The organism is Streptomyces sp. enrichment culture, assembly GCF_964273145.1.
Taxonomy (GTDB): Bacteria; Actinomycetota; Actinomycetes; order Streptomycetales; family Streptomycetaceae; genus Streptomyces.
Genome location: NZ_OZ186873.1, coordinates 1,920,757 through 1,976,744 on the forward strand (window position 1 = coordinate 1,920,757; position 55,988 = coordinate 1,976,744).

At 72.8% G+C, this 55,988-nt stretch carries 48 protein-coding genes and 4 pseudogenes (2 of these 52 only partly in view); 18 read left to right on the plus strand and 34 right to left on the minus strand.

Annotation, left to right across the window (positions count from 1 at the left end):
* The 5 genes from ACSU6Z_RS08750 to ACSU6Z_RS08770 form a co-directional block, all read right to left on the minus strand.
* Positions 1 to 770: the 5' portion of an RNA polymerase sigma factor gene (locus tag ACSU6Z_RS08750; RefSeq protein WP_437044386.1), read on the minus strand. 484 nt of this gene lie to the left of the window's left edge; only the first 770 of its 1,254 coding nucleotides appear in the window; its start codon is at positions 768 to 770; its stop codon lies off the left edge, out of view.
* A gap of 285 nt (positions 771 to 1,055) precedes the next feature.
* Positions 1,056 to 2,963: a DNA primase gene (dnaG, locus tag ACSU6Z_RS08755; protein ID WP_437044387.1), complete on the minus strand. Its 1,908-nt coding sequence runs from the start codon at positions 2,961 to 2,963 to the stop codon at positions 1,056 to 1,058.
* 100 nt (positions 2,964 to 3,063) lie between these two features.
* Positions 3,064 to 4,329, minus strand: coding sequence for an NAD(P)/FAD-dependent oxidoreductase (locus tag ACSU6Z_RS08760; protein ID WP_437044388.1), 1,266 nt, complete (start codon positions 4,327 to 4,329; stop codon positions 3,064 to 3,066).
* 132 nt (positions 4,330 to 4,461) lie between these two features.
* Complete coding sequence (locus ACSU6Z_RS08765; protein ID WP_437044389.1) at positions 4,462 to 5,781, minus strand: deoxyguanosinetriphosphate triphosphohydrolase; 1,320 nt, start codon at positions 5,779 to 5,781, stop codon at positions 4,462 to 4,464.
* Positions 5,782 to 5,891: 110 nt separating this feature from the next.
* Positions 5,892 to 6,695 carry a sirohydrochlorin chelatase gene (locus tag ACSU6Z_RS08770; protein WP_437044390.1) on the minus strand — a complete coding sequence of 268 codons (804 nt, stop codon included), beginning with the start codon at positions 6,693 to 6,695 and terminating at the stop codon, positions 5,892 to 5,894.
* 298 nt (positions 6,696 to 6,993) lie between these two features.
* On the opposite strand from ACSU6Z_RS08770, the gene ACSU6Z_RS08775 reads away from it, so the two are divergent.
* Positions 6,994 to 9,162, plus strand: a complete 2,169-nt coding sequence (locus ACSU6Z_RS08775) for a molybdopterin oxidoreductase family protein (RefSeq protein ID WP_437044391.1) — start codon at positions 6,994 to 6,996, stop codon at positions 9,160 to 9,162.
* Between the two features lie 120 nt (positions 9,163 to 9,282).
* Here ACSU6Z_RS08775 and ACSU6Z_RS08780 read toward each other — a convergent pair whose 3' ends face one another.
* Positions 9,283 to 9,894, minus strand: a complete 612-nt coding sequence (locus tag ACSU6Z_RS08780; RefSeq protein WP_437044392.1) for an NADPH-dependent FMN reductase — start codon at positions 9,892 to 9,894, stop codon at positions 9,283 to 9,285.
* A gap of 299 nt (positions 9,895 to 10,193) precedes the next feature.
* On the opposite strand from ACSU6Z_RS08780, the gene ACSU6Z_RS08785 reads away from it, so the two are divergent.
* Complete coding sequence (locus ACSU6Z_RS08785; RefSeq protein WP_437044393.1) at positions 10,194 to 10,721, plus strand: hypothetical protein; 528 nt, start codon at positions 10,194 to 10,196, stop codon at positions 10,719 to 10,721.
* A gap of 161 nt (positions 10,722 to 10,882) precedes the next feature.
* Positions 10,883 to 11,527, plus strand: a complete 645-nt coding sequence (locus ACSU6Z_RS08790; protein ID WP_437044394.1) for a class F sortase — start codon at positions 10,883 to 10,885, stop codon at positions 11,525 to 11,527.
* On the opposite strand, the gene ACSU6Z_RS08795 is transcribed toward ACSU6Z_RS08790, so the two are convergent.
* The gene (locus ACSU6Z_RS08795) at positions 11,435 to 11,887 is read right to left on the minus strand and encodes a winged helix-turn-helix transcriptional regulator (protein WP_437050233.1); all 453 of its coding nucleotides are present in this window, start codon (positions 11,885 to 11,887) and stop codon (positions 11,435 to 11,437) included. The two genes, ACSU6Z_RS08790 and ACSU6Z_RS08795, sit on opposite strands and share 93 nt — an antisense overlap.
* A 114-nt stretch (positions 11,888 to 12,001) precedes the next feature.
* Between ACSU6Z_RS08795 and ACSU6Z_RS08800 the strand changes: the two genes are divergently transcribed.
* On the plus strand, positions 12,002 to 12,904 hold the full coding sequence (locus ACSU6Z_RS08800; RefSeq protein ID WP_437044395.1) for an NAD(P)-dependent oxidoreductase: 903 nt from the start codon (positions 12,002 to 12,004) through the stop codon (positions 12,902 to 12,904).
* A gap of 58 nt (positions 12,905 to 12,962) precedes the next feature.
* Here the strand turns inward: ACSU6Z_RS08800 and ACSU6Z_RS08805 are convergent, their stop codons facing one another.
* Positions 12,963 to 13,745: a sulfite exporter TauE/SafE family protein gene (locus tag ACSU6Z_RS08805; protein ID WP_437044396.1), complete on the minus strand. Its 783-nt coding sequence runs from the start codon at positions 13,743 to 13,745 to the stop codon at positions 12,963 to 12,965.
* Positions 13,746 to 13,939: 194 nt separating this feature from the next.
* Between ACSU6Z_RS08805 and ACSU6Z_RS08810 the strand changes: the two genes are divergently transcribed.
* The 5 genes from ACSU6Z_RS08810 (at position 13,940) to ACSU6Z_RS08830 (ending at position 19,688) form a co-directional block, all read left to right on the plus strand.
* Positions 13,940 to 15,244, plus strand: a complete 1,305-nt coding sequence (locus ACSU6Z_RS08810) for an NAD(P)/FAD-dependent oxidoreductase (protein ID WP_437044397.1) — start codon at positions 13,940 to 13,942, stop codon at positions 15,242 to 15,244.
* Positions 15,244 to 17,853: a nitrite reductase large subunit NirB gene (gene nirB / locus ACSU6Z_RS08815; protein ID WP_437044398.1), complete on the plus strand. Its 2,610-nt coding sequence runs from the start codon at positions 15,244 to 15,246 to the stop codon at positions 17,851 to 17,853. Before ACSU6Z_RS08810 ends, nirB begins: the two co-directional genes overlap by 1 nt.
* Positions 17,850 to 18,200 carry a nitrite reductase small subunit NirD gene (nirD, locus tag ACSU6Z_RS08820; protein ID WP_437044399.1) on the plus strand — a complete coding sequence of 117 codons (351 nt, stop codon included), beginning with the start codon at positions 17,850 to 17,852 and terminating at the stop codon, positions 18,198 to 18,200. The genes nirB and nirD overlap by 4 nt, the downstream gene beginning before the upstream one ends.
* A 56-nt stretch (positions 18,201 to 18,256) precedes the next feature.
* Complete coding sequence (locus ACSU6Z_RS08825) at positions 18,257 to 18,841, plus strand: TetR/AcrR family transcriptional regulator (protein WP_437044400.1); 585 nt, start codon at positions 18,257 to 18,259, stop codon at positions 18,839 to 18,841.
* A gap of 82 nt (positions 18,842 to 18,923) precedes the next feature.
* A complete protein-coding gene (locus tag ACSU6Z_RS08830) occupies positions 18,924 to 19,688 on the plus strand; it encodes an SDR family NAD(P)-dependent oxidoreductase (protein WP_437044401.1) in 765 nt (254 codons plus the stop codon).
* A gap of 25 nt (positions 19,689 to 19,713) precedes the next feature.
* Here the strand turns inward: ACSU6Z_RS08830 and ACSU6Z_RS08835 are convergent, their stop codons facing one another.
* The 4 genes and pseudogenes from ACSU6Z_RS08835 to ACSU6Z_RS08850 all read right to left on the minus strand — a co-directional run bounded on the left by ACSU6Z_RS08835 (position 19,714) and on the right by ACSU6Z_RS08850 (position 22,966).
* Positions 19,714 to 20,874 (minus strand): alkaline phosphatase PhoX, encoded by a 1,161-nt coding sequence (locus ACSU6Z_RS08835; RefSeq protein ID WP_437044402.1) that lies wholly within the window; start codon positions 20,872 to 20,874, stop codon positions 19,714 to 19,716.
* 143 nt (positions 20,875 to 21,017) lie between these two features.
* Complete coding sequence (locus tag ACSU6Z_RS08840; RefSeq protein ID WP_437044403.1) at positions 21,018 to 21,974, minus strand: SMP-30/gluconolactonase/LRE family protein; 957 nt, start codon at positions 21,972 to 21,974, stop codon at positions 21,018 to 21,020.
* 160 nt (positions 21,975 to 22,134) lie between these two features.
* Positions 22,135 to 22,399, minus strand: a pseudogene (locus ACSU6Z_RS08845) (hypothetical protein); the annotation flags it as partial.
* Positions 22,400 to 22,402: 3 nt separating this feature from the next.
* Entirely contained in the window at positions 22,403 to 22,966 is a 564-nt protein-coding gene (locus ACSU6Z_RS08850) for a Uma2 family endonuclease (RefSeq protein ID WP_437019754.1), read from the minus strand.
* A 423-nt stretch (positions 22,967 to 23,389) separates the two neighbouring features.
* On the opposite strand from ACSU6Z_RS08850, the pseudogene ACSU6Z_RS08855 reads away from it, so the two are divergent.
* Positions 23,390 to 23,542: pseudogene (locus ACSU6Z_RS08855) on the plus strand (DNA mismatch repair protein MutT); the annotation flags it as partial.
* 19 nt (positions 23,543 to 23,561) lie between these two features.
* Here the strand turns inward: ACSU6Z_RS08855 and ACSU6Z_RS08860 are convergent.
* From ACSU6Z_RS08860 to ACSU6Z_RS08890, 7 genes and pseudogenes are all read right to left on the minus strand, one after another.
* Positions 23,562 to 23,675, minus strand: a pseudogene (locus ACSU6Z_RS08860) (putative PEP-binding protein); the annotation flags it as partial.
* Positions 23,676 to 23,927: 252 nt separating this feature from the next.
* Entirely contained in the window at positions 23,928 to 24,302 is a 375-nt protein-coding gene (locus ACSU6Z_RS08865) for a hypothetical protein (protein ID WP_437044404.1), read from the minus strand.
* Positions 24,303 to 24,355: 53 nt separating this feature from the next.
* Positions 24,356 to 25,552 carry an ABC transporter permease gene (locus ACSU6Z_RS08870; protein WP_437044405.1) on the minus strand — a complete coding sequence of 399 codons (1,197 nt, stop codon included), beginning with the start codon at positions 25,550 to 25,552 and terminating at the stop codon, positions 24,356 to 24,358.
* A complete protein-coding gene (locus ACSU6Z_RS08875; protein WP_437044406.1) occupies positions 25,549 to 26,256 on the minus strand; it encodes an ABC transporter ATP-binding protein in 708 nt (235 codons plus the stop codon). Before ACSU6Z_RS08875 ends, ACSU6Z_RS08870 begins: the two co-directional genes overlap by 4 nt.
* On the minus strand, positions 26,253 to 26,939 hold the full coding sequence (locus ACSU6Z_RS08880; RefSeq protein ID WP_437044407.1) for a hypothetical protein: 687 nt from the start codon (positions 26,937 to 26,939) through the stop codon (positions 26,253 to 26,255). The genes ACSU6Z_RS08875 and ACSU6Z_RS08880 overlap by 4 nt, the downstream gene beginning before the upstream one ends.
* Complete coding sequence (locus tag ACSU6Z_RS08885; protein WP_437044408.1) at positions 26,936 to 27,418, minus strand: hypothetical protein; 483 nt, start codon at positions 27,416 to 27,418, stop codon at positions 26,936 to 26,938. The genes ACSU6Z_RS08880 and ACSU6Z_RS08885 overlap by 4 nt, the downstream gene beginning before the upstream one ends.
* A 38-nt stretch (positions 27,419 to 27,456) precedes the next feature.
* Entirely contained in the window at positions 27,457 to 27,855 is a 399-nt protein-coding gene (locus ACSU6Z_RS08890) for a hypothetical protein (RefSeq protein WP_437044409.1), read from the minus strand.
* Positions 27,856 to 27,946: 91 nt separating this feature from the next.
* On the opposite strand from ACSU6Z_RS08890, the pseudogene ACSU6Z_RS08895 reads away from it, so the two are divergent.
* Positions 27,947 to 28,511, plus strand: a pseudogene (locus ACSU6Z_RS08895) (hypothetical protein).
* 247 nt (positions 28,512 to 28,758) lie between these two features.
* Here the strand turns inward: ACSU6Z_RS08895 and ppdK are convergent.
* Both ppdK and dusB read right to left on the minus strand, forming a co-directional pair.
* On the minus strand, positions 28,759 to 31,506 hold the full coding sequence (ppdK, locus tag ACSU6Z_RS08900; RefSeq protein WP_437044410.1) for a pyruvate, phosphate dikinase: 2,748 nt from the start codon (positions 31,504 to 31,506) through the stop codon (positions 28,759 to 28,761).
* 788 nt (positions 31,507 to 32,294) lie between these two features.
* Positions 32,295 to 33,452, minus strand: a complete 1,158-nt coding sequence (gene dusB / locus ACSU6Z_RS08905) for a tRNA dihydrouridine synthase DusB (protein ID WP_437044411.1) — start codon at positions 33,450 to 33,452, stop codon at positions 32,295 to 32,297.
* 107 nt (positions 33,453 to 33,559) lie between these two features.
* Between dusB and ACSU6Z_RS08910 the strand changes: the two genes are divergently transcribed.
* Entirely contained in the window at positions 33,560 to 34,999 is a 1,440-nt protein-coding gene (locus tag ACSU6Z_RS08910) for an MFS transporter (protein ID WP_437044412.1), read from the plus strand.
* A 30-nt stretch (positions 35,000 to 35,029) separates the two neighbouring features.
* Here the strand turns inward: ACSU6Z_RS08910 and ACSU6Z_RS08915 are convergent, their stop codons facing one another.
* The 6 genes from ACSU6Z_RS08915 to ACSU6Z_RS08940 all read right to left on the minus strand — a co-directional run bounded on the left by ACSU6Z_RS08915 (position 35,030) and on the right by ACSU6Z_RS08940 (position 43,982).
* Positions 35,030 to 39,364 (minus strand): HAD-IC family P-type ATPase, encoded by a 4,335-nt coding sequence (locus ACSU6Z_RS08915; RefSeq protein WP_437044413.1) that lies wholly within the window; start codon positions 39,362 to 39,364, stop codon positions 35,030 to 35,032.
* A 9-nt stretch (positions 39,365 to 39,373) separates the two neighbouring features.
* On the minus strand, positions 39,374 to 40,126 hold the full coding sequence (locus ACSU6Z_RS08920; RefSeq protein WP_437044414.1) for a hypothetical protein: 753 nt from the start codon (positions 40,124 to 40,126) through the stop codon (positions 39,374 to 39,376).
* Between the two features lie 94 nt (positions 40,127 to 40,220).
* Positions 40,221 to 40,487, minus strand: coding sequence for a hypothetical protein (locus ACSU6Z_RS08925; RefSeq protein ID WP_437044415.1), 267 nt, complete (start codon positions 40,485 to 40,487; stop codon positions 40,221 to 40,223).
* A 316-nt stretch (positions 40,488 to 40,803) separates the two neighbouring features.
* Positions 40,804 to 41,394 (minus strand): TetR family transcriptional regulator, encoded by a 591-nt coding sequence (locus ACSU6Z_RS08930; protein WP_437044416.1) that lies wholly within the window; start codon positions 41,392 to 41,394, stop codon positions 40,804 to 40,806.
* A gap of 24 nt (positions 41,395 to 41,418) precedes the next feature.
* Complete coding sequence (locus ACSU6Z_RS08935) at positions 41,419 to 42,423, minus strand: aldo/keto reductase (protein WP_437044417.1); 1,005 nt, start codon at positions 42,421 to 42,423, stop codon at positions 41,419 to 41,421.
* Between the two features lie 176 nt (positions 42,424 to 42,599).
* Positions 42,600 to 43,982: a glycine--tRNA ligase gene (locus tag ACSU6Z_RS08940; protein ID WP_029387426.1), complete on the minus strand. Its 1,383-nt coding sequence runs from the start codon at positions 43,980 to 43,982 to the stop codon at positions 42,600 to 42,602.
* A gap of 207 nt (positions 43,983 to 44,189) precedes the next feature.
* On the opposite strand from ACSU6Z_RS08940, the gene ACSU6Z_RS08945 reads away from it, so the two are divergent.
* Genes ACSU6Z_RS08945 through ACSU6Z_RS08960 form a run of 4 tightly spaced genes read left to right on the plus strand, consistent with a single transcriptional unit; the run spans position 44,190 to position 47,412 of the window.
* Positions 44,190 to 45,209, plus strand: coding sequence for a metal ABC transporter solute-binding protein, Zn/Mn family (locus ACSU6Z_RS08945; protein WP_437044419.1), 1,020 nt, complete (start codon positions 44,190 to 44,192; stop codon positions 45,207 to 45,209).
* Positions 45,210 to 45,229: 20 nt separating this feature from the next.
* The gene (locus ACSU6Z_RS08950; protein WP_437044420.1) at positions 45,230 to 46,021 is read left to right on the plus strand and encodes a metal ABC transporter ATP-binding protein; all 792 of its coding nucleotides are present in this window, start codon (positions 45,230 to 45,232) and stop codon (positions 46,019 to 46,021) included.
* Positions 46,022 to 46,032: 11 nt separating this feature from the next.
* The gene (locus ACSU6Z_RS08955) at positions 46,033 to 46,935 is read left to right on the plus strand and encodes a metal ABC transporter permease (RefSeq protein ID WP_437044421.1); all 903 of its coding nucleotides are present in this window, start codon (positions 46,033 to 46,035) and stop codon (positions 46,933 to 46,935) included.
* A 60-nt stretch (positions 46,936 to 46,995) separates the two neighbouring features.
* On the plus strand, positions 46,996 to 47,412 hold the full coding sequence (locus ACSU6Z_RS08960; RefSeq protein WP_437044422.1) for a Fur family transcriptional regulator: 417 nt from the start codon (positions 46,996 to 46,998) through the stop codon (positions 47,410 to 47,412).
* Positions 47,413 to 47,712: 300 nt separating this feature from the next.
* Here ACSU6Z_RS08960 and ACSU6Z_RS08965 read toward each other — a convergent pair whose 3' ends face one another.
* The 6 genes from ACSU6Z_RS08965 to leuA form a co-directional block, all read right to left on the minus strand.
* Positions 47,713 to 48,549 (minus strand): isoprenyl transferase, encoded by an 837-nt coding sequence (locus ACSU6Z_RS08965; RefSeq protein WP_437044423.1) that lies wholly within the window; start codon positions 48,547 to 48,549, stop codon positions 47,713 to 47,715.
* A 30-nt stretch (positions 48,550 to 48,579) separates the two neighbouring features.
* Complete coding sequence (recO, locus tag ACSU6Z_RS08970) at positions 48,580 to 49,326, minus strand: DNA repair protein RecO (RefSeq protein ID WP_437044424.1); 747 nt, start codon at positions 49,324 to 49,326, stop codon at positions 48,580 to 48,582.
* Between the two features lie 298 nt (positions 49,327 to 49,624).
* Positions 49,625 to 49,840, minus strand: coding sequence for a hypothetical protein (locus ACSU6Z_RS08975; protein WP_437044425.1), 216 nt, complete (start codon positions 49,838 to 49,840; stop codon positions 49,625 to 49,627).
* Between the two features lie 300 nt (positions 49,841 to 50,140).
* Positions 50,141 to 50,431: a hypothetical protein gene (locus ACSU6Z_RS08980; protein ID WP_437044426.1), complete on the minus strand. Its 291-nt coding sequence runs from the start codon at positions 50,429 to 50,431 to the stop codon at positions 50,141 to 50,143.
* 450 nt (positions 50,432 to 50,881) lie between these two features.
* Positions 50,882 to 51,577: a TerB family tellurite resistance protein gene (locus tag ACSU6Z_RS08985; protein ID WP_437044427.1), complete on the minus strand. Its 696-nt coding sequence runs from the start codon at positions 51,575 to 51,577 to the stop codon at positions 50,882 to 50,884.
* A gap of 184 nt (positions 51,578 to 51,761) precedes the next feature.
* Positions 51,762 to 53,483, minus strand: a complete 1,722-nt coding sequence (leuA, locus tag ACSU6Z_RS08990; RefSeq protein ID WP_437044428.1) for a 2-isopropylmalate synthase — start codon at positions 53,481 to 53,483, stop codon at positions 51,762 to 51,764.
* 343 nt (positions 53,484 to 53,826) lie between these two features.
* Between leuA and ACSU6Z_RS08995 the strand changes: the two genes are divergently transcribed.
* Positions 53,827 to 54,897, plus strand: a complete 1,071-nt coding sequence (locus tag ACSU6Z_RS08995; RefSeq protein WP_437050234.1) for a M4 family metallopeptidase — start codon at positions 53,827 to 53,829, stop codon at positions 54,895 to 54,897.
* Positions 54,898 to 54,918: 21 nt separating this feature from the next.
* Complete coding sequence (locus ACSU6Z_RS09000; RefSeq protein ID WP_437044429.1) at positions 54,919 to 55,185, plus strand: protealysin inhibitor emfourin; 267 nt, start codon at positions 54,919 to 54,921, stop codon at positions 55,183 to 55,185.
* A 45-nt stretch (positions 55,186 to 55,230) separates the two neighbouring features.
* On the opposite strand, the gene era is transcribed toward ACSU6Z_RS09000, so the two are convergent.
* On the minus strand, positions 55,231 to 55,988 hold the 3' portion of the coding sequence (era, locus tag ACSU6Z_RS09005; protein WP_437044430.1) for a GTPase Era. Its footprint extends 202 nt past the window's final position; only the last 758 of its 960 coding nucleotides appear in the window; the start codon falls outside the window, past its right edge — the gene reads right to left on this strand; the stop codon is at positions 55,231 to 55,233.

The window sequence follows — 55,988 nt, forward strand, 5'->3', positions numbered from 1 at the left end:
ACGCGGATGGTGCGGGCCTGGTCGGCCAGCGCGCGGGACATGGCCTGGCGGATCCACCAGGTGGCGTAGGTGGAGAACTTGTAGCCGCGGGCGTAGTCGAACTTCTCGACGGCCCGGATGAGGCCCAGGTTGCCCTCCTGGACGAGGTCGAGCATGGTCAGGCCGCGGCCGACGTACCGCTTGGCGACGGACACCACGAGCCGCAGGTTGGCCTCGATGAGCTGCCGCTTGGCCATCCGGCCCAGGACGACCAGCCGGTCCAGGTCCCCGGCGAGCCGGCTGTCCAGGTCTGGGGTGGTGCTCAGCTTCTCCTCGGCGAACAGGCCGGCTTCCACACGGCGGGCCAGTTCGACCTCCTCGGCCGCGGTGAGCAGGGGGATGCGGCCGATCTCCCGCAGGTACTGGCGGAACAGGTCCGCCGACGGCCCACCGGCCTCGGGACGGACGGGGGGCGCCTCGGCGGGCTCGACCGGCCCGACGGGGTCCACGGGTTCCACGGGCTCGACCAGCCCGACGGGTTCCACGGCCTCGGCGGGATCGATGGGCTCGACGGGCTCGGCGGGTTCCGCGGCCTCGGCGGGTCCGGGGATCCCGGCCGCCTCGGCGGGCGGTCCGGCCGGGGCGGGCACCGGCACCGCCTCCGGCCGCGTCCGCGGACGGCGCACGGTACGGCTCCGCGAAGGGACCGCGAGGAGGACGCCGGAGCCGGCGTCCTCCTCCGTGCCGTCGGTACCGATTTCGTGGGTGTGGGTGGGGGTCCGGGTCTGCACGGGGGCGACCTCCAGGATGATCGCTGCTGAGGTGTACGGCAGCGGTACTTCGGGGGCGGAGGCGGCGGCCTCGCCGCTGTCCGTCCCGTCGGCGACGAGGGGGACCGCGGGGGGACCCGCGGGTGACGGGCCGGCCGCGCTCCGAGGACTCAGGCACCGGAACCCAGTGTGGAGTACGACACATCGCCGCCACGAGGGGCGTGCGGTGACTTTTTGCGTCCGGTTCGTGACCGGGGGGTGGTCCGGGCCGTCCGGTCACCGGGGCCGTGCCGGGCCGCCGCCCGGTCAGAGGGCGGCGGCGCCGTGCTCCCGCAGGGCCTGGTCGTACTGCTGGAGCACCCACAGCTCGTTCTGCACGGCGGCCAGCTGGGCCGGGTCGCCGTGGCTGCCCAGGCGGGTGAGCTGGCTCTGGATGTCGCGGATGCGGCGCTCGACGGCGCGGCGGCGGACGGTGACGAGCTGGGCGCCGGCGTAGGTCTCGTCGACCTCCTTGCGCAGCATGATCGCCTCGACCGCCAGTTCGGTGACCATCGCGCGGACGGTGTCGTCGGGGGCGGCTTCGCGGACGCGGACCAGGTAGCCCTGCGGGTCCCGGACGCCCGGTTCGGCGCCGCCGGCGTCCAGGATGGCCTGGCGCACGGCCGCGTAGGGCGGGGCGGTGAACTCGTCGACGCCGTACGCGTCGAAGGCCGGGGAGACCAACTCGGGCCGCTGGAGGGCGAGTTTCAGCAGCTCGCGCTCGGTGGCGTAGACGGGGTTGCGGAGGTTGAGGGCCGGGCCGCGCGGGGCGGGCCGGTCGGGGGCGGCGGCGTACTGCTGCCGGGGGGCGGGCGTGGGCGCGGGGCCCTTGCCGCCGCGGTCGCGGGCCCAGCGGGCCAGCTGGGCCACCCGCTTGACGACGAACTGCGTGTCGAGGATGCCGAGCATGCCCGCGAGCTGGACGGCGACCTCGTGCTGGGCGCCGCTGTTCTTGATGCGGGCGACGACGGGGGCGGCCTCGTCCAGGGCGGCGGCGCGGCCCGCCGGGGTGTCGAGGTCGTAACGGCCCACGATCTGGCGCAGCGCGAACTCGAACAGCGGCGTGCGCGGCTCGACCAGGTCGGCGACGGCCTCGTCGCCCTTGGCCAGGCGCAGGTCGCAGGGGTCCATGCCGTCGGGGGCGATGGCGATGTAGGTCTCGGCGGCGAACTTCTGGTCGTCCTCGAAAGCGCGCAGGGCCGCCTTCTGGCCGGCCGCGTCGCCGTCGAAGGTGAAGATCACGCGGGCCGAGCCGTTGTCCATCAGCAGACGGCGCAGGATCTTGATGTGGTCACCGCCGAAGGCGGTGCCACAGGTGGCGATGGCGGTGCGCACCCCGGCGAGGTGGCAGGCCATGACGTCGGTGTAGCCCTCGACGACGACCGCGCGGGAGGTCTTGGCGATCTCCTTCTTCGCCAGGTCGATGCCGTACAGGACCTGGGACTTCTTGTAGATCGCCGTCTCGGGGGTGTTGAGGTACTTCGGGCCGTTGTCCGCCTCGTACAGCTTGCGGGCGCCGAAGCCGACGACCTCGCCGCCGATGTCGCGGATCGGCCACATCAGGCGGCCCCGGAACCGGTCGATGGGGCCGCGGCGGCCCTCCTGGGACAGGCCGGAGAGGATCAGCTCCTTGTCGCTGAAGCCCTTGCCGCGCAGGTAGCGGGTGAGGTGGTCCCAGCCCTGCGGGCTGTAGCCGACGCCGAAGTGCACGGCGGCGGCCTGGTCGAAGCCGCGTTCGGCGAGGAAGACCCGGCCGGCCTCGGCCTCGGGGCTGGTGGCGAGCTGTTCGGCGTACCACTCGGCGGCGATCTTGTGGGCCTCGACCAGGCGGATGCGCTCGCCGCGCTGGTGGGCGGGGTTGTACCCGCCCTCCTCGTAACGCAGGGTGATGCCGGCCTGGGCGGCGAGGCGCTCGACCGCCTCCGAGAAGGAGAGGTGGTCGATCTTCATCACGAACGTGATGGTGTCGCCGCCCTCCTGGCAGCCGAAGCAGTGGAAGAGTCCCTTGCTCGGGCTGACCTGGAAGGACGGCGACTTCTCGTCGTGGAACGGGCACAGCCCCTTCAGGTTGCCGCCGCCCGCGTTGCGCAGCTGGAGGTACTCGGACACCACGGCGTCGATCGGGACCGCGTCCCGTACCGCCTTCACGTCCTCGTCGTTGATCCGTCCTGCCACGCGTGAATTCTACGGGGGCGGTACGACACTCCTGACGGCTCCGGACGGCTCCCGGGGCGCGCGGGCGGCTGCGGACCGGCACGTCCCGGCCTCCGGCGGTTCACGGGACCAGGCTGTCGAGGGGGACGTGCGGGTCCGCCAGGGCCTCCGTGTCCACCCGCGCCCGCGAGCGGATCAGCCGCTGGACGGTGTCCGTGACGTCCCACACGTTCACGTTCATCCCGGCCAGCACCCGGCCCTCGTTCACCCAGAAGGCGAGGAACTCGCGCTTGCCCGCGTCCCCCCGGATCACCACCTGGTCGTACGTCCCCGGGGGCGCCCAGCCCGAGTACTCCATGCCCAGGTCGTACTGGTCGGAGAAGAAGTAGGGGACGCGGTCGTGGACGACGTCCCGGCCGAGCATGGCGCGGGCCGCCGCCGGGCCGCCGTGGAGGGCGTTGGCCCAGTGCTCCACGCGCATCCGGGTGCCGAGGAGGGGGTGCGGGAAGGAGGCGACGTCGCCGGCGGCGTGGATGTCGGGGTCGGAGGTGCGCAGCCGTTCGTCGACGGCGATGCCGCCGCCGTGCTCGGGGCCGGCGATCTCCAGGCCGGCCGCCTCGGCGAGGGCGGTGCGCGGGAGGGCGCCGACCGCGACGAGCACGCTGTGCGCGGGGTGCTCCTCGCCGTCGTCGGTGCGGGCGGCCAGGACCGCGCCGTCCTGGCCGACGATCTCGGTGAGCCGGGCGCCGAAGTGGAAGCGGACGCCGTGCTCGCGGTGCAGCCCGGTGAACAGCTCGCCCAGCTCGGGGCCGAGGACGCCGTGCAGCGGGGTCGGCTCGGGCTCGATGACGGTGACCTCGGCGCCGTACTCGCGGGCCGCGGCGGCGACCTCCAGGCCGATCCAGCCGGCGCCCGCGATCACCAGGTGGCCGTTGTCCCGGCCCAGGACGGCCAGGGCGCCCCTGAGGCACTCGGCGTGCGGGAGGCGGCGCAGGTGGTGCACGCCCGCCAGGCCGGTGCCGGGGACGTCGAGGCGGCGGGGTTCGGCGCCGGTCGCCAGCAGCAGCTTGTCGTAGCGGACGACGGCGCCGTCCTCGCCGAAGCGGACCGTGCGCGCGGCGCGGTCGACGGCGTCGACGCTCTGGTCCAGGTGGAGCTCGATGTCGTGGCGCGCGTACCAGGTGGGTTCGTGGACGAAGACGCCGGCGCGTTCCTCCTTGCCGAGCAGGTAGCCCTTGGACAGCGAGGGCCGCTCGTAGGGGTGGTCGCGTTCGTCGCAGATCAGTATCACCCGTCCGGGGAAGCCCTCCGTACGGAGCGTCTCGGCCGCCTTCACGCCGGCCAGGCCGCCTCCGACGATGACGAATGTCTGATCCGCGTCCACCACTTGTCTGCCTCCTCGTCAGGTGCCGCCCTTGTGAGCGTCCCGCACGGAGCGTGACGCGGGAAGGGGAATGACCCGATCAGGCCACGCTCGGTCACGTTCGGGAGCCCTCGCGCCACCCGGTCCCCGCCAGTGTCATGGGTGCCCCGTCAAACGGGCGTGAAGCGAGCGGGCGGAGGTGTCGGTGAGGGAGGCGATCTGGTCGACGATCACCCGTTTGCGGGCGCGGTCGTCGCCGGCCCGGTGGAACAGGGTGCGGAACTGGGGGTCCAGTCCGTCGGGGGCGCGGGCGGTGAGCGCCTCGGCCAGTTCGGCGACGACCGCCTGCTGGTCGACGCGGAGCCGGGTCTGCTCGTCGCGCTGCATCACGTACCGGTCGGCGACCGCCTTGAGGACCGCGCACTCCATGCGGGTCTCGCGCGGGACGACCAGCTCGGCGCCGTACCGGGTGAGGCCGCCGCCTCCTCCCCCGGTGCCCGAACGGCCCGGGTGGTATCCCCACGCCCGGCGGGTGGCGCCTTCGGCGGCCAGGCAGAAGCGGCCGATGAGCTGGCTGGTGGCGTCCTTCAGGCGGGCCTGGGCGACGGCCGAGCCGTCGTAGCCGTGCGGCCACCACTCCTGCTCCAGGAGCCGGTCGAGGGCGGCGGCGAGTTCCTCCGGGTCGGTGCCGGCCGGGACGTACCGGCCGATCGCGACCTCGAAGACCGCCTGCCGCTCCGGGTCGGCGAGCAGGCAGTTGGGGTCGATGTGGCCGGCGTGCAGGCCGTCCTCGACGTCGTGCACCGAGTAGGCCACGTCGTCGGACCAGTCCATGACCTGCGCCTCGAAGCAGGCGCGGCCGGCGGGGGCGCCCTCGCGGACCCAGTCGAAGACGGGCCGGTCGTCGTCGTAGACGCCGAACTTCGGCGAGGCCGGGTTCGTGGGGTGGGCACCGCGGGGCCAGGGGTACTTGGTGGCGGCGTCCAGGGTGGCGCGGGTGAGGTTCAGGCCGACGCTGACGGGGTCGCCTCCGGGGCCGGTGACGAACCGTTTGGGTTCGATGCGGGTGAGCAGGCGCAGCGACTGGGCGTTGCCCTCGAAGCCGCCGCAGTCGTGCGCGAACTCGTTCAGCGCCTCCTCGCCGTTGTGGCCGAAGGGGGGATGGCCCAGGTCGTGGGAGAGGCAGGCGGCCTCCACCAGGTCCGGGTCGCAGCCCAGGGCGGCACCGAGCTCCCGGCCGACCTGGGCGCACTCGAGGGAGTGGGTCAGACGGGTGCGGGGGCTGGCGTCCCAGGCGGGGCCCCCGGTGCCCGGGGTGACCACCTGCGTCTTGCCGGCCAGGCGGCGCAGGGCCGCGGAGTGCAGCACGCGGGCGCGGTCGCGCTGGAAGGCGGTGCGGCCGGGGCGCTTGTCGGGCTCGGGGGCCCAGCGCTCCACTGACGCGGGGTCGTAGCCGGCGGGGGGTGCGGGTGCCATGGTCCGACAGTAAGCGGCGGGTGTGACAAGCGGGCACCTCCCCGCCCGCCGGGTTCCGCTGCGGGCGGGCGCGGGCCGTTCGCGGCGGCCCGCGCGGCTCCCCGCGCCCCTCAGGCGGCGTCGCGCGCGCCGCCCGCTTCGCACGCCTGGTCGTACCGGTGCAGGATCAGGCGCGCCATCGCCGGGTGCGCTCCCAGGGGTTTCGCCACCAGCCGGGGCGCCGCTCGCGCGCACTCCGCCGCGAAGCGGCCCGGAGCCGTGAAGCAGGACGCCACCGCTATGCGGTGGCGTCCCCGGGCGGCCAGGGCCCGGACGGCGGCGCGGACCGTGGGCGCCGCCGCGGAGGCGTACGCCGGGGTCACCGGGACGCCGAGGCGTTCGGCGAGGAGGCGGGCGGTGCGGCGGGTGTCGGCGGCCGAGTCGGGGTCCCGGGAGCCGGCCGCGGCCAGCACGACGGCGCTCGCCCGGCGCTCGGCCTCGTCCGCGGGCGTGCGCCAGCCCGCCTCGACGAGCCGGGCGTACAGGGTCTCCACGAGCAGCGGGTGCGGGCCGAGCGGGGCGGCCACGCGCGCGCGTACCGGTGCGGCCGCCGCCATCTCGGGGATGTCCCGCTTGACGTGGTGGCCGCGGCCGACCAGCAGCGGCACCAGGACCGCGTCCGTGCCGCCGAGGGCGGCGAGGGCGGCGGGGAGCAGGGGCTCGTTCAGTTCGACGTGGCCCAGGTGCACCGGCAGGGCGGGGCGCAGGTCGCGGACCCGGTCCAGGAGCGCGCGGACGGTGCCCAGGGCGCGCGGGTCGCGGCTGCCGTGCGCGACGAGGACCAGCGCGGGCCGGGCGGGAGGAGTGCCGGTCCGGCCGGTCGGGTGGCTGGTGCGGTTCGTGGGGCCGGTCCGGTTCGTGGGGTGCGCCGTCATGCGCCGATCGTGGCGGTGGGACGTTGCCCCGCCGTTGCGCGGGCGTGTCGGAGGTTTTCCGGCCGTTCACGGGGCGGGCGGGGGGTGTGTGAGGCGGGTGTGCGGGGCACCACCGGGCGCGGTGTTCGAGCCGGACCCCACCCACCTCGGGCCGCGGGAGCCCGGCGTGGCGCGGGCGCTGGAGGACGAACGGTGACGGGCGCCTCACGGCGGGGTCCCGGCCGCGGGGAGGTCACCGTCCCGGTGGTGTAACAGGGAGCCGCCCGGGGGCGTAACACGCCCGTCGGACGCTGGCGGCATGCAGAACTCCGCGCCGACGCCCACGCACTGCCCGTACTGCGCCCTGCAGTGCGGGATGAACCTGACGCCCGCCGCCGACGGGACGGTGGAGGTGAGCGAGCGCGCGGACTTCCCGGTGAACCGGGGGGCGCTGTGCGGCAAGGGGCGTACGGCGCCGCAGGTGCTCTCGTCGCGGGTGCGGCTGACCTCCGCGCTGGTGCGCTCCGGGGACGGCACGCTGGTGCCCGCCTCCTGGGAGGAGGCGCTGGACCGGGTCGCCGCGGGCCTCACGCGCGCGCGTGAGGCCCGCGGCCCGGACGCGGTCGGCGTGTTCGGCGGGGGCGGGCTGACCAACGAGAAGGCGTACGCGCTGGGGAAGTTCGCGCGGGTGGTGCTCGGCACCTCCCAGATCGACTACAACGGCCGGTTCTGCATGTCGTCGGCGGCGGCGGCCGGCACGAAGGCGTTCGGGCTCGACCGGGGGCTGCCGTTCCCGCTGGAGGACATCCCGAGGACGGGCTGCGTGATCCTCGTCGGGTCCAACCCGGCGGAGACCATGCCGCCCGCCCTGCGGTACTTCAGCGAGCTGCGCGAGAACGGCGGCACGCTGATCGTCGTCGACCCGCGCCGCACGAGGACCGCCGACCTGGCCGACCTGCACCTGGCGCCCCGGCCGGGGACCGACCTGGCGCTGGCGCTGGGCCTGCTGCACCTGGTGGTGGCCGAGGGACGGGTGGACGAGGCGTACGTGCGCGAGCGCACGGTGGGCTGGGAGGAGGCCCGGGCGGCGGCGATGGCGCACTGGCCGGAGTACGTGGAGCGGATCACGGGGGTCTCCGTTCCGCAACTGAGGGAGGCGGTGCGGCTGTTCTGCGCGCCGGAGGCGGCCATGGTGCTCACCGCGCGCGGGCCCGAGCAGCAGTCCAAGGGCACGGACACGGTGGGCGCGTGGATCAACCTGTGCCTGGCGACCGGGCGGGCCGGACGGCCCCTGTCGGGGTACGGCTGCCTGACCGGGCAGGGCAACGGGCAGGGCGGGCGCGAACACGGACAGAAGGCGGACCAGTTGCCCGGTTACCGCAAGCTGACCGACCCGGCGGCGCGACGGCACGTGGCCGGGGTGTGGGGGGTGGACCCGGACAGCCTGCCGGGGCCGGGCCGCAGCGCCTACGAACTGCTCGACGCCCTGGGCACCGACATCCGCGCGCTGCTGCTGATGGGCTCCAACCCGGTGGTGTCGGCGCCGCGCGCCGCGCACGTGGAGGAGCGGATCCGCGCGCTGGACTTCCTCGCCGTGTGCGACGTCGTCCTGTCGGAGACGGCGGCGCTCGCGGACGTCGTGCTGCCGGTGACCCAGTGGGCGGAGGAGACGGGGACCACGACCAGCCTGGAGGGCCGGGTGCTGCTGCGCCGGCGGGCGGTCACGCCGCCCGAGGGCGTCCGCAGCGACCTGGAGGTGCTGCACGGGCTGGCCGCCCGGCTGGGCGCCGACCGGGGTCTGGAGAAGGGCTTCCCGACCGACCCGGAGGAGGTCTTCGAGGAACTGCGCCGGGCGAGCGCGGGCGGCCCCGCCGACTACTCCGGGATCACCTACCGCAGGCTGGCGGAGGAAAGCGGGGTGTTCTGGCCGTGCCCGGCGGCGCCCTCGGCGGGCGGGGGCGGGGGCGCCGGACCCGACGCGGCGCCGCGGGGCCCCCGTGGCGAGGACGCCGCCGGGGCCGCGCACCCGGGCACGCCCCGGCTCTTCCTCGACCGGTTCGCCACCGGGGACGGCCGGGCCCGGTTCGTGCCCGTCGCGCACCGGCCGGCCGCGGAGGAACCGGACGACGAGTACCCGCTGCTGCTGACCACCGGGCGGGTGGTGGCGCAGTACCAGTCCGGCGCCCAGACCCGGCGGGTGGCCGAGCTGAACACCGCCGCGCCCGGCCCGTTCGTGGAGCTGCACCCCCGGCTGGCGGCCCGGCTGGGCGCGGCCGAGGGCGACCCGGTGGCCGTGGTGTCCCGGCGCGGCCGGGCCGTCGTGCCCGCGCGGATCACCGGGACCATCCGTCCCGACACCGTCTTCATGCCCTTCCACTGGCCGGGCGAGGGCCGCGCCAACACCCTCACCAACCCGGCGCTGGACCCGACTTCGCGGATGCCGGAGTTCAAGACGTGCGCGGTGCGGGTGGAGGCGGTCGAGCCGTAGGCCGTGCGGAAGGGGGCGGCGGCTCGTCCGGGCCGCCGGTGTCGCCGGACGCCGCCGGGCACGGACGGGGACGGCGCTCCGCCGCGGGCGCCGGCGACCCGGCCGTCCCGCTCCCGCCGGTCACGCCCCGTCGTACGGCCGCCGCTCCTTCGCCTCCCGCAACGCCGTTCCCCACCAAACCAGTTGGTCGAGCATCACCTTCACCGCCGCGTCCGGGCCCGAGGGGTCCTTGGGGCGGCCGTCGTCGAAGGACGCGCCCGCGCCGTGGAAGGAGACGGTGTCGCGGATGGTGACGGCGTGGAGTTCGGCGAAGACCTGGCGCAGCTGCTCCACGGCGCGCAGACCGCCGGCCAGTCCGCCGTAGGAGACGAACGCGACGGGCTTGGCGCGCCACTCGGCGTAGTGCCAGTCGACGAGGTTCTTCAGGCCCGCCGGGAACGAGTGGTTGTACTCGGGCGTGAGGACGACGAACGCGTCGGCTCCGGCCAGTTTCGGAGTGACCTCCGCGAGCGCGGCCCTCGCCTCCGGCGTGGGGGCGAGGGACGTGGGCAGGTCCACCTCCGCGACGTCGACGACCTCGGGGACCAGGTCCTCGCGGTCGCGGAGCCGGCCCAGCAGCCAGTCGGCGACGACGGGGCCGAAGCGGCCGTGGCGGTTGCTGCCGATGATCACGGTCACGTGGAGCGGCGCGGTCACGGTGTCCGCCGGGGTCATGGTGTGGGTGGTGTCCATGCGTCACACCCTCCGACCTCGATCCCGGTTGAGGTCAAGTGGTGGCCCGGGGCGGGCCGTCACGGATCGCGGTCACCCGTTCACACGCGCGCCCTGGGCCCTTCGGGTTCTCTTCCGCGATCCGCCCGCGGGCCACCCGCCCCGCCCGGTGACCTGCCGAAACGACGCCGGGGCGGGGCATGGGCCGGGCCACCGCGCCACCCGTTCACCTCATTTGCGGCGCTTCCTCGGGGAGCGGACCGGGGCCGGTGCCACTTACCTCGAAGGGACAGGGCCACCGAGACGCTCAAGGAGCATCGATGCGACGTACCGCCCGCCTGCTGACCGGTACCGCGCTCGCCGTCGCCGCCGCGGGCCTGGTCGCCGCGCCCGCGTACGGGAACGAGGGCGGGGGCGGAGACCTGAGGGTGTATCCGTCGTCGGTGGTGCCGGGCGACCGGGCGACGGTGAACACGGCGGCGTGCGGTGACGGCGACACGGCGGTGGGGGACGCCAGCGCGGTGGGTGCCGGCGCCTTCACCCTGGCGCCGACCGCGCACGACGGCGAGGCGATCGGCGAGTTCCGGGTACCGCCGAGCGCGCAGCCGGGGACGTACGAGATCACCGCCACGTGCGCCGAGGGCGGGCGCCGGGTGGCGGGCGACCTGGTGGTCACGCTGACGCCCCCGGGTGAACCGGTGCACCCCCGGGGAAGCGTGAAGACGGGGGTCGGCGGCGCGTTGGGCCCCGACCCCGTACGGACCGCGGCCGGCGTGGCGGCACTCGCCGTCGCCGCCGCGGGCGGTACCTGGCTCCTGCATCGCCGGGCGAGAGGCGACGGGATCTGACGGACACCCTCCGCTGTCCGTCCGCCGGTACCGCACTCCCCTCCCCCTCCGGGTCCGACCGCCCCTCGCGGCCCGGAGGGGGTCCGGGGTCCGGGGCCCGCAGGGGCCCGAGGAACACGAGGAGGCCCAGGAGGCCCGGGAGCCCGAGGAGAGGGGGCGTCATGCGCAGGGCCGGCACCGCCGCCATGACGGCCGTCACCGCGACCGCCCTCTGTGCCGGCGCGTGGCTGCTGGCCAGCGGTGCCGAGACCCACCCGCCGCCGCAGCCGTCGGCCGCGCAGGCCGGCGCCGGGACGACCGGCCCGCCGGGCACCGGGCGGGCCGGTGAACCGCCGGCCGCGGCGGCGCTGCCGCCCTCCCCGCCCGACCGCATCCGCATCCCGGCGATCCGCGTCGACGCCCCGCTGACGGGCCTGGGCCTGACCCGCACCGGCAGCCTGGAGGCGCCGCCCGCCGGGAGGAAGAACCTCGCCGGGTGGTACGAGGCCGGCACCACGCCGGGCGAGACGGGCACCGCGATCGTCGCCGGGCACGTCGACGACGCCGACGGCCCCGCCGTGTTCTACCGCCTGGGCGCCCTGCGCAAGGGGAACCGGATCGAGGTGGCCCGGCGCGACGGCGGCGTGGCGGTGTTCACCGTGGACGCGGTCGAGGTGTACGCCGCACGGGCCTTCCCCGACGAGAAGGTCTACGGGGCGGCGCGGCGGCCCGAACTACGGGTGATCACGTGCGGCGGCGCCTGGTCGCGCGCCACCGGCTACCAGGCGAACGTCGTCGTCTTCGCCCACCTGACGGACAGCCGCTGAGGCCGCCGGCCGCTCCCCCGCGTCGCGGTGGGCGGCCCCGAGGACGTGCTCCCTGCCCCAGGCACCCAGCGCCTCCAGCGCCTCGTTGAGGGCGGCACCGCGCGGCGTCAGCGAGTACTCGACCCGGGGCGGGACCTCGTCGTACTCCTCGCGGTGCACGATCCCGTCAGCCTCCAGTTCCCGCAGCTGCGCGGCGAGTACCTTCTCCGTCACGCCGGGCAGCTCCCGGCGCAGCGCGCCGAAGCGGCACGGCCGTTCCCCCAGCGCCCACAGGATCAGCACCTTCCACTTGCCGCCGATCACGTCCATCGCCGCGTCGACCCCGCAGGCGTACGCCCCCGGCCGCCGCAATGCCCTCATGACCGCCACCGCCACCCTCCTCCCTTCCCGCCGCCTTCATGCTTTCCCGAAGGTAACCACTCACTGCAAAGTACGTACTTGAGCCGATTGTTCCCGGGGCGGAGGCTGATCGCCATGAACAGCGACTCGATGCACGAGAAATCCGCTCCCCCCGCCCCGCTCACCCTTCTCGGCGCCGGTGCCATGGGCACCGCGCTCGCCCGCGCCTGGCTCTCCGCCGGGCACCCCGTGACGGTCTGGAACCGCACCCCCGCCCGCGCCGAGGCCCTCGCCGCCGACGGCGCCACGGTGGCCCGCAGCGCCGCGGAGGCCGTGGCCGCGAACCGGCTCGTGATCGCCTGCCTGCTGGACGACGCCTCCGTCGGCGACGCCCTCGGTGACTCCGAGCTGGCCGGGCGGGACCTGGTGAACCTCACCACCGGGACGCCCGCCCAGGGCCGTGCCCGCGCCGCGTGGGCGCAGGAGCGCGGCGCCCGTTTCCTGGGCGGCGGCATCATGGCCGTGCCTCCGATGATCGGAGTCCCGGAGTCCGGCGGGTACGTCTTCTACAGCGGCTCGGCGGACCTGTTCGAGGAGCACCGGGACACGCTCGCCGTGCCGGCCGGCACGCGGTACGTCGGCGCGGACGCCGGTTTCGCGGCGCTGCACGACGTGGCGCTGCTGAGCGCGATGGAAGGCATGTTCGCGGGCGTGTCGCACGCCTTCGCGCTGATCGGCGGGGAGAAGGACATCGACCCGCGGGACTTCGCGCCGCTGCTCGTGGACTGGCTGACCGCCATGGCCCCGGCCGCGCACCAGGTCGCCGAGCGGCTGCGCAGCGGCGACTACACCCGGGGCGTGGTCTCCAACCTCGCGATGCAGGTGGCGGGCGGCGCCACGCTGGTGCGGACGGCGGAGGAACAGGGCGTGAGCACCGAGTTGATCACCCCGTTCCACGATCTGATGCGGCGACGGCTCGCCGACGGGCACGGGGAGGAGGACACCACGGGCGTGATCGACCTGCTGCGGTCGCGGTGAGGTGACCGGCGGTCCCGCGGCGGGTGGCCTCGCGGGCGCTTCGGCGCGCGGCCCCGGCTCAGGACGCCCACTGCTCGTACGCCAGGTTCGCCACCAGCGCGAACACGACCGTCAGCAGCACGATCCGGACGAAGCGGCTGCCCTTCCTCAGCGCCGTGCGGGCACCCAGCATGCCGCCCGCGAGGTTGAAGACGGCCATCAGCGCGGCCAGTTGCCACAGCACCGCGCCCTGCCAGGCGAACATCGCGAGCGCGCCCGCGTTGGTGCAGCAGTTGACGATCTTGGCGGTGGCGGAGGCGGTGACCAGGTCGAGGTGGAGCAGGGCGGTGAGCGCCAGGACGAGGAACGTGCCGGTGCCGGGGCCGATGAAACCGTCGTAGAAGCCGATGCCGAGACCGGCCAGGCCGATCGCGGCGAGGACCCGGCGGCGGGAGGCCGGGCCGCCCGCGGGGGCCGTGCCGAAGGCGGGGCGCAGGATCACGAAGGCCGCGACCCCGAGCAGCACCACCATGATCACCGGCTTGAGGACGTCCGTGCTCATCCCGGCCGCGAAGAACGCCCCGGCCGACGAACCGGCCAGCGCGGCCAGGCCGATCCGCACGGCGGTGCGGACGTCCACCGGGGCCTTGCGCGCGTAGGTCACCGCCGCGCCCGTGGTGCCGACGATGGCGACCGCCTTGTTGGTGCCGAGCGCGTGCGCGGCCGGGGTGCCCGCGGGCAGGCCGAGGAGGAGGACCGGCAGCAGCAGGAGTCCGCCGCCGCCGACCACGGCGTCGATCCAGCCGGCCGCCAGGGCCGCGAGACACAGGAGGACCACCACGGCCAGCGATATGTCGGGCATGATCGCGACCCTATGGAGCGGACGCGGGGAGCGTCCATCGGGCTGAGGGTCTTCTGAGGTTCGGGGCGCGGGACACGGCCGGGGACCCGGCGGCGCCCCCTCACACCCGCCCCCCTCCCCCGCTGAGGGCAGCGTTCCCCCCGGGAAACAGGCGTGATGCCACCGGGTAACACCGGCGCCGCACGCTCGGTGCCATGACCTCGACTACGCGTGTGGTGGTGATCGGCGCCGGCCTCGCGGGCGTGACGCTCGCCCGGCGGCTCGGTGAGCTCGGCACGCCCGCGCTGCTGCTCGGCGACGAGGAGCACCCCCCTTACAACCGGGTGCTGCTCGCCGAGGTGCTGGCCGGACGCTACGGCCCCGAGGTGATCGCGCTTCCGGCACCCGCGGAGCCGGTCCGCTCCCGGGTGACCGGGATCGACCGGGCCGCGCGGACCGTCACCTGCGCCGACGGCTCCCGGATCGCCTACGGCACGCTGGTGCTCGCCACCGGCGCCAACCCCGTGCTCCCGCCCCTGCGGGGCCTGTTCACCCCGGACCGCGAACTGCCCGAGGGCGTGCACGCGTTCCGCACCCTGGACGACTGCCTGAGCCTGTCGAAGGCGGTACGGCCGGGGGTGCGGGCGGTCGTCGTCGGCGGCGGGCTCCTCGGGGTGTCCGCCGCCCGCGCGCTGGCCGTGCGCGGCGCGCAGGTCGTCCTCGCCCAGCAGGCCGAGCGCCTGATGGAACGCCAGCTCGACCCGGTCGCCTCGCGGCTGGTGCGGCGCCACCTGACCGGCCTCGGCGTCGAGGTGCACACCGAGTGCCGGGTGCGGGACGTGCGCTGCGCGGGCGGGGCGGTGCGCTCGGTGGAGCTGGCCGACGGGTACGCCCTCGACGCCGACCTGGTGGTCCTGGCCTGCGGAGTCCGCCCGCGCGTGGGGCTCGCCCGGGACGCGGGGCTCGCCGTCGGCCGGGGCGTCCTCGTCGACGACGAGCTGCGCACCTCCGACCCGCACGTCCACGCGATCGGCGACTGCGCCCAGCACGCGGGCACGCTGTACGGGCTCGCCGCCCCCGCGCTCGAACAGGCCGGCGTCCTGGCCGAGCTGCTGGCCGGGAACACCGCCGCCCGCTACACCGGCACCCGCTCCCTGACCCGGCTCACCCTGACCGGGCACGCCGGCCCCGTGCCCACCGGCACCGGGTACACCGGCGCCGAGACCGGCGGCCCCGGACCGACCGGCACCGAACCCGCCGGTACCGGACCCGCCGGTTTCCTCGACCTCGCCGCGTTCGGCGAGACCGACGCCCGCCCCGGCGACGACGTCGTGCAGCTCACCGACGCCACGCGCGGCACCCACCGCAAGGTCGTCGTCCGCGACGACCGCCTGGTCGGCGGGGTCCTCGTCGGCGAACTCGGCACCGTGGGCGCGCTCGCCCGCGCCTGGGAGGGAGCGGAACCGCTCCCCGGCGACGGCCCCCTGCTCCACCTGCTCACCAACGACGGAGGCTCCTGATGACCGCCACCCCGGGGGGCACCCCCACGATCGTGCTCGTCGGCCACGGCATGGTCGGCCAGCGCTTCCTCGAAGCGCTCGCCGAGCGCGGACTGACCGCCACGCACCGCGTGGTCGTGCTGTGCGAGGAGCCGCGCCCCGCCTACGACCGCGTGCAGCTCACCTCGTACTTCTCGGGCCGCACGCCCGAGGACCTCTCCCTGACCGACCCGGCCTTCCTCGCCGACCACGGCATCGAGCTGCACGTCGGCGACCCGGCGGTGGCCGTCGACCGCGGGGCGCGGAAGGTGACGGCCCGCTCGGGCCTGACCGTCGGCTACGACGTCCTCGTCCTGGCCACCGGCTCCTACCCCTTCGTACCGCCGGTCCCGGGCAGGGACGCCGCCGGCTGCTTCGTCTACCGCACGATCGAGGACCTGCTCGCCATCGAGGAGTACGCCCGGACGCGGGCGGCGACGGGCGCGGTGGTCGGCGGCGGGCTCCTCGGCCTGGAGGCCGCCGGTGCCCTCAAGGGCCTCGGACTGGACACGCACATCGTGGAGTTCGCGCCGCGCCTGATGCCGGTGCAGGTCGACGAGGGCGGCGGCGCGGCCCTGCTGCGCACCATCGAGGACATGGGGCTGGCCGTCCACACCGGCACCGGCACGCAGGAGGTCGTGACCGGCCCGGACGGCTCGGTCACCGGCATGAAGCTGTCCGACGGCAGCGAACTGGCCGTCGACATGGTGGTGTTCTCCGCCGGCGTCCGCCCCCGCGACCAGCTCGCCCGCGACTGCGGCCTGGCGGTCGGCGAGCGCGGCGGCGTCACCGTCGACGAGCGGTGCCGCAGCGTCACCGACCCGCACGTGTTCGCGATCGGCGAGTGCGCGCTGGCGGCGGACGGCCGGGTCTACGGCCTGGTCGCCCCCGGCTACGAGCAGGCCGAGACGGCCGCCGCGACGATCGCCGCCGAGGACGCCGCCTTCACCGGCGCCGACCTGTCCACCAAGCTCAAACTCCTCGGCGTGGACGTGGCGTCCTTCGGCGACGCCCACGGCACCACCGACGACTGCCTCGACGTCGTCTACTCCGACTCCCGCGCGGGCCTGTACAAGAAGCTGGTCGTCGGCCGCGACGGCACGCTGCTGGGCGGCATCCTGATCGGCGACGCGGAGGCGTACGGCACCCTGCGCGCGCTGACCGGCTCCGTCCCGCCCGTCGCCCCCGAGTCCCTGGTCCTGCCCGCCTCCGCCGGCGCCCCGGCCCAGCTCGGCCCCTCCGCCCTCCCCGACGAGGCGGTCGTCTGCTCCTGCCACAACGTCACCAAGGGCACCATCCGCGGCGCGGTCACCGACCACGCGTGCACCACCGTCCCCGAGGTGAAGAAGTGCACCAGGGCGGGCACGGGCTGCGGCTCCTGCGTCAAGGTGCTGGGCCAGCTCGTCACCGCCGAGCTGGAGGCGGGCGGCGTCGAGGTCGACAAGGGCCTGTGCGGCTGCTTCGCGCAGACCCGCGAGGAGCTGTACGAGATCGTCCTCGCCCTGCGCCTGACCTCCTACCGGGAGCTGCTGGACCGCTACGGCCGCGAGGACGCCCGCGGCGGCGAGGGCTGCGAGACCTGCAAGCCGACCGTCGCCTCGATCATCGCCTCCCTCGCCCCCGCGATCGGCGCGAGCGGCTACGTCCTGGACGGCGAGCAGGCGGCCCTGCAGGACACCAACGACCACTTCCTCGCCAACCTCCAGAAGAACGGCTCGTACTCGGTCGTCCCCCGCATCCCCGGCGGCGAGATCGCCCCGGAGAAGCTCATCGTGATCGGCGAGATCGCCCGCGACTTCGGCCTCTACACGAAGATCACCGGCGGCCAGCGCATCGACATGTTCGGCGCCCGCGTCGAGCAGCTCCCCCTGATCTGGGCCCGCCTGGTCGACGCCGGCTTCGAGTCCGGCCACGCCTACGGCAAGGCGCTGCGCACGGTGAAGTCCTGCGTCGGGCAGACCTGGTGCCGCTACGGCGTCCAGGACTCCGTGCGCATGGCGATCGACCTGGAGCTGCGCTACCGGGGCCTGAGGGCGCCGCACAAGCTCAAGTCCGCCGTCTCCGGCTGCGCCCGCGAGTGCGCCGAGGCCCAGTCCAAGGACTTCGGCGTGATCGCCACCGCGAACGGCTGGAACCTGTACGTCGGCGGCAACGGCGGCGCCGTCCCGCGCCACGCCGACCTGCTCGCGCAGGACCTCTCCGACGCCGAACTGGTCCGCCTGATCGACCGGTTCCTGATGTTCTACATCCGCACCGCCGACCGCCTGGAGCGCACCTCCGCCTGGCTGGAGCGCATCCCCGGCGGCCTGGACCACGTACGGGACGTCGTCGTGCACGACTCGCTCGGCATCTGCGACGAGCTGGAGTCCCTGATGGCGGCCCACGTGGCCCACTACCGCGACGAGTGGGCGGAGACGGTCGACGACCCGGAGAAGCTCGCCCGGTTCGTGTCCTTCGTCAACGCGCCGGACACGCCCGACCCGGTGGTCTCCTTCGTCCCCGAACGCGACCAGATCAAGCCCGACCTGCCGCTGCTGTCCATCGGCGCACGGCCCGCCGAAGACGTCCTGGAAGGAAGCGCCCCGCGATGACCCTGGCACCCGAGACGACCGGCCTGAAGGTCCGGCTCCGCCTGGCGGACGGCTGGTTCACGGCCTGCGGCCCCGACGCCCTGCTCCCCGGCCGGGGGGTGGCGGTCCTGCTGCCCGACGGCCGCCAGGCCGCCCTGTTCCGCGACCGGACCGGCACCCTGTACGCCATCGACAACCGCGACCCGTTCACCGGCGCGGCGGTCCTCTCCCGCGGCCTGATGGGCACCCACCGGGGCCGCCCGTTCGTCGCCTCCCCGCTGCTCAAGCAGCGCTTCGACCTGGCCACCGGGCAGTGCCTGGACGACGAGGCGGTGCGGGTGACGGCGTACGAGGTGCGGGTCTCGTAGCGACGCCGCCGAAAAATAATTGACCGATCGTTTCAGATCGTCCTAGGCTGCTCCGCGTGGCCAGGACCAAGGAATTCGACCCGGACGCCGCGCTGCAGTCGGCCCTGGAGCTGTTCTGGCGGCGCGGCTACGAGGCGACGTCGATGTCCGACCTCGTCGAGCACCTCGGCATCGGGCGCGCCAGCATCTACGCGACCTTCGGCAACAAGCACGAGCTGTACCTGAAGGCGCTGGAGCGGTACCAGCAGGCGCACGGCCCGCAGCTGCTGCGGGAGCTGTCGCAGCCCGGGCCCGTCCTGCCCGCCGTACGGGGGGCCGTACGGCGCTTCGCCGCCGAGGCGGCGGCCGAACCGAGCCGCACCGCCGGCTGCTTCGTCACCAACACGGCCGCCGAACTGGCACCGCACGACCCGGCCGCGGCCCACCGCGTCCAGCGCAGCTGGGACAGCGCCGAGACGGCGCTGCACTCGGCCCTGGTCCGCGCCCAGGCGCAGGGCGAGCTGCCCGAGGACCGCGATCCGCTCGCCCTGGCCCGGATGCTGCTGGTCCTGATGCAGGGCCTGCGGGTCGTCGGCAAGGCGTCGGCGGACCCGGCACGGGTGCGGGACGCGGCGGAGCAGGCCCTGGCGCTGCTCGACTGATCCCGCGGAGCCCCGCACCGCACGCACGGGGCGTTCTCCATGCCCTCATATTGAATCGATCGGTCAAGAACAAGGGGAGATCATGACCCAGCGCTTCACCGGCAGGACCGCCCTCGTCACCGGCGCCGGCTCCGGCATCGGCCGGGCCGTCGCCCGCGCCCTCGCCGCCGAGGGGGCGAACGTCGTCGTCGCCGGGCGGCGGCGCGAACCGCTCGACGAGACGGTGGCCCTCATCGAGGCGGCGGGCGGCAAGGCGCTGGCCGTCCCCGCCGACGTCTCCCGCGCCGCCGACGTCGAGGCCGCCGTCGCCGCCGCCGTGGAGCACTTCGGCTCGCTCGACGTGGCGGTGAACAACGCGGGCGTCCTCGACGGCCGCGGGCCCGTCGCGGACGTCGACGAGGACGCCTGGCGCCGGCTGATCGACATCAACGTGACCGGCGTCTTCCTCGCCCTGCGGGCCGAGGTGCGCCGGATGCGCACCCAGCCCGGCGGCGGCGCCATCGTCAACATCGCCTCCCGCATCGGCGTGCACAGCCGCCTGCCGGGCACCACCGGGTACGCCGTCAGCAAGGCCGCCGTGTCCGTCCTCACCCGGGGGGCGGCCCTGGACCACATCGCCGACGGCGTCCGCATCAACGCGGTCAGTCCGGGCCCGACCGAGACCGCCATGTCGCTCAAGCCCGGCGAGACGGAGGCCCAGCGCGCGGAGCGCATGCGGACCGAACTCCCGCTGGGCCGGACCTCCACGCTCGACGAGGTGGCCGCGGCCGTCCTCTACCTGGCGTCGGACGACGCGGCGTCGGTCGTGGGCGCGGACCTGGTGGTGGACGGCGGCGCGACGGCCTGACCGCCGGAAACCCCGCGGGGGGCCGTTACGACCGGAACGGCCCCTTCACCTCGTAGGTGATCCCGCCCGACGACCTCCCGCTCGTCCCCCGCTGGCTGGAGAAGTACAGCCGGGTGCCGTCCGGGGAGAACGCCGGGCCGGTGATCTCCGACCCCGACTGGCCGTCGATGCGCAGGAAGGGGGCGACCACGTCGTCCGGGGTGATCACGCAGATCTCCATGTTCCCGCCGTCCTCGGCCACGAACAGGTCGCCGGAGGCGGAACCGGTGACGTTGTCGACCCCCGACAGCGGGGCCGCGCCGGACGGCACCAGGGAGTCGTCGTAGGCCAGTTCGATGGTCTGGGCGGCGGCGTTGTACTGCCACACGCGGTTGTCGCCCTTGGTGGTGAACCAGCAGGTGTCGTTCGCGTAGTGGCAGCCCTCGCCGCCGTTGAACCGCTTGGCGCCGGAGACCTGGTTGCGGGTGGCGGTGGCCCCGGTGGGGTCGGGCACCCGGGCCCAGGTGACCGGGCCGCCGGTGGTCCCGCTGCCCGCCACCAGCACCTCCAGCGTGCCGGAGGACAGGTCGCCCCAGGTGGTGGGCCGGAAGCGGTAGAAGCAGCCGTCGGTGACGTCCTCCGTCATGTAGACGACCTTGCGGACCGGGTCGGCCGCCGCGGCCTCGTGCTTGAACCGCCCCATGGCGTCCCGCCGCACCGCCGCCTTCGCGCCCCACGGGTCGGTCTCGTACACGTACCCCCGGTCCACCTCCTCGCAGGACAGCCAGGTGTTCCACGGGGTCTTGCCGCCCGCGCAGTTGGTGCGGGTGCCGGAGAGGATCCGGTACGCGCCGGTGATCGCGCCCGTCGACGAGAACCGCACGGCGCCCGCCCCGCCGCCCGGGTTGATCTCCGAGTTGGACACGTAGATCCAGCCCGTGCCGTCGGCGTAGCAGGCCCCGCCGTCCGGGGCGTCGTGCCAGGTGTACGAGGTGCCGGGGACCGTCTGCCGGGACCGGGCGACGACCCGGCTGGTGAACCCGCCCGGCAGTCTGACGCCGTTGGCGTCCGGCGCCCCCAGCGGCCCGTAGGGGCCGGTGCCGGGTTGGGCCGGCGCCGCGTACGCGGCGCCGCGCCACAGGGTGCCGCCCAGGGCGGCGGAGGAGCCGCCGAGGGCGGCGGCACGCAGGAGGGTACGACGTTCCACTCTCGCTCCAGAGGGTCCGTGACCGCCCCGCCGGCGGGCGCCGGCGGGGTCGCGCGGTCACGGACCCTAGGGGCACAGGATTGACAGTCCATGGACAATCAGTGACGCCCGGCCGTACGCACCCGCTCCGGGGACTCCGGGGACTACAGGGGCACGGCGACCGCGTTGAACGCCGTCTGCGGCGTCTGCGGGCTGGTGAAGCGCGCGTTGACGAGGTAGAGGCGGCCGCCGAAGCGGGCCGCGGTGGCGGGGACGTCGAAGCGCGGATCGGTGATCGTGCGGCGCAGGACGGCGGTGGCGGCCCGGGGGTCGAGGTCCCACACGCTCACCAGGTTCGAGCGGTTCTGCACGACGTACAGCGTGCGGCCGACGCGCACCAGCCCGTCCCCGTGGACGACGTCCTCCGCCCCGACCAGCGTGATCCTGCGGGCCGCCCCGGTGGCGAGGCTGACGTGGTACAGCTCGCCCGGGACCATTCTGACGACGATCAGACCGCGCCCGTCCGGCGCGGTGACCACGCCGTTGGCGTTGATGGCATCCGGGGTCTGCGTCCAGTCGCCGCTCAGCGGCAGGGCCCGGACCGATCCGCCCCGGCCGCGCGGGACGCCGTACAGCACCGCGTCGAACGAGTCGGTGAACCAGGCCCGGTCACCGAGCAACGCCACGTCGTTGACGAAGTGCCCGGACGTACCGGTGAGTTGGTGCGCGGCGACGACTTCCCCGGTACGGGAGTCGATGACCCGCGCGCTTCCGTCCCCGCCCCCGGCGACGTAGAGCAGTCCGTCGCGGTCGACCCGAAGTCCCAGGGCGGCCAGCCCGGCACCGCCCGCGTGGACGACCCGGCCCTCGCCGGTGCGCAGGTCGGCGCGGTAGACGGCGCCGTCGGCGCGGGATCCCAGGTAGGCGTACGGCCGCTCCCCGATGGCGATGCCCTCGGGGAGCCAGCCGTCGGGCAGCGGGAACGCGTCGGGCCACGCGGCCGGGCCGGCCGCCCGCGCCCCGCCGGCCCCGGTGGCGAGCGTGACGGCGGCGAGGGCGGCACCGCCGAGCAGGGCACGCCGGGACGGCCTGGGCAGCCGGGAAGGGGTCGGTTTCGTCATTGTTCGAGCCTCCGTGGAGAGTTCTCGGGACCGGGTGCGAGGGATCGGGTGCGAGGGGCCGCGCGGGACGTGCGTCCCGATGAAACACGAAGGGGGCGGGACAGGCGACGGTTCGAGCGAAACCGGCAGCACGAACACGCCAGTGAGGTCCGGGACGTCCGGGACGTCCGTCGGCGCGGACGACCGTGACCAGGCGTTCGGCACCGGAGGACTCGAGTCTCGTCGACCACGGCGACGGCCAGGTCCTCGGCGCTGATCCCCGATCGGCCGTCGGCGGCGGTGAGCAGGGTGTCGGTACCGCACCGGTAGCGGCCGGTCCGAGCGCCGGATTCCAGCAGGGCCGACGGGCTCAGGTAGACCCAGTCGCCGCCGTCGTGGGCCTGGCAGGCCCGCAGCTGGGCGATCCCGGCCTCGGCGACGGCCTTCCACTACTGCCGGGAGAGTCCGGCCGGATCGATGGCCACGGGGAACGGGGCGTCCAGGTGGGTGGTCGCGCCCGCGAGAGCGATCACCCGCTCCACGTACCGGCCGCCTTCCAGTTCGTGGACGGCGAGCATCGGAGCCGGGTCGAGCTCCAGGCGCCAGAAGTGCGGGACGGCGGCTTCCGCGTACAGCATGGGTTTGATCTTGCGGTCCATGGTGCGGTTGCCGGGGGAGACGAGTTCGACGACGAGCAGTACCGCGTCGATGTCGACGGTGACGGGGTCGTCGGCGGTCGCACCGGCGTCGGCCACGACCAGGTCGGGCACGACCAGCCCGGATGGCAGGACGACGTTGACGCCTTCCAGGACCTCCACCGGTGCGCCGGCGGCCCGGGCGGCCGAGTCCAGGGCGACGTGGAGGCGGAACGAGGCCCGCTGGTGGCGGACACCGGGGGCGGGGGACATCACGAGCGACTCCCCCAGCAGCTCGTAGCGGGTCGTGCGGTCTTCGGGCAGGGCCAGGACGTCGGCGACGGTCCAGGGACCGGTGTGATCGGCGGCGACACTCATTCCCTTTCACCTCCTCGCCCGCCCGGCAGTCTCGGTGTGCCCTCGACAGGCGGTACACGGCCAGCATACGGGCGCTCCCACCTGCTGACACGAGGGTTCGCCACCGGAGGCGGGGCCTCGAACGGGCTTGCCGCTCCGAGCACCTGGCCGCCGATGCGCAGCTGGGCCTCCCCCATCTCGTCGGCGAGCCTGGACAGGAGGCTGTCCGGGTCACTGGTGTGGAGGTGGACGCGCCTGCCGTCCTCGGACCACGGGAGAAGACGGGGGCGGGTCCTCACGCGACCACCTCCGAGAGGGCGATGCCTTTCGGCGCCATCACCAAGGCGGTGCGGCGTCGGCGTCGCCTCTCGCATGCGGCTCGCCGTTCGGGGGCGACGAAGTACGGCCGGACGAGCCCGAGGGCCCCGCCATCCAATACGGGTCCGCACCATCGGCGGGTCACTCGCCCCCTCGGACGAGAGCACGGAGCTGCGGTTCGCCGATCCGGCGGAGCCGGACTCGCCGCCCCTGCATCACACGCAGCGGCTCCGGCTCCGTCATGTCCTGGAGGACCGCACCGGACCGTACCTCGGGTAGTCCCGCCGGGGTTCGGCACGCGGCCGGCCTCCAGGCGGGCCACCGGGATGCGGAACGGGGAACAGGAGACGTAGCCGAGGCCCACCTCGTGGAAGAAGTGGGCGGACTCGGGGTCACCACCGTGAACTGTGCAAGCGCCTGGCCGTCCGCTGGAAGAGAAGCCTTGACCTGCGCGACGCACTCGTCTCCTTGGCCTGCGGCCTCATCTGCCGGGGACGCCTCAAGAAGACCCGCCCATGATTGTGTCACGAGCTCTTGCTCTGAAAAAGATCAATGGACGCCACTGCTCTTGATGCGCCATTCAGCCACCGGTCCGCCCCTCCTCAGCCGCAGGATGTGAAATGGTCCGCCGATTCCGTCGGCGGACCATTTCAAGAGTGTTCGATCAGTACCGAATCTCACCCTGGAAGCTGTCTTCGGTGTCGGTTTCGAAGGTTCCCTCATACTGACGAGTGTTCCAGTAGAAGCAGCCACTGGAAAACCCCATGGACATGAAGCTCGAGTCACCGCCGGCCACGTACTTCTCACCCTTGGGGGAGCCACCACCCTGAGCCGCGGAAGCTATGTGACGCGTGGCGTCACCGTCAGGCCACTTGTCGAGGAAGAACTTCACGGGGTCCGTGGCACATCTCCTCTTGGCGTAGTGGGACCACTCGTCGTCGTAAACAGTACCTGCGAAGCGCTCAATGGCGTAAGCCGCGGAAGACGGCGTGGAAGTCAGGACGACGGCACTGAGGGCGCACACCGTTCCACTGACCACTCGACCGATAGCTCTTTTTAGCATCCATCACTCCCTGGTTGGCCGCGAATCGCTCACTGGCTGCGAATTGCGCGAATGATGTCCAACCGTGCGGCACGCATGGCTGGCATAAGCGCCGATATGACGCCGATCAAGATAGCGGCTATACCGCCGATGAAGGCAGCCCCAACAGGAAATTGAATTCCCCCCGAGAACTCCGGAACCATCAGAAGGGCCGCATTGAACATCCCCGCCGAAATAAAGGCACCAAGCAGGGACGAGACCGCCGTAAGAATCACAGACTCCCACAAGATTATGGCAAAAATGTGAGATTGGGACGCGCCGAAAGCTCGCCGCACACCAAACTCAGACACCCTTGCTTGGACCTGTGAGAGCGTCAGGTTCATGAGACCGATCCCACCCGTCACGAGCGAGATTCCAGCGATTACTCCCAGAACCGCCTGCAGAATTTTGAGAATCTGCTCATACGACGCGAAGTCATCTACCCGCCGAATGCGCTCAGCTCCCGTAAGGCCGATTGCGTCGAGACGATGCGAAATAATAGATGTTATTTGATCGACCTTCGAAGGGGTGACCGTCATGAGAAGGTCGGCAACTTCAGGGGCTGTTGACTCCGAGTACCACTTACGTAGAGAACGAATATCAGTGTAGACCACCGGTTCATTCCCAGAGTCACCTATAACGCCGAGCACGATTCCTTGCGTCGGAGTCTCCGTCGCCAGAGAAAGCCGCGATCCCAGGGCCTTTCGGTTGCCCCCGAAGTGGTCAGCTGCTTCCGCATTGAGGTACAGGGGTGGTGCCCATGGCTCCGGATTCCCCGCCGGCAACCACTCTCCGGCCAAGAGGTCCATCCGCTTCACTGAGCTATATCCGGCATCAACGCCCATGACCGTCACGCTGAGCGGCGGTTCAGAGGACGCCGAAGCGACACTGATTTCAATTCGGCGGGTCTCTACGCGAGACAGCGCACGCACCCCTATGCCCCTTACCCAAGCGGCATTTCGGTCCAGGGAAGACCGAGATGCAGTTTGCTCCCCATCCGCTGTCAGATTGACGGAGAGGGTTGCCGGGCGACCAACCGTGCGTTCGACCTGCTCCTGCACGGCGGCTCTTCCCAGGTCTCCCATGGCAACCACCGCGACCAGAGCCGCCACGCCTATGACCACGCTGAGGCCTGCCAGCAGAGAACGCGATCGGTGGACGCTCAGCTCCCGCCATGCAGAGAAGAACAACGGAGCAGAGTTGATCACCACTCGGCTCCCTCCCCGACCAATGCCAGCGGGGCCAATTCCCCTTGGTCGAGCCTGAACTGGCGGCCGGTGGCCATCGCGTGCTGTACGTCGTGGGTCACTAGGACCAAGCCGGCACTCTGCGAGCGAGTCACATCCAGCAAGAGCTCCATGACATCGCGAGATGTCTCGCCGTCCAGCGCCCCGGTGGGCTCGTCGGCAAGAACGTATCTCGGACGGTGAACCAAGGCTCGAGCAATAGCCACACGCTGCTGCTCACCTCCGGACAGCGTCTCGGGGACGGCATCCTCCTTGCCGGCGAGACCAACGCGGGCGAGTGCCTCGCCTGCGAGTTTGCGGCGCTGTCGCCACAAAGTCCGGTCCCGTATGTGCACGAGGGGCGTCCATACATTTTCCAAGGCAGTCCGCCTGGGTAATAGATGGAACTGCTGAAAGATGAACGAAATATGACGCCCACGGATCATGGACAATTCCCGATCGGACACCCCGATCAGGGACTTACCGTCGAGTTCCACTCTTCCGGACGTCGGTTGATCAAGCAGGCCCAAGATATTGAGCAAGCTGCTCTTACCGCTGCCGGAGCGCCCTACAACTGAAACTGAATCACCCGGCTCGAGGTCAAATTCGATACCCTTGAGGAGATCGACGCGCCGCCCAGCACCAACGGGGATCGTTTTGGTCACGCTTCGCAGCGACAGTGTCACCCGATCTCCTTGAGGTCGCCGCCCCGAAAAGCGTCCGCGACCGGATCCTGGACCTTTTCCCCCGCCTTCAGGCCATGCGTGACCTGTGCCAGCACTCCGTTGACAACGCCTACGACGACCTCTCGCTGCGTCCGCCGACCATCACCGTCGACCACGGTGACGTGAGCCGAACCCGCAGTTCCCGAGAGCGCGCTGATCGGTACGACGACGGCGTTTTCCGCATGCCCCGTGCGCACCGCCACCTTGACCGGCAGACCGGCGAACACCTTTACGGAGGCGGGGACGGTACAGGACACGTAGACGTCTCCGGACGGGTCTGCGGGGTCCGTCCCAATGGTGACGTCGGCACAGGTGAACGGCTCCGGGCCATCCACGATCTTGACTTGGGCGGTGCGCGGTGAATCGATGAACCGGTACAGATGAGCCGGGGCGACAGTGGCCCGGACGAGGTAGCGTCCAGAGTTCTTCACAACCCGCCCGTCCATCGTGAGCGTGCTGGTAACCGTGGCCGTACGGGCAGCGATCAAAACCGGCTTCACATGGTTCTCACGCTGCCCCTCGACCGACACACTGGATGCCTTCTGTTGGGCACTGTCCAACAGAGCCCAACAGGCGAATCCGCCGATCAATCCGAACAGCGCGGCTATGGCTGAAGCCCCACAGCCGATGCGCTGAGGCTTCACTGGTAGACACTGCCTTCCTGCATGCCGTCGCAGTTATCACGAACGAATCCCTGAATTCCGCTCGGATCACCAAGTTCGGCAGAATCCTCGATCGTTTGAACCAATTTACGGTACGACTCGTCATTTGCTTTGTAAGCAGGCATGTCATGCAGAACGGCGAAATGCTTCAACGCCGCTTCGGCCGCCTTGCCGTCCGAAGCCTCTGTCCGGTCGAGCCAGTACGCGTACCACTCACACTGAACCTCGTCAAGGACGATAGCGTCTGCTGAGCCTGCTTGGTAACGGTCGTCAGACGCACCGGCCACCTCGACATTCCACCTACCGCCGGGAGGGAGTTCTGCCCCTTGACGCAGCGTCTCGACTTCCGCTGTTACGTCTTCCTTGTCGAGCCAGCCGTTGGACTCTTCCGACTTGCCACTACAGGCAGTGACGGAGAAAACCAGGAGGCAGGACGCTACTACGTATGGGCGTAATTTCATTCTTTCTCCGCACATTGTTGTCTTGCGTTGGAAAAACGTCAGTAGTCGAGCTCGCCGAACCAGTTGTCTTCCCAGTCCACCTCGATGATGCCCTCTTGCTGCCGTGAGTTCATGTGGAAACAGCCTGAACTGAGCCCCAAGGAGACGTTGTCGCTGGTGAATTCATCAACCCGCTTGGTGCCATACGAGCCACCACCACCTGAACTCGACGACGCATAGTGGTACATATTGTCGTCGTCGGGTGCGGTGTTCACCGTGAGTCTGACAGTCGAGGTAGCACAGCGCTTTCTCGTGTAGTGGGACCAATTGTTGTCGTAGACAGTGCCGGAGACAGTTTCATCGGTCACCGCCGCGGAAGCAGGCGAGACGCTGGCCGTCAGGGTCCCCAGAAAAGCTGCGACAACGGAAGCCGCCGCTATACCGGTGCAGTTTCTCATGATTCTCCTTACAAGAGGAACTGATCTGTCGAGTTCGAATCGACCAAAGGCTCACAGGGAGTTGTCGAGTCGGGACAGCCTGGTTTCCTACATGATCACGGCCTCGGAACCGTCTTGGACAACCCCGTTCACCGAGTTGAGCCCGCGACAGTTCGACAAGCCGATCACCGCACTGCGGCGTGAAGAAGTGGATCCGGTCCGCAAGGGTCTGCCGCTGGAAGACCTGGTCCTACTGATCGCGGCGTACTGACGGACGAACCTGACCCTGCGCCGGCTCGCGTCTCTATTCGGAACGCCGGAGTCTGCGGCCGATCACAGACGGCGGTTACCCGCGCACCGGCCTGGTCGTCCCGCACCGCCGAGAGCGCGGCCGGGCCGAACTCTCGGCTCGGGAAGGGGAGCACATTGCCTTCCACCGCAAGGCCCGAGCCCGCGTCGCACGCGCCTTCGCCCGCATGGAGAGCTGGAAGGCCCTCCGCGCCTGCCGCCCGAAGGGCGGCGGCACACAACGCAGGTCCGCTGAAGACGGGCATGGTCCCCCCGGAGGTGACGAGTCGTGCTGCCAAGGCAGCGACCTGGCTTCATTCACCTCGATCGCACAAGGAGCCTACGAACAATCCCCAGAGCGATCTACGCGGGCCCCCGCAGGATCCTGAAGCTTCAGCATCCTGCGCCCTGTCAATAACGGGAAATATTTACGGACCGGACCATATCCTGAGCAATCTCGTGAGGCCGGGCGCCCGCCCCCGGCCGTGCGGGCCGGGGCGGAAGCCGGGAGAAGGAGGAGGGCGGCACCCCCCGCACGGGATGCCGCCCTCCTTTGGTGATCCGGAGCCGCCGCCGATCGGTGAGGGTGGTCGGGTGACAGACGGCGGCTCCGGAGCTGGACCGCCCCGGATGGGGCTAACGGTGGTCGCTGCCCTCCGCCGTGACCGCCGCGCGGCCGGCCTCCAGGCGGGCCACCGGGATGCGGAACGGGGAGCAGGAGACGTAGTCGAGGCCCACCTCGTGGAAGAAGTGGACGGACTCGGGGTCACCGCCGTGCTCGCCGCAGACGCCGAGCTTCAGGTCGGGGCGGGTGGCGCGGCCGGCCTTCGCGGCGGCGGCGACGAGGGAGCCGACGCCGTCCTTGTCGATCGTCTCGAAGGGGGAGACGCCGAAGATGCCCTTCTCCAGGTAGGCGGTGAAGAACGACGCCTCCACGTCGTCGCGGCTGAAGCCCCACACCGTCTGGGTCAGGTCGTTGGTGCCGAAGGAGAAGAACTCCGCGGCCTCGGCGATCTGGCCGGCGGTGAGCGCGGCGCGCGGCAGCTCGATCATCGTGCCGATGGACAGCTTGAGCCGCGTGCCCGAGGCCGCCTCGACCTCGGCGATGACCTTGTCGGCCTCCTCGCGGACGATCTCCAGCTCCTGGACCGTGCCCACGAGCGGGATCATGATCTCGGCGCGGGGGTCGCCCTTGGCCGCCTTGCGGGCCGCCGCCGCCTCGGCGATGGCGCGGACCTGCATGGTGAACAGGCCGGGGATGACCAGGCCGAGGCGGACGCCGCGCAGGCCCAGCATCGGGTTCTGCTCGTGCAGGCGGTGGACCGCCTGCAGGAGGCGCAGCTCGTTCTCGTGCGGCTCCTGGCGGGACTCGGCGAGGGCGACGCGGACCGACAGTTCGGTGATGTCGGGGAGGAACTCGTGCAGCGGCGGGTCGAGCAGGCGGATGGTGACCGGCAGGCCGTCCATCGCCTCGAACAGCTCGACGAAGTCCCGCTTCTGGAGGGGGAGGAGTCCCTTCAGGGATTCCTCGCGCTCGGCCTCCGTGTCGGCCAGGATCAGCCGCTCGACCAGCTCGCGGCGGTCGCCGAGGAACATGTGCTCGGTGCGGCACAAGCCGATGCCCTGGGCGCCGAACCTCCTCGCCCGCAGCGCGTCCTCGGCGTTGTCGGCGTTGGCGCGGACGCGGAGGCGGCGCTTGCGGTCGGCGAACGCCATGATGCGGTGGACGGCCTCGACCAGTTCGTCGGCGTCCTCGGCGCCCGCGTGCATGCGGCCCTCGAAGTACTCCACGACCGGGGAGGGCACGACCGGGACCTCGCCCAGGTAGACCTTGCCGGTGGAGCCGTCGATGGAGATGACGTCGCCCTCCTCGACGACGCGCCCGCCGGGGACGGTCATGCGGCGGCGCTTGGTGTCGACCTCCAGCTCCTCCGCGCCGCAGACGCAGGTCTTGCCCATGCCGCGGGCGACGACGGCCGCGTGCGAGGTCTTGCCGCCGCGCGAGGTGAGGATGCCCTCGGCGGCGATCATGCCGTCCAGGTCGTCGGGGTTGGTCTCGCGGCGGATGAGGATGACCTTCTCGCCGGAGCGGGACCACTTGACGGCCGTGTACGAGTCGAAGACGGCCTTGCCGACCGCCGCGCCCGGCGAGGCGGCGATGCCCCGGCCGATCTGCTCGACCTTCGCGTCCTCGTCGAAGCGGGGGAACATCAACTGGGCGAGCTGGGCGCCGGTGACGCGCTGGAGGGCCTCCGCCTCGTCGATCAGGCCCTGGTCCACCAGCTGGGTGGCGATGCGGAAGGCCGCGCCCGCCGTGCGCTTGCCCACCCGGGTCTGGAGCATCCACAGCCGGCCGCGCTCGATGGTGAACTCGATGTCGCAGAGGTCCTTGTAGTGGTTCTCCAGGGTCTCCATGATCTGCAGGAGCTGGTCGTACGACTTCTTGTCGATCCGCTCCAGCTCGGCGAGCGGCACCGTGTTGCGGATGCCGGCCACGACGTCCTCGCCCTGGGCGTTCTGGAGGTAGTCGCCGTAGACGCCCTGGTGGCCGGAGGCGGGGTCGCGGGTGAAGGCGACGCCCGTGCCGGAGTCGGGGCCGAGGTTGCCGAAGACCATCGTGCAGACGTTGACCGCGGTGCCGAGGTCGTGCGGGATGCGCTCCTGGCGGCGGTAGAGCTTGGCGCGCTCGCCGTTCCAGGAGTCGAAGACCGCCTTGACGGCGAGGTCCATCTGCTCGCGCGGGTCCTGCGGGAAGTCCCGGCCGGTCTCCTTCTTGACGATCTTCTTGAAGGTGGCGACCAGCTTCTTCAGGTCCGCGGCCTCCAGCTCGGTGTCGACCGTGACCTTCTTGGCCGCCTTGGCCTTCTCCAGCGCCTCCTCGAAGAGGTCGCCGTCGATGCCCAGGACGGTCTTGCCGAACATCTGGATGAGGCGGCGGTAGGAGTCCCAGGCGAACCGCTCGTCGCCGGCCTGCGCGGCCAGGCCCCGCACCGACGCGTCGGAGAGGCCAATGTTGAGGACCGTGTCCATCATGCCGGGCATGGAGAACTTGGCGCCGGAGCGGACCGAGACGAGGAGCGGGTCGTCGGCCTGGCCGAGCTTCTTGCCCATCTTCTCCTCGAGGGCGGCGAGGTGCGCACTCACCTCGTCACGCAGTGCCGTCGGTTCCTCGCCGCTCTCCAGGTAGACCTTGCAGGCCTCGGTGGTGATGGTGAAGCCGGGAGGGACCGGAAGGCCCAGCTTGGTCATCTCGGCGAGGTTGGCGCCCTTGCCGCCGAGGAGGTCCTTGAGGTCCTTGTTGCCCTCGGTGAAGTCGTAGACGAACTTCACGCCCTCAACACCGGTGTCCTGCCCGGCTACCTGGGGATCTTTGTTTTCCGACACGGGTCTCGACTCCTCGAGGACGCGGTGGCTGCCCTGACGTCGGGGAATGTACCCAGATCGAAGGCTCGTGGGTATGTCCACGTGCCCGTCATGTGCCTGTAACCACCCGTCCGCCAGCGGATCTAAAGTCGAGGCGCGGCGCGGGACCGGGCAGCCATGTATTCACTTCTTGAACGAATCAACCTCCGCATGAGCATGAGAAGCGCTCACATGAGCAGCATTCCCCACGTCTGTTTTTGCTCGATGAACGATCAAAGGGTGGCACTCGGTGCCACCCTTTGAGAAGTACAGTCGCCCATGATCCGCTCATATGAGCGCAACACCTATCAGGAGTGGCGAGAATCACGCTGTCACAGCCAGCGGGATTTCACCATGCGGACCGGCCGACGGGACGACCGCCGCGGGGGAAACGCCCCCGTCACCCTCCGAGCACCCCCGTCACCCTCCGAGCGCCCGCGTCCGCGCCGACCGGAGCGGGAAGGGCTCCCCCGGCGCGATCCGCTCCGCCGACGGCACCCGGCCGTGCGGCCGGGTGGGGGCGGCGGGCGCCCGGGGCTGCGCGTACGGCACCCTGCGCCGCACCGCGCGCGGCTCACCCGGCGCGCGGTGCGGGCGGACCCGGTCCACCCGGATCCGCCGGAGCGGGCCGCCGGCGACCCGCGCGACCGCTTCCGGCGGGACTTCCGGATGCCGGGGCGCCCCTTCCCGGCCCCCGCGGCGGCACCGCGCGGCACACGCCGCCGCCGGGACCGCCGGGCCGCGGCCGCCGCGGACCACCCGTCCGCCGGTCAGCCCCCCGAGGTGTCCAGTTCCGCGTCCTCGCCGATGCCCGCGCAGTCGTAGGGGTCCTTCAGCCAGCCGTCCGGCAGCACCACGCGGTTGTTGCCCGACGTACGGCCGCGGGGGCCGTCGGCGCCGGACGGCCACGGCTGGTCGAGGTCCAGCTCGTCCAGCCCGGCCCGCAACTCCTCCAGGGACGAGGTGACCGCCAGGCGCTTGCGCATCTCGGAGCCGACCGCGAAGCCCTTGAGGTACCAGGCGACGTGCTTGCGGAAGTCGATCACGCCGCGCTGCTCGTCGCCGAGCCACTCGCCGAGGAGGCGGGCGTGCCGGACCATGACGTCGGCGACCTCGCGCAGGGTGGGGCGCACGAAGTCCCCGGTACGGCCCTCGAAGGCGGCGACCAGGTCGGCGAAGAGCCAGGGCCGCCCCAGGCAGCCGCGGCCGACCACGACGCCGTCGCAGCCGGTCTCGCGCACCATCCTGAGGGCGTCCTCGGCGGACCAGATGTCGCCGTTGCCGAGCACCGGGATCTCCGGCACGTGCTCCTTCAGGCGGGCGATGGCGTCCCAGTCGGCGGTGCCGCCGTAGTGCTGGGCGGTGGTGCGGCCGTGCAGGGCGATGGCGGTGACACCCTCCTCGACGGCGATGCGCCCGGCGTCGAGGTAGGTGAGGTGGTCGTCGTCGATGCCCTTGCGCATCTTCATCGTCACCGGCAGGTCGCCGGCGCCGGCGACGGCCTCCCGCAGGATGGCGCGCAGCAGGTTCCGCTTGTAGGGGAGGGCGGAGCCGCCGCCCTTGCGGGTCACCTTGGGGACCGGGCAGCCGAAGTTCAGGTCGATGTGGTCGGCGAGGTCCTCGTCCACGATCATGCGGACGGCCTTGCCGACGGTGGCCGGGTCGACGCCGTACAGCTGGATCGAGCGAGGGCGCTCGCTCGCGTCGAACTTGATCAGCTGCATGGTCTTGTCGTTGCGTTCGACCAGTGCCCGGGTCGTGATCATCTCGCTGACGAACAGGCCCTTGCCGCCGCTGAACTCCCGGCACAGGGTGCGGAAGGGCGCGTTGGTGATGCCCGCCATGGGGGCGAGCACGACGGGCGGCCTCACCGCGTGCGGGCCGATCTGCAGCGTCGGGGCCGTCGTGGGCAGGGTGGGCGTGGACATTCCTCCATTGTCGCGTACGCCGGGACGTGCCCGGCACGGCTCCCCACCGTCTACGTGCATACTTCATTAGTTAACCGCACTATAGAAATCGGCGTACGATGGAGCCCATGCCCGAGCTCAGCCGCCGCCGACGCCTGCTCGTGCTCGCCATCTGCTGCATGAGCCTGCTGATCGTGAGCCTCGACAACACCGTGCTGAACGTCGCCCTGCCGTCCATGCAGCACGACTTGGGCACGACCACCTCCGGACTCCAGTGGGCGATCGACGCCTACACCCTGGTGCTGGCCGCGCTGCTGATGCTCGCCGGCTCCACGGCCGACCGGATCGGCCGCAAGCGCGTCTTCATGACGGGCCTGGTCGTCTTCACGCTCGGCTCGGTGCTGTGCTCCCTCGCTCCCGACCTGCCGTCGCTGGTCGCGTTCCGGATGGTGCAGGCGGTGGGCGGCTCGATGCTGAACCCGGTCGCCATGTCGATCATCACCAACACCTTCACCGACCCGCGCGAGCGGGCCCGCGCCATCGGCGCGTGGGGCGCGGTGGTCGGCATCTCCCTGGCCGCCGGTCCGCTGGTGGGCGGTCTGCTCGTGGAGTCGGTCGGCTGGCGCGCGATCTTCTGGATCAACCTGCCGGTGGGACTCGCGGCCCTGCTGCTCACCCTGCGGTACGTCCCCGACTCCCGCGCCCCGCACGCCCGCCGCCCCGACCCGATCGGCCAGCTGCTGGTGATCGTGCTGTTCGGCGCGCTGACGTACGCGATCATCGAGGTGCCGAACGCGGGCCCGGCGGCGGTGCTGCCCTTCGCCGTGGCGGCGCTGGCCGCCCTCGCCGGGCTGCTGCTGTACGAGCCCCGCCGCGCCGAGCCCCTCATCGACCTGCGCTTCTTCCGCTCGGCACCGTTCAGCGGGGCCACCGTGATCGCCGTGTGCGGGTTCGCCGCGATGGGCGGCTTCCTGTTCCTGTCGACGCTGTACCTGCAGAACGTGCGCGGACTGAGCGCCCTGCACGCGGGCCTGTGGATGCTGCCCATGGCCGTGCCGACCCTCCTGTGCGCCCCGCTGTCCGGCCGTCTGGTCGGCAGCCGGGGGCCGCGGGCCCCGCTGCTGGTCGCGGGCTGCGCGATGACGGCGAGCGGGCTGCTGTTCGCCCTGTTCGAGGCCGAGACCTCGGACGCCACCCTGTTCCTCGGCTACGTCCTGTTCGGCGTCGGCTTCGGCTTCGTCAACGCGCCGATCACCAACACCGCCGTCTCCGGCATGCCCCGCGCCCAGGCCGGCGTCGCCGCCGCCGTCGCCTCCACCAGCCGCCAGCTGGGCTCGACCCTCGGCGTCGCGGTGATCGGCGCGGTGCTCGCGGCGGGCGTGGGCTCCGCGCCGTACCGGGACGCGTTCGTCTCCGCCGCCCGCCCCGGCTGGTGGATCCTCACCGCCTGCGGCGCCGCGGTCCTGGCCCTCGGCGCCCTGACCACGGGCGCCTGGGCCCGCCGCACCGCCGCGCGCACGGCGGACCGGCTCCGGCCGGCCCCGGCACAGCGGACGGCGGGGGTCTGACCGGCCCCCGCCCCGGGAACCGGCTCCGCCTCACCCCGCCGGCGCCGGCAGCCGTTCCGCCACCTGCGGCCAGCGCCTCATCACCGTCTCCTCCAGACGCGGCACCACCCGCTGCCCCGCCAGCGCCAGGGCGATCGCCGCGGCCACGCCCGCCCAGGCCAGCGGGCCCAGCGGGGTGCAGCCGAAGAGGTGGCTGGCGGCCGGGGTCTGGACGAGGGCGACCAGGGCGGCGGCGGAACCCAGGGAGGTGGCCTGCACCAGGTGGCTGCCGCGCCGGTCGGAGAGGGTCTGGGCGAGCTGGGTGCCGACCACCGCGCACAGGGCCATCGTCGTCGAGCGGCGGGCCGTGCCGGGCGTGAGGCGGCCGAAGAGCCAGGCGGCGGTCGCGCCGAGGGCCGTCGTCAGCGCCCGGTGCCGGATCTTCCGGATCAGGGGCTCGCCCAGGACCGCCGTCCCCAGGGGCGCGTCCCTCTCGCCGTCCTCCTCCTCGTCGCCCTCCGGCGAGGTCACCGCCACCGCCATCGCCGGGAACAGGTCGGTGAACAGGTTCACCAGCAGCATCTGGCGGGTCGACAGCGGCGCCGAGCCGCCGAGGACGGTGCCGAGGATGCCGAAGCCGACCTCGCCCGCGTTGCCGCCGATGAGGATGGCGATGGCATCGGCGACGCTGCCCCACAGCGCCCGGCCCTCCCGGACCGCCTCGACCAGGACGAGCAGGTCGTCGCCGGTGACGACGAGGTCGGCGGCGTTGCGCGCGGCGGCCGAGCCGCGGGCGTTGATGCCGACACCGATGTCGGCGGCGCGGATGGCGGCGGCGTCGTTGGCGCCGTCGCCGACCATGCCGACCACCCGCCCGGCGTCCCGCAGCGACTCCACGACCTGGAGCTTCTGCTCGGGCGCGACGCGGGCCACCACGTCGGCGTCGCGCAGCATCCGGGAGCGCTGCCGCCGGTCCGCGGCGGCCAGTTCGTCGCCGGTGACGACGACGGCGTCCTCGGGCCAGCCCAGGTCGGTGGCGATGGCGCGGGCGGTCTGCGGATGGTCGCCGGTCAGCACCACCGGCCGTACGCCCGCCTCGCGCAGCCCGCGCACCAGCGCCGGGGAGGTCTCGCGGGCCACGTCGGCGAGCGCGAGCAGGCCGGTGAAGCGCAGGTCCATCTCCTCCAGGGGGCGTTCGAGGAGGTCGCCCGCCTTCTCGCCGTCCGTCAGCGGGCGCTGCGCCACCGCCAGCACGCGCAGGCCGTCGGCGGCCAGGTCGTGCGCCGTGTCGGAGGCGTGGGAGGGAAGGTCGGGGCAGGCGGGCAGCACGGTCTCCGGGGCGCCCTTGACGACCAGGACGGGCGAGCCGTCCCCGGCGCGGCCGACGGCGGCGGCGTAGCCGCGGGAGGTCTCGAAGGGCAGGCCCTCGATCTGCTCCCACTCGGGGTCGTCCCCGGCGGCGTCGAGCACCGCCTCGTCGGTGGCGTGGGTGGGCCGGGCGCCGTCGCCGTCCAGGCGGGGGCAGGCCCGGGCGGCGGCCCGTACGGTTCCGGCGGCGTCCGGCTCGCCCAGCTTGTGCACCGTGCCGCCGGCGTCGGACGCCTTCACCAACCGCAGCCGGTTCTCGGTGAGCGTGCCGGTCTTGTCGAAGCAGATGGTGTCCATGCGGCCCAGCGCCTCCAGGGTGCGCGGGGTGCGCACGAGGACGCCGCGGCGGCCGAGCCTGCGGGCGGCGGCGAGCTGCGCGACCGTCGCCACCAGCGGCAGCCCCTCGGGGACGGCCGCCACCGCCACCGACACGCCGCCGCTGACCGCCTGCCGGATCGGGGCTCCCCGCAGCAGGGAGATCCCGGTCACGGCGGCACCGCCCGCCAGGGTGAGCGGCAGCGCCTTGCGGGTGAGTTCCTGGAGCCGGGCCTGGACGCCGGCGGCGGACGGCGTGCGGGCGGCCAGCGCGACGGCGCGGGCGGCCTCGGTGCGCTCGCCGGTGTCGACGACGACGGCCTGGGCGCGCCCGGCGACCACGGTGGTGCCCTCGAAGACCATGCAGTGCCGTTCGGCGACGGGGGCGTGCGGCGTGGGGTCCACGCTCTTGTCGACCGGCAGGGACTCGCCCGTCAGCGCGGACTCGTCCACCTCCAGCCCGTCCTCCCACAGCAGGCGGGCGTCGGCGGGCACCACGTCGTCCGCCTTGAGGTCGATGACGTCGCCCGGGGCGAGCTTGGAGGCGTCCACCACCCGGGCCTCGCCCGCGCCGTCGCGGGACTCCTGCCCGGCGACGCGCGCCTTCTGCTTCTGCTGCGCGAGCAGCCCGGCCAGCGCCCGTTCGGCGCGCAGCCGCTGGAACCCGCCGACCAGCGCGTTCAGGTCGAGCGCGCCGACGACGAGCAGGGCGTCCATGACGGAGCCGAGGATCGCCTCGGCGGCCGAGCCGACGGCCAGCACCGGGGTGAGCGGATCGTCGAGTTCGTTGCGCACCGCGCCGGCCAGCTGCGCCGTCCAGCGCACCGGGGTGAGCGCGGGGGTGCGGCTCGCCCGGTCGACGGCGGCCCTCACCCGGGCGGCCGCCTGCTCGACGACGGACGGCTCCGGTTCCTTCTCCCGCTCCAGCCGCTCGCGCACGCCGTCCGGGTCCAGATCGTGCCAGGCCACCCGCGCCCGGGGGTGCGGGGCGCGGGCCGTGGCCACGCCGAGGGCCGCGCGGACCCCGGACAGCAGGGCCGCCGCCGCGCCCGCGTCGACCGGCGCGTGCCGCAGCCCCGGCAGCGGGGCACCGCCACCGCCCTTGCGGGCCTCGCCGACGGCGACCAGCAGTCCGGACAGCGCGGCGCCGGAGCGGGCCAGCACCTGCGACCGGCGCCCGACGCCCCGCGCCGCGGGCACCGCCCGCAGCAGCCGCCACACGTCGGCCAGGCCGTTGGTGCACAGCACGTCCGCGCCCCACGCCACCGGGCACTCGCCGTCGGCGAGGGCGACGGCCACGTCCCCGCGCAGCAGTCCGGCGGCCACTGCCGCGTCGTCGCCGGGCCGGGGCCGTACGACGGTGACGACGCCGCCCTCCTCGCGCAGTTCGTCCACGATCTCGCTCAACGGGCGTTCGGAACCGACGACTTGGTCGGCCAGGCCGGTGAAGTCGGACAGCGCCGGGTCCTCCACCATCACCACGCGCAGCCCGGCGCGGCGCGCCGCGTCCAGCACGGACTCCGTCCACGGGTCGGCTCCGGCACCGGGGGCGCGCAGCGCGCTGGGGTGCAGGACGACGATCTCGGCCATCTCCAGCTGCCGCAGCCGCTCCGGTTCCCGCACCAGGACGCCGGTGCGCGACAGCGCGCCGCTCAGGACGGCGTGGAAGGCGGCGGGCCCGTACCGGGCGGCCTTGGGCGAACCGGCGAGCACCGCCTCCGCGGCCTCGGCCAGGTCGTGCTTGACGAGGAGGACCGCGGCCGCGCCCGCCACACTGCCCGTCGAGGCGTGGGAGGCGTAGTGCTGCGCCGGGGAGGTGCGCAGCGGCGGACGCCGGGAGGCGTCGGCGGGCAGGCTGCCCCGGTCCGGCGCGCACAGCCGGTCGTGCACGGTCTCGAACGCGGCCGTGCGGACCACCGCCTCCGCGAGCTGGCAGGCGCGCAGCGCCCCGTCGAGCACCAGGGAGGTCGGGCTCTGCCCGGCGCCGTGCACGGCCGCGTTGGCGACGGCGAGCGCCACCTCCATGCGGTCGTCGCCGAGGCGGGCGCGCAGCCGGCCGCGGAAGGTCGGGTTCTCGCGCAGCAGCGTGGAGACGGCGGTGACCAGGCGGGGGGTGGGGGGCAGGCGCAGCGCGGAGGCGGTCAGTCCGGCGGCGATGCCCACCACGTCGGCGCCCAGGGCCGCCGCCGCGACGCGCACGGAGGCCGGGTCGCCGGGGTGGGCGGGCTCCTCCACGAGGTCGTCGGCGCGGGTCAGGCCGTGCCGCTCGGCGAGCACGGTCGCCCGGTCGACCACCGTGCCGGTGAGCGCCTCCTCGGTCGCGGCCACCACCAGCCGGGACAGGCCGGAGTCCCAGTAGGCGAGGGCCACGTCCGGGTGCTCGGCCAGTGCCGCCGCCACCCGCCGGGCCGCCTGTGCCGTCCCGCCCGCCGGCCGGTCCCCGTCGTGCGCGGCCGGCGCCAGCGCGAGGTGGGCACGGGCACCGGCCCGCCAGTCCTGTCCGCCGCCCGGCAGCGCGGCGCGGGCGACCCGGGCCGCGCGCGCGGCGAAGTCCGCGCTCCGCACGCCGGCCCGTGCCGTGCCCGCCACGGCACCGGCCGCGAGCCCCACGGCGGGCGCGGTGCCGCGCGCGAGCAGCCGGGGCCCGGCGAGGACGGTCGCGGCGACCGCGCCCTGGGAACGCGTCAGAAGTCCACCGAGCATCGTTTCCTCTCAGCCTGTCTTCCGGGTGCGGGGGGTCGACTTGCCGCCGCCGTCCTGTCCGGCGGACGCCGTGGTCCTGCGGGTCGTACCGGAGGTGCGGCGCGTGGTGGCGGAGGCGGCGCCGCGGCCGGTGCTCCCGCCACCGGAACGGCTCTTGGCGGTGCTCGTGCTCCGGGTGGCGGTCTTGGGGCCGGCCGCCTTCTTCACCGTGCTCTTGGCCGTGTTCCCGGCCGCGGTGGTGGTCTTGGCCGCAGCCTTGGCCGCGGTGGTGGCCTTGGCCGTGCGCCGGGCCGTGCCGGTGGTCCTGGAGGCGGTCTTGGCGGCGGTCCCGCCCCCGGTGGAGGTCTCGGCCGCCCCGCTCCCGCCGCCGTCGGAGGTATCGGCGGTACCGGCCTCCGCCCCGTCCCCGGCGGTGGCCGGGGACGGGGCCGGGGCACCGTCGCCCGTCGCGGTCCGCACCGCCTTCGCTTCCGCCGCCTCGTCCGGGCGGGGCTGGGTCAGCCAGGCCACCGCCGCCCCGGCGAGCGCCACGGGCCACTCCACGAGCCCGGCGACGCCGAGCACCCCGGCCCCGGTGTACACGGCCACCCGCCGCCCGCGCGGCGACACGGCCCCGATCCTGTCCAGCGCCCCCTCCGCCGCCTTGCCGACCATTCCGGCGCCCGGCACCTTCCGCAGCACCGAGGCCGCCGCGTGCAGCGGCTGCGGAAGTGTCTGCGCCGACTTCTGTGCCGGCGTGCGCGCCGGCGTCTGCTCAGCCATGGCTGTCCTCGCCTCGTGAGAACACTGTGGGAATGTCGGAATGCTCTGAAAACATCACCTTCCGCTATGACTCGTGTTCCCGCACTCGGGACGGTCATCCCGCCGATGTGGCCCCGCGTTCCAGCGCGATCGCGTCCAGCCGCTCCAGCCGCTGGCGCGTGTCGTGGTCGGCGGGCGCGGCGCTCCAGGGCGCGGGCCCGGCCCCGACGGCGCCGGCCGCCCGGCGCTCCCGGCCGGACCTCGGCGTCGTCGGGCTCCTGCCGGGCGGGGCACTCGCCGGCGCCGGCCAGGCGCTCCAGCTCCCGGTGATCCACCGGGTCGCCCCGCCGGAGGTCCGCCGCGTGGACGTCGGCGGCGTCATGTGCACCGCCCAGCAGTCGCCACCGGCCCCGGGCGTGGCCGCCCCCCGGCACCCTGCTCCTCTCCCCGACCCCGCCCCTGGGCATGCGGGACGCCCTGCTGACGGCCCTGCTGCTGCAGCTTGCGGGCATGACCCTGACGGGCCCGCCGAGCCTGCGGCTGCCGCGGACGATCGACTGGCCGAAGCGGCCCGGGCCCCGCGGACGGCGCCGGCGCCCCGCGCGCGAGGGGCCGCCTGCCCGGTGCCGGTCCGGCTCCGGGACCGGACGGCCGCTCGCGGGTGCCGCCCGGGCGACGGCACCGCGCCCGCCCCGGCCTCAGCCCGCGCGCAGTCCCCGTACCAGCAGTTCCACCACGGCCTCGAACTCCTCCTCGATCCCCGGCCGCTCCCACTCCCGCGCGTGGCAGGGGTCGTGGAAGCGGCCCGTGGCGTGGAAGACGGCGCGCGCCGCGGCCTCGGGGTCGGCGGTGGTGAAGGTGCCCGCCTCCTCACCCGCCCGGACGATCCGGGTCAGCTGGGCGGTCAGGTCGGCGAGGTGCTCGCCGACCGCCGTGCCGTTCTCGCCGGTCAGCACCGTGTAGGTGGCGAACAGTTCGGGGTCGCCGACCGCCTTGCGGCGCTTGGCCTCGAACAGGGCCCGCAGCCAGTCGCGCAGCCGGCCCTCCGGATCACGGTCCTCGGCGGCGATCCCGGACAGTTCCCCGGAGGTGCGGTCCAGCCACCGCTTGGTGACCGCCTCGCGCAGCGCCGCCTTCGTCCGGAAGTGCCGGTAGACGCTGCCGTGGCTGACGCCGAGCGCGCGGGCCACGTCGACCACGGTGGCCTTGGCCGGACCGTGGCGGCGCAGCACCTCCTCGGTCGCTTCGAGGATGCGCTCGGCGGTCAGGGTCTCGGGGGTCGGTGCCATGGCCTAGACCGTACCCGGCACCGTTCAGCGCTCGACGTGGGCCATCTGCTCGGCCGGATAGCGCTCACCGGCGGCGGCTCCGGCCGGTACCGCACGCTCGATCGCGGCCAGGTCCGCCTCGTCCAGGGTCACGTCCAGCGCGTCCAGCGCCTCGGTGAGCCGGTCGCGCCGGCGGGCGCCGACCAGCGGCACGATGTCGTCGCCGCGGGAGAGCACCCAGGCGATGGCGATCTGGGCGACGCTGACGCCCTTGTGCCCGGCGATCTCCCGCAGCGCCTCCACGAGGCCGAGGTTGTGCCGGAGGTTCTCGCCCTGGAAGCGCGGCGAGTGCGCGCGGAAGTCGTCCGCCGCGAGCTGCCGGTCAGGGGTGAAGTGGCCGGAGATCAGTCCGCGCGAGAGGACTCCGTACGCGGTGACGCCGATGCCCAGTTCGCGGACGGCCGGCAGGATCTCGTTCTCGATGCCGCGCGAGATCAGGGAGTACTCGATCTGCAGGTCGCAGATGGGCGCGGTGGCGGCGGCCCGCCGGACGGTACCGGCCCCGACCTCGCTGAGGCCGATGTGCCGCACGTACCCCTTCTCGACCAGTTCCGCGATGGCGCCGACCGTCTCCTCCACCGGCACGTCGGGGTCGAGGCGGGCGATGCGGTAGACGTCGATGTGGTCGACGCCGAGGCGCTGGAGCGAGTACGCGGCGAAGTTCTTCACGGCGGCGGGGCGGCCGTCGTACCCGGACCAGCCGCCGTCGGGGTCGCGCAGGGCGCCGAACTTCACGCTGAGCAGGGCCTGTTCGCGGCGGGACGCGGGGGCGGTGCGCAGGGCCTCGCCGATGAGCATCTCGTTGTGGCCCATGCCGTAGAAGTCGCCGGTGTCCAGCAGGGTGACGCCCGCCTCCAGGGCCGCGTGGATCGTGGCGATCGACTCCGCCCGGTCCGCGTCGCCGTACAGCGCGGACATGCCCATGCAGCCGAGGCCGAGGGCGGAGACCTGGGGGCCGTTGGTTCCGAGGGAACGGGTGCGCATCGTCATGCGCCCACCATGGCACCGCGAGTGACAGATTTCAATAACTGTCATTCGTCAGTCGTCGCCGTGTCGCGGCACCGCGGCAGGAACCGCGCCCACCGCGCCGCGACAGCACGACGGCCCCCGTGCGGGACCCGGCCGGGTCCCGCACGGGGGCCGAAGAGCTCTGGAGCCGCGGGCTCCTAGCAGCCGATCAGGCGCGCGGCCAGGTAGCCCTCGATCTGGTCGAGGGAGACGCGCTCCTGCTTCATCGAGTCGCGCTCGCGGACCGTCACCGCGTTGTCCTCCAGCGTGTCGAAGTCGACCGTCACGCAGAACGGCGTGCCGATCTCGTCCTGGCGGCGGTAGCGGCGGCCGATGGCGCCGGCGTCGTCGAACTCGATGTTCCAGTGCTGGCGCAGCGCCTGGGCGAGCCCCTTGGCCTTCGGGGACAGCTCCGGGTTGCGGGACAGCGGGAGCACCGCGACCTTGACCGGGGCCAGGCGGTGGTCCAGGCGCAGCACGGTGCGCTTCTCCATCTTGCCCTTGGCGTTGGGGGCCTCGTCCTCGACGTACGCGTCGAGGAGGAACGCCAGCATCGCGCGGCCGACACCGGCCGCGGGCTCGATGACGTACGGCGTCCAGCGCTCGCCGGCCTCCTGGTCGAAGTAGGAGAGGTCCTGGCCGGAGGCCTTGGCGTGGGCGGAGAGGTCGTAGTCGGTGCGGTTGGCGACGCCCTCCAGCTCACCCCACTCGCTGCCGCCGAAGTTGAAGCGGTACTCGATGTCGGCGGTGCGCTTGGAGTAGTGGGAGAGCTTCTCCTTCGGGTGCTCGTACCACCGCATGTTCTCCTCGCGCAGGCCCAGGCCGGTGTACCAGTTCCAGCGCTGCTCCATCCAGTACTCCTGCCACTTCTCGTCCTCGCCCGGCTTGACGAAGAACTCCATCTCCATCTGCTCGAACTCGCGGGTGCGGAAGATGAAGTTGCCGGGCGTGATCTCGTTGCGGAAGGACTTGCCCATCTGCGCGATGCCGAACGGCGGCTTGCGGCGCGAGGTGGTCTGCACCTGGGCGAAGTTGGTGAAGATGCCCTGCGCGGTCTCGGGACGCAGGTAGGCGACGGAGCCGGAGTCCTGGGTCGGGCCGAGGTGGGTGGACAGCAGGCCCGAGAACTGCTTGGGCTCGGTGAACTGGCCCTTGTTGCCGCAGTTGGGGCAGTTGACGTCCGCCAGGCCGTTCTCCGGCAGGCGGCCGTGCTTGGCCTCGTACGCCTCCTCCAGGTGGTCGGCGCGGAACCGCTTGTGGCAGGAGGTGCACTCGGTGAGCGGGTCGGTGAAGGTGGCGACGTGGCCGGAGGCGACCCAGACCTCGGGGGCGAGGATCACGGACGAGTCGATACCGACGACGTCCTCGCGCGACGTCACCATGTAGCGCCACCACTGGCGCTTGAGGTTCTCCTTCAGCTCGACACCCAGCGGACCGTAGTCCCAGGCGGCGCGCTGACCGCCGTAAATCTCACTGCAGGGGAATACGAAGCCACGGCGCTTGCTCAGGCTGACGATGGTGTCGATCTTGTCGGCGGCCACGGTGCTCTCTTCATTACGACGACGGGCGTTGAAGCGAGACGCTTCAGAGCGAATGCCTCAGGGTACCGGCGGATGCTCCCCCTCAATCAAATCGGTGCCGGGCAGGCGGTGCAGCCCAGGGGCCCCTCCCGTGCCACCGGGGGTCCCGCGGGGGCCTCCCGGGGCGTTTGTTGACAACCGTTTCCATATTTGTTGAAAATGAGTGTCATGAACGTACGACGACACCGCATATCCGGGATATCCGGGATCGCGCTCGCGGCCACCGCCGCGCTCGGCCTGGGCACCCTCACCGCCTGCTCCTCCGACAACGCGGCGGCAGGCGACACGGACGGGTTCGACGTCGTCGCGTCGTTCTACCCGATGGCCTTCCTCGCCGAGCAGATCGGCGGCGACCACGTGAAGGTCACCAGCCTCACCCAGCCCGGCCAGGAGCCGCACGACCTGGAGATCAGCGCCAAGCAGACCGCGCAGCTGGAGGAGGCCGACGCGGCGCTCTACCTCAAGGGCCTGCAGCCCTCCGTCGACGAGGCGATCACCCAGTCCGGGATCAAGACGAAGATCGACGCCGCGACGCTCACCTCGCTGGAGGAGCACGGCACCGAGGTCGGCGGCCACGCCGACGAGCACACCGGCGAGCACGCCGGCGAGCACGCCGACGAACACGCCGACGAGCACGCCGACGAGCACGAGCACGCTCACGAGGGCGGCCAGGACCCCCACATCTGGCTGGACCCGGTGAAGTACGCCGAGGTCGCCGAGGGCGTCGGCAAGGCCTTCGAGAAGGCCGACCCCGACCACGCCGCCGACTACGCGAAGAACACCGAGGCCCTGGTGAAGCGGCTCGGCGAGCTGAACACGAAGTTCGAGACGGGCCTGAAGGACACCGAGACCAAGGTCTTCATCACCACCCACGCCGCCTTCGGCTACCTCGCCGAGCGCTACGGCCTGACCGAGGAGGCCATCAGCGGCCTCGACCCCGAGTCGGAGCCCAGCGCCGCCCGCGTGAAGGACCTGTCGAAGACGGCGAAGGCCGAGGGCGTCTCCACCGTCTTCTACGAGACCCTCGTCAGCGACAAGACCGCGAAGACCCTCGCCGCCGACGCGAACCTGAAGACGGACGTCCTCGACCCGATCGAGGGCATCACCGACCGGTCCCGCGGCGACGACTACTTCCAGGTCATGGAAGCCAACCTCGAGGCCCTGCGAAAGGCCCTGGGAGCGAAGTGACACACCCCTCGGAGGGCGGCATGAGCGAGCCCGTCACAGCACCTGTCGCCGAGCCCGTCATATCCATGCGCGGCGTCCGCGCCGAGCTGGGCTCGCGCCCCGTCCTGCGCGGCGTCGACCTCACCGTGCGCCGCGGCGAGGTCGTCGCGCTGCTCGGCGCGAACGGCTCGGGCAAGTCGACGGCCGTGCGCAGCGTCATCGGCCAGGTGCCCGTCGGCGCCGGGGAGATCGAGCTGTTCGGCACCCCGCGGCGCCGGTTCCGCGACTGGGCGCGCGTGGGGTACGTCCCGCAGCGCACCACGGCCGCGGGCGGAGTGCCCGCGACGGTGACGGAGGTGGTCTCCTCCGGCCGGCTGTCCCGCGCCCGCTTCGGCGTCTTCCGCAAGGCCGACCGCGAGGCGGTCCACCGGGCCCTGGAGCTGGTCGGCATGGCGGACCGGGCCAAGGACTCCGTGAACGCCCTGTCCGGCGGCCAGCACCAGCGCGTGCTCATCGCCCGCGCGCTCGTCGCCGACCCCGAGCTGCTGATCATGGACGAGCCGATGGCCGGCGTCGACCTGGCCAGCCAGGAGGTGCTGGCGGCGACGCTCAGGGAGCAGGTCGCGGCGGGCGCCACCGTCCTGCTGGTCCTGCACGAGCTGGGGCCCCTGGAGCCGCTGATCGACCGGGCGGTCGTCCTGCGCGACGGCTGCGTCCTGCACGACGGCCCGCCCCCGAAGGCCGTCGGCCAGCACGCGCTGCCCGGCCACGACCACGTCCACCCGCACGCGCCGGCGGGCGCCGAACCGGTCCGCACCGGACTGCTGAGCTGAGAAGCCCCACCATGGAAATCCTGAACTACGCCTTCATGCAGCGGGCGCTGCTCGCGGCCGTCCTGGTCGGCGTCACCGCCCCCGCCGTCGGCATCTACCTCGTGCAGCGCCGCCAGGCCCTGATGGGCGACGGCATCGGCCACGTGGCGATGACCGGCGTCGGCCTCGGCTTCCTGCTGTCCTGGTCGCCGGTGTGGATGGCGACCCTGGTCTCCGTGCTCGGCGCGGTCCTGATGGAACTGATCCGCTGGTACGGCAAGACGCGCGGCGACATCGCCCTCGCCATGCTCTTCTACGGCGGCATGGCCGGCGGCGTGATGTTCATCAACCTCGCGCCCACGGGCTCCAACGCCAACCTCACCTCGTACCTGTTCGGCTCCCTGTCCACGGTCTCCGAGTCCGACGTGACGGCCATCTGCGTCCTGGCCGCCTTCGTGGTCCTGGTCACCCTGGGACTGCGCCGCCAGCTCTTCGCGGTCAGCCAGGACGAGGAGTTCGCCCGGGTCACCGGGCTGCCGGTGCGCGCGCTGAACCTGCTGACGGCGATCACGGCGGCGGTCACCGTCACCGTCGCCATGCGCGTGGTGGGCCTGCTGCTGGTGTCGGCGCTGATGGTCGTCCCCGTGGCGGCGGCCCAGCAGCTCAGCCGCAGCTTCGCCGCGACGTTCGCCGTCGCCGTCGCGATCGGCGTGGCCGTGACCCTCGGCGGCACCGTCACCTCGTACTACCAGGACGTGCCGCCCGGTGCGACGATCGTGCTGCTGACCATCGGCGCGTTCATCGTGCTGACGGCGCTGGCGGCTCCGCTGGCCCGGCGGCGCGCGCGGGCGGCGGCCTCCGCGCAGCCCTCCGGCGACCCGGTGGAGTGCACGATTCCGGTCAGTCGGGGGGCCGGCGACGCGGCCGGCGTCTGACCGCCGTCGGTCCGGGCTGGCACAATGACCCGGCAAGGAGCAGACGTGAGGAGGCAACCGGTGACGACCGCTGGACCGTCCGTCAAAGGACGCGCCACCCGGCAGCGCGCCGCCGTGGCGGCGGCCCTCGCCGAGGTCGACGAGTTCCGCAGCGCGCAGGAACTCCACGACATGCTCAAGCACAAGGGCGACTCGGTCGGGCTCACCACGGTCTACCGCACCCTCCAGTCCCTCGCCGACGCCGGCGAGGTCGACGTGCTGCGCACCGCCGACGGCGAGTCCGTCTACCGCCGCTGCGCCAGCGACGACCACCATCACCACCTGGTGTGCCGCTCCTGCGGCAGGGCGGTCGAGGTCGAGGGCCCGGCCGTGGAGAAGTGGGCGGAGGCCATCGCCGCCGAACACGGCTACGTCAACGTGGCGCACACGGTGGAGATCTTCGGCACCTGCGCGGAGTGCGCGGCGGCGGGCGGCTGAGACCGGACCCGGTCCGGACAGGAGGTCCCGGCTGGAGGCGGGTCGGGTCGCGGTCGAGGATCTGCCGCGTCCGCCGCGCTCCCCACGTCCCTCCCGGGCGGCACGCCGGGACAGGCCGCGTCCTCGTCGGGGCCGAACGCGGGACGAACAGGTCCCGGGCCTCCCTCCGGCCCGCTCGCGCGCCCGCAGCGCCGACGCGCAGTCAGTCCCCCGCGGCCGGCCGGTGCGCCGGCTCCACCGCGTCCCGCGCGGCGTCCCGCCCCATGGCCAGGACCATGAGGCGGGATCGTGCGGTACGGCTCACGCCTCCTGCTTGCCCTCCATGGCCAGCAGTTCCTCGTTGGGGATGGCGCCGCCGAAGCGGCGGTCGCGGGAGGCGAACTCCAGGCACGCGCGCCACAGGTCACGGCGGTCGAAGTCCGGCCACAGCACGTCCTGGAAGACCATCTCGGCGTACGCGCTCTGCCACAGCAGGTAGTTGGAGGTGCGCTGCTCGCCGCTGGGCCGCAGGAACAGGTCCACGTCCGGCATGTCCGGGTAGTACAGGTACTTCGCGAAGGTCTTCTCGGTCACCTTCGACGGGTCCAGCTTCCCGGCCCTCACGTCCTGCGCGATCGCCTGCGCCGCGTCCGCGATCTCGGCCCGGCCGCCGTAGTTCATGCAGAAGTACAGCGTGAGCCGGTCGTTGTCCTTGGTCTGCTCCTGGGCGATCTGGAGCTCCTTGGCCACCGACTGCCACAGCTTCGGCATCCGTCCCACCCAGCGCACCCGCACGCCCAGCTCGTCGAGCTGGTCGCGGGACTTGCGGATGAAGTCGCGGTTGAAGTTCATCAGGAAGCGGACCTCCTCCGGGGAGCGCTTCCAGTTCTCGGTGGAGAAGGCGTACAGGGAGATCGCGCCCACGCCCATCTCGATCCCGCCCTGGAGCACGTCCAGCACCCGCTCGGCGCCCACCTTGTGCCCCTCGGTGCGCGGCAGCCCGCGCTCCTTCGCCCAGCGCCCGTTGCCGTCCATGACGATCGCCACATGGTTCGGGACCAGCTCACCGGGGAGCTTCGGGGGCCGCGCGCCGGACGGGTGCGGTTCCGGCGCCTTGTACTCCCGGCGCTGGCGCCCCAGGAATCCGCGTACGGCCATGTGTCTCTCGTCTCCCTCTTGCTGTTGCTCTTACTTTTCGACGTACCGAAGGGAGCGCAGGCCGCGCTCCAGGTGCCAGTGCAGGTACGCGGACACCAGCCCGCTGCCCTCCCGGACGTACCGCGGCTCGCACGCGTCCGCGGTCTCCCAGTCTCCCGTGAGCAGCGCGGCGAGGAGTTCCAGGGTCTGCGGCGAGGGCACGACGCTGCCGGGCACCCGGCAGTCGGCGCAGACCGAGCCGCCGGAGGCCACGGAGAAGAACCGGTTGGGGCCGGGCATGCCGCACTTCGCGCAGTCGCCGAAGCTCGGGGCGTACCCGTTGACGGCGAGGGAGCGCAGCAGGAACGCGTCGAGGACGAGGTGCGGGGCGTGCTCGCCGCGGGCGAGGGTGCGCAGCGCGCCGACGAGCAGCAGGTACTGCTGGACCGCCGGCTCGCCCTCGTGGTCGGTGAACCGCTCGGCGGTCTCCAGCATGGCGGTCCCGGCGGTGTAGCGGGCGTAGTCCCGCACGATGCCGCCGCCGTACGGCGCGATGGTCTCGCTCTGCGTGCACAGCGGCAGCCCGCGCCCCACCAACTCGCTCCCCCGCGCGAAGAACTGCACGTCGACGTGGGAGAAGGGCTCCAGGCGGGCCCCGAACTTGGACTTGGTGCGCCGCACGCCCCTGGCCACGGCCCGTACCCGGCCGTGACCGCGGGTGAGCAGGGTGATGATCCGGTCCGCCTCACCCAGCTTCTGGGTGCGCAGCACGATGCCGTCGTCGCGGAACAGACTCATGCAGCCATTCTGCCTCCCCGCGCCGGGCCGCCCCGCGACGGTGTCCCCCCGCTCGTCCCGCCGCGCGGCCACCGCGGCGGCGGCCACCGCCCCGGTGGCCGCCTTCCGCGTGCCCGGTCCCGGCGGCGGCCCGCCGCCGCCTCCCCCTCACCGGCCGCGTCCCGGCCCGGGCAGGCCCCTGGGGGGCCGGGGTCGGGCCCGGGCCGGGACGCCCCTCACCGGCACCTGCCCGCGGGTCCCCGGGGGGCCGGGGCCCGACGCGGGACGGGCCGGCCGTCCGGGCCCCGGCGGCGTCCCTTCAAGGGACCTCGCCCCGGCTGCGCGCGTTGGCGTACGCCGTCACCGCGCTGATCCGCTCCGCCTGGGTGGCGTGGCGCACGGCGCACGGCTCGGCGTCCCACTCCCGGCCGCCGCCGTACGGACGCAACTGCACGTACGGCCCTTCGTGTCCCATGACGATCCCGAGTCGCCCCGTACGGGTGTCGATCACGTACGCCCCGACGGGCGGCTTCACCGCAGTACCGCCGCGAGCCGGCGGGCGGTCTCCACGGAACACCGCCCCAATTCGACGAGCAGGCAGGGCGTCCGCCGCGCAAGACTTACCGGGTCGAGCCCGAGTGACGGGAGGGTAATTCCGGCCTTCGCGAGCGCCGCCCGCAATTCTTCCACTACCTCCTCGGCTTCTTCGATGCAGAGCGGAGGATGTTGCTCTTTCAACGTGCTCCTTCCGTTTTCATTTCACGCTTTGTATCTCCAGCATGATGCCCCACATTTACACTCGGCAGCCGTCGACGCTCTACAAGCTCGGCGCAGTTCAAGGGGGTTGGCCGTGGCCAACGGTTCGCACGGACCGCGGCGGGCGGCAGGGGAGTTCTTCGGTGCGGAACTCGAGCAGCACCACGAGGACGCGGGGGTCACCCGGGTGGAACCGGGGGCGCGGGTCTTCACCTCGGGTCCCTATACCGGGCAGTTCGAGCAGGATATTCGAAAACCGCGGTTCGATATCGACCAGCGGATCGACGGAGTACTGCAAACCGACGGTATTTTCGAGCGGCTGTGCCGCAAACCCATCAGGAGCCAGCCGAATCGGGAGCACTTCGCTCACGTGGTGAACCGGAACGGCCGGCGGCGGAGATCCGCGGGTGCGCGCCGGCGGCGGTGGAGCGAGCCCGCTCGCCCCGCGGTCCGCCCGGGGCCGGGGGCGGAGGGGCGCGGGCGATGCGCGAGCGCGACCGGGCCAACGACCGCCGGCGCAGGAGCGGCCACAGCGGTGGCACCGGCGGGGAGGGCTGCGTCGAGGTGGCCGGCGGAGTCCCGGCGCGGTCCCCGTCCGGGGACGGCGAGGTGACCGGTGGACCCGTGGTCGGCGTCGGGGCGGCGGCCTCCTCACCGACCGCGCCGGCCGGCGCCGTCCCGCCCGACCGGAAAGCGCGCCGGGGGGGACCGCGTGCGGCGACCGCGCGCGGTGCCGCTTCCCGGCCACCGGGGGGCGGGACGGCCGGGACGTGCGCCGCGGCCGGGACGGCCGGGCGCCTCCGGGCGGAGGCGGCGGCCCCTACGACGGCGTACGCGCCTCCGCCAGCAACCGGGTCACGTCCTCGGCGCGGATGGTCAGGGCCGCGCCCACCGTCGCCAGGACGTCCCGCTCGGCGGCCGTGTAGGGCCCGTCGGCCAGGGCGATGCGCGCGCCGGTGAGCAGGACCGACGCCCGGCCGGCGGGGGCGAGGTGCGGGGCGAGCGGGTCCAGCGCCTCGTGCAGCTCTATGGCCAGGCCGGGCACGCAGGGCTCCTCGCAGTACCGCCCGGTGTCCGCCTCCACCGCCTCGACCAGCGCGGCCAGCCGCTCCTCGGTGCAGTCCCCGAAACCGGCCGCGCGCACGGCGACGGCGGCCGTGTGCAGCGCCGTGCGGGAGCCGGCGCCGCCCGCGGCGAGGACCGCGAGGGCGACGGTGTGGACGGCGTCGCGGAGCATCGCGGAGAAGCGGGTGGTCGTCGGGTGGTCCAGGACGTCGGTGCCGAAGCGCCCGCGGCAGGCCGCGCACTCGACGACCGGTCCCGTCTCGCCGCGCGGCACCACCGGCACGCCGAGCAGCGTGAGGCGGCGTCGGCCGGTGAGGCGCTGGTAGTTGCGGTCGCCCCCGCAGCCGGGGCAGAAGAACTCGCCGTCCCCGGCGGGCGTCCATGCGGTACGGGTGCCCAGGATGCGTGCGCATCGGGCAGCTCGGCCGTTTCGTCCCCGTCCAGGCAGCACGTCGCACCTCCGTAACCTCGCGGCATCATCGCCGCGATGGCGTGATGTTAGCCACATCGCCGGTGTGGAGTCAGCACCCCGGACGAGACCTTTCCGTGACCTGCGCGCGCGGATGGCCGGTATACGACGGGGCCCCGCCCGCCGGTCCGCGGCGGGCGGGGCCCCCGATCACCGATCCGGCTGGTCAGCGCGCCGCCCGGTTGACGGCGGAGACGACCGCCTTCAGCGAGGCGCGGGTGGTGTTCGCGTCGATTCCGATGCCCCACAGGACCTTGTCGCCGATGGCGCACTCGATGTAGGAGGCGGCCTGCGCCGAGGCGCCCTCGCTCATCGTGTGCTCCTGGTAGTCCAGCAGGCGCACGTCGATGCCGACGGTCTGGAGGGCGTCGAAGAAGGCGGAGATCGGGCCGTTGCCGGAGCCGGTCAGGACGGTGTCCTCGCCGTCGACGGTCGCCTCCACGGTGAGGGTGTCCACGCCGTCGCGGTCGGTCGTCGTCTGGCCGTTCCTGACCTGGATGCGGCCCCAGGGGTTGGCCGGGTTGGGCAGGTACTCGTCCTGGAAGACCGCCCAGATGTCCTTCGGGGTGATCTCGCCGCCCTCGGCGTCGGTCTTCGCCTGGATGATCTTGGAGAACTCGATCTGCATCCGGCGCGGCAGGTCCAGCTTGTGGTCGTTCTTCAGGACGTAGGCGATGCCGCCCTTGCCGGACTGGGAGTTGACGCGGATGACGGCCTCGTAGGAGCGGCCGACGTCCTTGGGGTCGATGGGCAGGTACGGCACGGCCCACTCGATGTCGTCGACGGTCCTGCCCCGCGCCTTCGCGTCGGCCTCCATCGCGTCGAAGCCCTTCTTGATGGCGTCCTGGTGGGAGCCGGAGAAGGACGTGTAGACGAGGTCGCCCACGTACGGGTGGCGCGGGTGGACCTCCATCTGGTTGCAGTACTCCCACGTACGGCGGATCTCGTCGATGTCGGAGAAGTCGATCTGGGGGTCGACGCCCTGGGAGAACAGGTTCATGCCCAGGGTGACCAGGTCGACGTTGCCGGTGCGCTCGCCCTGCCCGAACAGGCAGCCCTCGACGCGGTCGGCGCCGGCCATCAGCGCCAGTTCGGCCGCCGCGACGGCCGTGCCGCGGTCGTTGTGCGGGTGGGCGGAGAGGCAGACGTACTCGCGGCGGGAGAGGTTGCGGTGCATCCACTCGAAGCGGTCGGCGTGCGTGGACGGCGTCGAACGCTCCACCGTGGCGGGCAGGTTGAGGATGATCTCGCGGTCCGGGCCGGGCTGCCAGACGTCCATGACCGCCTCGCAGACCTCCAAGGCGAAGTCCAGCTCGGTGTCGGTGAAGATCTCCGGCGAGTACTGGTAGCCGAACTCGGTCTCGGGGCCCAGCAGCTTCTCGGCGTACTCCATCACCAGCCGCGTGCCGTCGACGGCGATCTGCTTGATGTCGTCCTTCGAGCCGCGGAAGACGACCCGGCGGAAGACCGGGGCGGTGGCGTTGTACAGGTGGACGGTGGCCCGCCTGGCGCCCCTCAGGGACTCCACGGTGCGCTCGATCAGGTCCTCACGGGCCTGCGTCAGCACGGAGATGGTGACGTCGTCCGGGATGGCGCCGGGGTCCTCGATGATGGACCGGACGAAGTCGTAGTCGGTCTGGCCGGAGGCCGGGAAGCCGACCTCGATCTCCTTGTAGCCCATCTTGACCAGCAGGTCGAACATCGCGCGCTTGCGGGCGGGCGACATGGGGTCGATCAGGGCCTGGTTGCCGTCGCGCAGGTCGGTGGAGAGCCAGCGGGGGGCCTGGGTGATCCGCTGGTCCGGCCAGGTGCGGTCGGGGATGTCGACCTGCTCGTAGCCGCGGTACTTGTGGGTCGGCATGGAACTGGGCTGCTGGCGATTGACCATGATCGCGTGGGCTCCTCAGAGATGTCCGCGGTGTCCGCGTGTCCGGATGGACGGCCGACGACGCAACGCCGAGCTCCGCGGGGAGGGGGTCGGCCTCGACTACAGGCCCTCGCCGCGGCAGCTAAGGAGAAGCAGCCCGAAATGCATGATGCTCCGCAGCCTAGCCGAGGCCCGCCGGATGCGCGGGTGCGTATCAGTATGCGGGACCGGATGGAGAAGCGGGACAAAAGGTGCTGCATGCCACTCGACGCTGATCAGCGGGGCTCCCCGGCCCCGCACGCCCCCCATCTTCGTTGCGGGTAGTGACAGGAGGGTCACGCAGTGCGATGGTGTGAGCATGACCATCACCGCCGCCGGGGGCCGTCCCCCCGTCTTCTGCACCATCGTCCCGCCGCACGTCCTGGACCGGCTCGCGCGGGCCGGGGACCCGCGCCTGTCCGGTCCCGCCCGCCGCACCCTCCAGCGCGACGCCTCCGCGCGCACCCGGCGCCACCTGGCCGCGGTCGCCGGCGTCCCGGCCGCGGCCCCGCGCGCCGGCGCCGAGCCCGGCAGGCCGCACCGCACGGTCTACGACGCCGGGAACGGCACCGACCTGCCCGGCGCGAAGGCGCGCGGCGAGGGCGACGAACCCGGCGCCGACGCCACCGTCAACCGCGCCTACACCGGTCTCGGCGCCACCTTCGAGCTGCTCCTGGCGGCGTACGGGCGCGACTCCATCGACGGCGGCGGCCTGGCGCTGGACGCGACGGTCCACTACGACCGCGAGTACAACAACGCCTTCTGGGACGGCGAGCAGATGGTCTTCGGCGACGGGGACGGCGAGATCTTCCTCGACTTCACCCGGTCCGTCGACGTCATCGGCCACGAACTCGCCCACGGCGTCACCCAGTACACCGCCAACCTGGCGTACTACGGCCAGTCCGGCGCCCTCAACGAGTCGCTGTCGGACGTCTTCGGCTCCCTGGTCAAGCAGCACGCCCTCGGCCAGAGCGCCGCCGAGGCCGACTGGCTGATCGGCGCCGAGCTCCTCGCCCCGCGCGTCACCGGCCGGGCGCTGCGCTCGATGAAGGCACCCGGCACCGCGTACGACGACGACGTCCTCGGCAAGGACCCGCAGCCCGCGACGATGGACGACTACGTCCGCACCGACCGCGACAACGGCGGCGTCCACATCAACTCCGGCATCCCCAACCACGCGTTCTACCTCGCGGCCACCGCCCTCGGCGGCCACGCCTGGGAGCGGGCCGGGCAGATCTGGTACGACGTGCTGACCGGCGGCGAGCTGGAGCAGGACGCGCGGTTCACGGACTTCGCCGCGCTGACGGTGAAGGCGGCCCTGGCCCGCTACGGCGACGGGGCGGAACGGGACGCCGTGCACAAGGCGTGGGGGCAGGTCGGGGTGCGCACGCCGTAGTTCCGTACTAGACACGGTCCCATGCGCATTCAGGTGAGGCGGACCGGAGGCTTCGCGGGCATCGAGCGGCGGGCGGAGGTGGACACCGCGGGCCGCGCCGACGCGGCCGAGTGGCACGCCCTGGCCCGCGCGGCGCTCGCCGCGGGCCGGGACACGCCCCCCGTCGGGGTACCGGACGGGTTCGGCTACCGGATCACGGTGGACGGCACGACGGTGTACGCGGCCGATCCCCGGCTGACGGAGGAGCAGCGCACCCTGGTCTCCAGGGTGCTGAAGGAAGGAGCCTGACTCCCCGGCCCCGCGCGCCGCGGCAGCCGGGGGCCGGGGCGCGGCTCAGAAACCGAGCCTGCGCAGCTGCTTGGGGTCGCGCTGCCAGTCCTTGGCGACCTTCACGTGCAGGTCGAGGAAGACGGGGGTGCCCAGCAGCGCCTCGATCTGCTTGCGGGACTTGATGCCGACCTCCTTCAGGCGCTTGCCCTTGGGGCCGATGATGATGCCCTTCTGGCTGGGCCGCTCGATGAAGACGTTGGCGTGGATGTCGAGCAGCGGCTTGTCGGCCGGGCGGTCCTCGCGCGGGAGCATCTCCTCGACGACCACCGCGATCGAGTGCGGCAGTTCGTCCCGTACGCCCTCCAGCGCGGCCTCGCGGATCAGCTCGGCGACCATGACCTGCTCGGGCTCGTCGGTCAGGTCGCCCTCCGGGTAGAGCGCGGGCCCCTCCGGCAGGAGCGGGATCAGGAGGTCGGCGAGCAGGTCGACCTGCTTGTTCGCGGTCGCCGAGACGGGGACGATCTCCGCCCAGGTGATGCCCAGCTCCCGGCCGAGCTGGTCGATCGCGATGAGCTGCTCGGCCAGGGCCTTGGAGTCCACCAGGTCGGTCTTGGTGACGATCGCGACCTTCGGGGTCTTCCGGATCCCCGCCAGCTCCTTGGCGATGAACCGGTCGCCGGGGCCGATCCTCTCGTTCGCCGGCAGGCAGAAGCCGATCACGTCGACCTCGGCCCACGTGGTGCGCACGACGTCGTTCAGCCGCTCGCCCAGCAGGGTGCGCGGCTTGTGCAGGCCGGGGGTGTCCACCAGGATCAGCTGCG

What these genes read in the sequence shown, in the direction of transcription:
- ACSU6Z_RS08890 (WP_437044409.1), bottom strand. Translation starts at nt 27,855, where the DNA reads ATGAGAAACTGCACCGGTATAGCGGCGGCTTCCGTTGTCGCAGCTTTT.
- ACSU6Z_RS08935 (WP_437044417.1), bottom strand. Translation starts at nt 42,423, where the DNA reads ATGACGATGCGCACCCGTTCCCTCGGAACCAACGGCCCCCAGGTCTCC.
- dusB (WP_437044411.1), bottom strand. Translation starts at nt 33,452, where the DNA reads ATGTCCACGCCCACCCTGCCCACGACGGCCCCGACGCTGCAGATCGGC.
- ACSU6Z_RS08915 (WP_437044413.1), bottom strand. Translation starts at nt 39,364, where the DNA reads ATGCTCGGTGGACTTCTGACGCGTTCCCAGGGCGCGGTCGCCGCGACC.
- ACSU6Z_RS08800 (WP_437044395.1), top strand. Translation starts at nt 12,002, where the DNA reads ATGAACAGCGACTCGATGCACGAGAAATCCGCTCCCCCCGCCCCGCTC.
- ACSU6Z_RS08955 (WP_437044421.1), top strand. Translation starts at nt 46,033, where the DNA reads ATGGAAATCCTGAACTACGCCTTCATGCAGCGGGCGCTGCTCGCGGCC.
- ACSU6Z_RS08770 (WP_437044390.1), bottom strand. Translation starts at nt 6,695, where the DNA reads ATGACGGCGCACCCCACGAACCGGACCGGCCCCACGAACCGCACCAGC.
- ACSU6Z_RS08785 (WP_437044393.1), top strand. Translation starts at nt 10,194, where the DNA reads ATGCGACGTACCGCCCGCCTGCTGACCGGTACCGCGCTCGCCGTCGCC.
- nirB (WP_437044398.1), top strand. Translation starts at nt 15,244, where the DNA reads ATGACCGCCACCCCGGGGGGCACCCCCACGATCGTGCTCGTCGGCCAC.
- leuA (WP_437044428.1), bottom strand. Translation starts at nt 53,483, where the DNA reads ATGGTCAATCGCCAGCAGCCCAGTTCCATGCCGACCCACAAGTACCGC.
- nirD (WP_437044399.1), top strand. Translation starts at nt 17,850, where the DNA reads ATGACCCTGGCACCCGAGACGACCGGCCTGAAGGTCCGGCTCCGCCTG.
- ACSU6Z_RS08795 (WP_437050233.1), bottom strand. Translation starts at nt 11,887, where the DNA reads ATGAGGGCATTGCGGCGGCCGGGGGCGTACGCCTGCGGGGTCGACGCG.
- ACSU6Z_RS08885 (WP_437044408.1), bottom strand. Translation starts at nt 27,418, where the DNA reads ATGAAATTACGCCCATACGTAGTAGCGTCCTGCCTCCTGGTTTTCTCC.
- ACSU6Z_RS08780 (WP_437044392.1), bottom strand. Translation starts at nt 9,894, where the DNA reads ATGGACACCACCCACACCATGACCCCGGCGGACACCGTGACCGCGCCG.
- ACSU6Z_RS08765 (WP_437044389.1), bottom strand. Translation starts at nt 5,781, where the DNA reads ATGGCACCCGCACCCCCCGCCGGCTACGACCCCGCGTCAGTGGAGCGC.
- ACSU6Z_RS08925 (WP_437044415.1), bottom strand. Translation starts at nt 40,487, where the DNA reads ATGACGCCGCCGACGTCCACGCGGCGGACCTCCGGCGGGGCGACCCGG.
- ACSU6Z_RS08790 (WP_437044394.1), top strand. Translation starts at nt 10,883, where the DNA reads ATGCGCAGGGCCGGCACCGCCGCCATGACGGCCGTCACCGCGACCGCC.
- recO (WP_437044424.1), bottom strand. Translation starts at nt 49,326, where the DNA reads ATGAGTCTGTTCCGCGACGACGGCATCGTGCTGCGCACCCAGAAGCTG.
- ACSU6Z_RS08910 (WP_437044412.1), top strand. Translation starts at nt 33,560, where the DNA reads ATGCCCGAGCTCAGCCGCCGCCGACGCCTGCTCGTGCTCGCCATCTGC.
- ACSU6Z_RS08840 (WP_437044403.1), bottom strand. Translation starts at nt 21,974, where the DNA reads ATGACGAAACCGACCCCTTCCCGGCTGCCCAGGCCGTCCCGGCGTGCC.
- ACSU6Z_RS08805 (WP_437044396.1), bottom strand. Translation starts at nt 13,745, where the DNA reads ATGCCCGACATATCGCTGGCCGTGGTGGTCCTCCTGTGTCTCGCGGCC.
- ACSU6Z_RS08920 (WP_437044414.1), bottom strand. Translation starts at nt 40,126, where the DNA reads ATGGCTGAGCAGACGCCGGCGCGCACGCCGGCACAGAAGTCGGCGCAG.
- ACSU6Z_RS08830 (WP_437044401.1), top strand. Translation starts at nt 18,924, where the DNA reads ATGACCCAGCGCTTCACCGGCAGGACCGCCCTCGTCACCGGCGCCGGC.
- ACSU6Z_RS08810 (WP_437044397.1), top strand. Translation starts at nt 13,940, where the DNA reads ATGACCTCGACTACGCGTGTGGTGGTGATCGGCGCCGGCCTCGCGGGC.
- ACSU6Z_RS08945 (WP_437044419.1), top strand. Translation starts at nt 44,190, where the DNA reads ATGAACGTACGACGACACCGCATATCCGGGATATCCGGGATCGCGCTC.
- ACSU6Z_RS09000 (WP_437044429.1), top strand. Translation starts at nt 54,919, where the DNA reads ATGCGCATTCAGGTGAGGCGGACCGGAGGCTTCGCGGGCATCGAGCGG.
- ACSU6Z_RS08930 (WP_437044416.1), bottom strand. Translation starts at nt 41,394, where the DNA reads ATGGCACCGACCCCCGAGACCCTGACCGCCGAGCGCATCCTCGAAGCG.
- ACSU6Z_RS08775 (WP_437044391.1), top strand. Translation starts at nt 6,994, where the DNA reads ATGCAGAACTCCGCGCCGACGCCCACGCACTGCCCGTACTGCGCCCTG.
- ACSU6Z_RS08850 (WP_437019754.1), bottom strand. Translation starts at nt 22,966, where the DNA reads ATGAGTGTCGCCGCCGATCACACCGGTCCCTGGACCGTCGCCGACGTC.
- ACSU6Z_RS08950 (WP_437044420.1), top strand. Translation starts at nt 45,230, where the DNA reads ATGAGCGAGCCCGTCACAGCACCTGTCGCCGAGCCCGTCATATCCATG.
- ACSU6Z_RS08965 (WP_437044423.1), bottom strand. Translation starts at nt 48,549, where the DNA reads ATGGCCGTACGCGGATTCCTGGGGCGCCAGCGCCGGGAGTACAAGGCG.